Here is a 55,667-nt window from a genome sequence, read left to right as displayed (position 1 = left end):
CACCACCCGGGCAGGGTGCTCGCGGCGATCGGACTGACGGCGGGCTCGCTCGCGCTCACCGCGGCGGGACCGGCCGCGGCGGACGTGGCCGATCCCTTCGGCCCGCGGTACGACGCGTCGCCGTACGGCGACTTCACCACGGTCGGCACCACGGTCACGGGCTGTCCGACCGCCCCGGCCGACCTGGCCGCCCGCTGCGCGACCGCGGCGGGCGGGCGGGGCTCCGAGGACGACAGCGCCGTCGTGATGCGACGCCTCGACGCCGCGGGCACGGCGGGCACCGCGGGCACCGCAGGCACCGCGGGCACCGCGGGCACGGCGGGCACCGCAGGCACCGCAGGCACCGCGGGCACCGCGGGCACCGCAGGCACCGGCACCGGCACCGGCACCGGCAGAACCGCCGACTCCGGTTCGAGCACCGGCCACGTGACCCCGACTCAGGTCGGTCCCACCCCGGCCCCGGCCCCCTCCGAGCCCGCCTCCCCGGCTCCCCCGGCCCCCGGACCCCAAGGGAACACCGGTCACAGCAGCCACACCGGGCACGCCGGCCCGACGGCCGAGACCGGCGGGAACGGTGAGCGGCTGTGGCTGCTCGGCGCACTCGGCCTCGCGCTCGCGGCGACGGGCCTGGTGGCGAAGGCGGCGATGCGCGGCCGGCGCGAGAACTGACCCCCGTCTCCCGGCTCACCCTCCGTGGCCGGATCCACCCGTCTCGTATACGTACGTTTGAGCGTTTACGGGACGGGCTAGGTTCGCCCCATGGCTTCTGTTCTTGTGGCATCCAATCGAGGCCCCGTCTCGTACGTGCTCGGCGAGGACGGTGAGCTCGACGCCCGCAGGGGCGGCGGCGGCCTGGTCTCCGGGCTGAGCGCCGTCTCCTCGCAGGACAGCCTGTGGGTGTGCGCGGCCCTCGGCGAGGGCGACCGGGAGGCCGTCCGGCGCGGGGTCGCGGAGCCGGGCGTCCGCATGCTGCCCATCGACCCGCAGGTGTACGCCGACGCGTACAACGGCATCGCGAACTCGGCGCTGTGGTTCCTCCACCACCACCTCTACGACATCCCGCGCGAGCCCGTCTTCGACGCGGAGTTCCGCCGCCTCTGGACGTCGTACCGGGCCTACAACCACGAGTTCGCCGCCACCCTGGCCGCCGAGGCGGACCCGGGCGCGGCGGTCCTGGTGCAGGACTACCACCTGGCCCTCGTCCCCGGTCAGCTGCGCGAACTCCGCCCGGACCTGCGGATCGCGCACTTCACCCACACCCCGTGGGCGTCCCCCGAGTACCTGCGGATGCTGCCCGACGACATCCGCGAGGAGCTGCTGTGGGGCATGCTCGGCGCGGACGAGCTGGGCTTCCACACCCGGGCCTGGGCCGACGCGTTCCTGGGCTGCGCGGGCGACGGGAGCGACGGCACCCGCGTCACCGTCCACCCGCTGGGCGTCGACGGCGAGGACCTGCGGGCCCTCGCGCACCGGCCCGAGGTGGACCGACGGCTCGCCCGGCTCCGGGAGGAGGTCGGGGACCGCAGGACCATCGTCCGGGTCGACCGCACCGAGCTGTCGAAGAACATCCTGCGCGGCCTCCTCGCCTTCCGCGAGCTGCTCACCGTCCACCCCGAGTGGCGCGACCGGGTCGTCCACCTGGCCTCCGCCTACCCCTCGCGGCAGGACCTGGAGGTCTACCGCGCCTACACGGCCTCGGTGGCGGAGCTCGCGGAGGAGATCAACGCGGAGTTCGGCACGGCCGCCTGGACACCGGTCCAGGTCTCCGTGAAGGACGACTTCACCCGCTCCCTGGCCGCGTACCGTCTCGCGGACGTCGCCCTGGTCAACCCGGTGCGCGACGGCATGAACCTGGTGGCCAAGGAGATACCGGTGGTCTCGGAGGCGGGCTGCGCGCTCGTCCTCTCGACGGGCGCGGGCGCCTACGAGGAGCTGAAGGACGACGCGCTCACGGTGAACCCCTTCGACGTGTCGGAGACCGCCGAGGCGCTCCACACCGCCCTCTCCATGCCCCCGTCCGAACGGGCCGACCGCTCCAAGCGTCTCGCCGCCGCGGCGACGGCCCTGCCCCCGCAGCGCTGGTTCCTGGACCAGCTGGAGTCGCTGCGGAACGGCTAGGAGCCCGGCCCGTCCGCCACGACACCCCCTAGGCGGCCGGCGGCGAGGACACCGCCCGCTCACGCCCCCACGCCGCCAGGGGACCGAGCGCGTCGTTGAGCCGGACGCCGTCCTCGGTCAGGGAGTACTCGACGCGGGGCGGCGTCTCGTCGTACGAGACGCGGCGCACGATGCCGTCCGCCTCCAGCTCCCGCAGGTGCGAGGCGAGGACCTTCTCGGTGACGCCCGGGACGAGTCTCCGCAGCTCCCCGAAGCGGCGGTGCGGCTGCTCGTGGAGCGCCCACAGGATGAGCACCTTCCACTTGCCGCCGATGACCTCCAACGCGGTGTCGATCCCACAGACGTGCCCGTCCGGCTCGCCGGGCCGGTTCAGCGTCGCCATGCCCCCACCCTTCCGACCTGCTGGCTTCCCCCGGGGTAACCACCCACTCCGAAGTGCGTACTTGATCACCTCCGGGCCTCGAACCAGCCTAGTGGGCATGACAGAGACCCACGGGGACAAGAGCCCCGTCACCCTCCTCGGCCTCGGCGCCATGGGCACCGCGCTCGCCCGCACCTGGCTCGCCGCAGGCCATCCGCTCACCGTCTGGAACCGCACCCCCGGCCGCGCGGCACCGCTCGCCGCCGACGGCGCGAAGGTCGCCGACAGCGCCGCCGAGGCGGTCGCGGCGAGCCCGCTCGTCGTGGTCTGCCTGCTCGACGACGCCTCCGTCGAGGAGACGCTCGACGGCGTCGACCTGACCGGCAGGGACCTGGTGAACGTGGTCACCGGCACCCCCGCCCAGGCCCGTGCCCGCGCCGCGTGGGCCGAGCGGCGCGGCGCCCGCTACCTGGACGGCGGCATCATGGCCGTCCCGCCGATGATCGGGGTCCCGGAGGCCGGCGGCTACGTCTTCTACAGCGGCTCGCGAGAGCTGTTCGAGGAGCACCGGGAGACCCTGGCCGTCCCGGCGGGCACCACGTACGTCGGCGAGGACGCGGGCTTCGCGGCCCTGCACGACGTCGCCCTGCTCAGCGCCATGTACGGGCTGTTCGCCGGTATGACGCACGCCTTCGCCCTGATCCGCCGGGAGGACATCGACCCGGTCGCGTTCGCCCCGCTGCTCACCGGCTGGCTCGCGGCGATGGCCCCCGCGGCCCACACCACCGCCCGGCAGCTCACCAGCGGCGACTACACGACGGACGTGGTCTCGAACCTGGCGATGCAGGTGGCCGGCACCCCCACCTTCCTGACCACCGCGGAGGAACAGGGCGTCAGCCCGGAGCTGCTCCGGCCGTACTTCGAGCTGATGCGCCGACGGCTCGCCGCCGGCAGCGGCGAGGAGGACCTGACGGGCCTGGTGGACCTCCTGGTACGGAAGCCCTGAGGGTACGGAAGCTCAGCCCTCGCCCACCGCCGTCGCCAGCGCCGCCAGGAGGTCCACCACCGCCGCCGGGCCCGCCACCGCGAGGTCCGCGCGCTCGGCGAGTTCCGGTACCTCGGCGGAGCCGCTGCAGACCAGCAGGCCCGGGGTGCCGTCGGAGCGGAGCTTCTCCACGGCGGCGAAGGCGGGCAGGTCGCCCAGGTCGTCCCCGGCGTAGAGCACGGACCCGGCGCCCGTCTCCCGTACGTACTCCGCGAGGGCCACGCCCTTGTCCATGCCCGGGGGCCGCAGCTCCAGCACCATGCGGCCGGGTTCCAGGACGAGCCCGTGGTGGGTGGCGAGGTCGCCGAGGGGCCCCTTGAGGGCCTCGAAGGCGCCCTCGGGGTCGACGGCGCGGCGGGTGTGGACGGCGAGCGCGCGGCCCTTCTCCTCGATCCAGACGCCCTGCCAGGCGCCGGCCCGGTCGAGGAAGCCGGGGAGTTCGGCGCGGACGGAGGCGACGCCCGGGTGGGGGGCGGCGGCCCGGACGGTGCCGGTGACGGCGTCCCAGCGTTCGGCGCCGTAGTGGCCGAGGACGACGAGGTGTTCCAGGCCGGGGACCCCGGCGAAGCCCCCGTAGCGGACGGCGACCCCGGCGGGGCGGCCGGTCACGACGGCGATGGAGGCGACCTCGGGGGCGAGGGCGGCCAGCGCCTCGACGGCGCCGGGGTGGGCGCGGGCGCTTTCGGGGTCGGGGACGATCTCGGCGAGGGTGCCGTCGAAGTCGAGGGCGACGACGGCCTTCTCGGGCCGCGCGAGGAGCGCGGCCAGACCGTCGCGGCCGGCGGAGGTGGTCGGGTGCGGGAGGCTGTTGACCATGTTCCCGACCCTACCGACGTGAGGCGCCCGCGTCAGCGGGGCCGAACGGGACGGCGCCGGGCACCGTCCTATCTCCGCCGCTGCCGGTCGTCCCGCACCCGCCGCAGCCGGTTGACCGTCACCGGGTCGTGGGCGAGGGCGCGCGGGTCGTCGAGGAGGGCGTTGAGCAGCTGGTAGTAGCGGGTCGGCGAGAGCCCGAGGCGCTCGCGCACCGCCCGCTCCTTGGCACCGGGCCCGGGCCACGAGCGGCGCTCGACGGCGAGAAGGGCCCGCTCGCGCGTGCCGAGCCCGCCGTCGCCCTCGTCGCTGTCCACCGCTTCCCGGTCCTCGGTCATACGACCAACCTATTACTCGGCGTTCTCGGCCGCCGTCGCCGCCCGACCGATCGTGCCGAGGACCTCGGACGGGCGACCGCCCGGGGTGACGGCCTTGCCGATGTTCTGCTTGACGTTCTCGCTGACCTGGGCCCAGGACGTCTTGCCGACCGGCGGGAGCTGGCTGTCCGGGAGGGTCTTGAGGAAGACGCGCAGGTTGGCGTGTTCGGGCTCGGTCTCCATGCGGGTGGAGGCGCTGACGGTGACCGGCAGGAGGTCGTTGTCGCCGGCGAACTTCAGGACGTTCTCGTCGTTGAAGGCGAAGTTGAGGAAGGCGCCGATCTCCTTGCGGTGACCGTTCTGCTTGAAGCCCATGATCCAGTCGGCGACGCCCATGGCGGCCTTCGGCGGGCCGTCGACGCCGGGGAGCGGGACCTGCCCGACCTTGACGCCCTTCTTGGCGGCCTCCTTCAGGAGGGAGGGGTGGCCGTTGAGCATGCCGACCTCGCCGTCCGCGAAGGCGGCGAAGGCGGCCTTGCGGTTGAGCTTGCCGGGGGCGACCGGCCCGGTGAGGCCCTTGCCGACGAGGTTCTTCTTGAGCCAGTCGAAGGTCTTGATGTTGGAGTCGGAGTCGACGGCGTAGTGGTCGGTGCCGTCGGTCCAGCCGCCACCGCCGCTGAGCATCCACATCAGGGCCTCGGCCTGTGCCTCCTCGGGGCCGAGCGGCAGGGCGAACGGGGTCCGGACACCGTTGTCCTTCAGCTTCTCGGCGGCGGCGGCGAGCTCGTCCCAGGTGGTGGGGGGCTTCACGCCGGCCTCGTCGAAGAGGGCCCGGTTGTAGAAGAGCGGCCGGGTGGAGGCGACGAAGGGCAGCCCGTACTGGGTGCGCTTGTGCTCGCCCGCCGCGACGAGCGGGGCGAGGAAGTTGGCCTGGACGGGTATGGAGAGGAGCTCGTCGGCGGCGTACAGCTCGCCGGCGGCCGCGTAGTCGGCGTAGGCGCCGATCTGGGCGATGTCGGGGGCCTTGTCGGCCTTGACCATCTCGGCGACCTTGCGGTCGACGTCGTCCCAGGACTCGATCTGCACCTCGACCTTGACGCCGGGGTGCTCCGCCTCGAAGGCGGAGACGAGGTCGGTCCAGTACTTCTTGGTGGTGTCGCCACCCGTGAGGTCGTAGTCGGCGGCGACCAGTCTGAGGGTCACGTCGCCGGAGTCGCCCCCGAGGGAGCCACAGCCGGCGACCGTGGCGGTCAGCCCGAGTGCGGCGACGGCCGCGGTCAGTCCAAGGAATCGTCGCCGCTCCACGGCTTCATCCACCTTTTGCTCGTCGTTGAGCTGCATCGAGCCGCACGTTTGCTCTGCGCAGGGCCGTAAGTCTCCCCCGTAGGGGGGTATGAGGTCTACACCACTCGGGTATCACTTCCGCAACGTCAAGGGGACCATGACCCCATGACGGGTCCCGAATTTGTATCCGAGCGCAACAATCCTCGGCAGTGGACTAGACCTTTTGGGTCCCGGCGCGCCAAACTGTCACCCGTGAGACACGTCATCGCCCTGGATGTGGGCGGCACCGGTATGAAGGCCGCCCTCGTCGGGGCGGACGGCACCCTGCTCCACGAGGCCCGCCGCGCCACCGGGCGCGACCGCGGCCCCGAGGCCGTCGTGGAGACGATCCTCGGCTTCGCCGCGGACCTCCGCACCCTCGGCCAGGAGCGGTACGGCGAGCCCGCCGCCGCGGCCGGAGTCGCCGTCCCCGGGATCGTCGACGCCGAGAACGGCATCGCCGTCTACGCCGCCAACCTCGGCTGGCGCGACGTTCCCATGCGCGAACTCCTCAGCGAGAGACTCGACGGCGTCCCCGTCGCCCTCGGCCACGACGTGCGCACCGGCGGCCTCGCCGAAGGACGCATCGGCGCGGGCAACGGCGCCGACCGCTTCCTCTTCGTCCCCCTCGGCACCGGCATCGCGGGCGCCATCGGCATCGGCGACCGCATCGAGGCGGGCGCCCACGGCTACGCCGGCGAGATCGGCCACATCGTCGTCCGCCCCGGCGGCACCGCCTGCGGCTGCGGCCAGCACGGCTGCCTGGAGCGGTACGCCTCCGCCTCCGCCGTCTCCCAGGCCTGGGCCGCGGCGAGCGGCGACCCCGAGGCCGACGCGGCCGACTGCGCCAAGGCCGTCGAGTCCGGCGACGCCACGGCCGTCCGGATCTGGCAGGAGGCCGTCGACGCCCTCGCGGACGGCCTGGTCACCGCCCTCACCCTGCTGGACCCCCGCACGCTCATCATCGGTGGCGGACTCGCCGAGGCCGGGGAAACCTTGTTCACACCACTCCGGGCCGCGGTGGAGGAGCGAGTCACGTTCCAGAAGCTGCCCGCCATCGTCCCGGCGGCCCTCGGGGACACCGCCGGATGCCTGGGCGCGGGCCTCCTCGCCTGGGACCTGCTCGCCGAACAGCGCCCCACCGACTCGGAGGTTTCCGCCTGATGGCCGATCACAAGGTTCTCGCCGGCGCACACGTCGTGCTGCCCACCGGAATCGTCGAGAACGGACGTGTGATCGTCGAAGGCGACCGCATCGTGGGGAGCGCGCCGGAAGGCGCCCCGGCCCTCGACCTGACCGGGCACTGGCTCGTCCCCGGCTTCGTCGACATGCACAACCACGGCGGCGGCGGCGCCTCCTTCACCTCCGGCACCGTCGACGAGGTCCTCAAGGGCGTCCACACCCACCGGCTGCACGGCACCACCACCGTCGTCGCCTCCTTCGTCACCGGCGAGATGGACTTCCTCATCCAGCGGGCCGGGCTGCTCTCCGAGCTCGCCGAGCAGGGCGAGATCGCGGGCATCCACTTCGAGGGCCCGTTCATCTCCCCCTGCCGCAAGGGCGCCCACGACGAGACGCTCCTGCGCGACCCCGACCCGGCCGACGTCCGCAAGCTCGTCGACGCGGCCCGCGGCCGGGCCAAGATGGTCACCCTCGCCACCGAACTGCCCGGCGGCCTCGACTCCGTACGCCTGCTCGCCGAGCACGGCGTGATCGCCGCCATCGGCCACACCGACGCCAGCTACGAGCAGACCGTCGAGGCCATCGACGCGGGCGCCACCGTCGCCACCCACCTCTACAACGCGATGCCCGCCCTCGGCCACCGCGCCCCCGGCCCGATCGCCGCCCTCCTGGAGGACGAGCGGATCACCGTCGAGCTCATCAACGACGGCACCCACCTCCACCCCGCCGCCCTGGAGCTCGCCTTCCACCACGCCGGCCCCGAGCGCGTCGCCCTCATCACCGACGCCATGGACGCCGCCGGCTTCGGCGACGGCCGCTACATGCTCGGCCCCCTGGAGGTCGAGGTGAAGGACAGCGTCGCCCGCCTCGTCGAGGGCGGCTCGATCGCCGGCTCCACGCTCACCCTGGACCGGGCGTTCAAGCGCGCCGCCACGATCGACGGGCTCCCCGTCGAGTCGGTCGTCCAGGCCATCTCCGCCAACCCGGCCCGCCTCCTCGGCGTGTACGACCGCGTCGGCTCCCTGGAGCCCGGCAAGGACGCAGACCTCGTCGTCCTCGACGCCGGGTTCAACCTCAAGGGCGTCATGCGCAAGGGCGCCTGGATCGTCGACCCGACGGCGGACCAGGCCGTCTGATCAGGAGTCATACCGAAGGGCGGTGGGCCAGGGGTCTGGGCCTACCGCCTTTCGTTTGGCATGATCGGTGCCCGTCGGAGCGTGCGTTCCGCAGGACTTCACACGGAGTACGGAGGGGGGACAGGTGATTCTCACGGTCACCCTCAACACCGCGGTGGACCTCACCTACCGCGTCCCCGCGCTCACCCCGCACGCCTCCCACCGGGTCACCCAGGTCATCGAACGCCCCGGCGGCAAGGGCCTCAACGTCGCCCGCGTCCTCGCCGCCCTCGGCCACGAGACCGTCGCCACCGGCTTCGCGGGCGGCGCGACCGGAGCCGTACTCCGGGAGCAACTCGCCGCGACCCCCGTGCGGGACGAACTCGTCGGCACCGCGGGACCCACCCGCCGCACCGTCGCGATCGTCGACGCCACCACCGGCGACACCACGCAGCTCAACGAGCCGGGCCCGACCGTCACCGCCGCCGAGTGGACCGCCTTCCGCACCCGCTTCACCACGCTCCTGGACGGCGCCCAGGCGGTCGCCCTCTGCGGCAGCCTCCCGCCGGGCATCCACGTGGGGGCGTACGCGGAACTCGTCCGGCTCGCCCGCGCCGCCGCCGTGCCCGTCCTCCTCGACACCAGCGGCGAACCCCTGCGGCGCGGCATCGCCGCCCGCCCGGACCTGGTCAAACCCAACGCCGACGAACTCGCCCAGCTCACCGGCTCCCGCGACCCGCTGCGCGCGACCCGCGACGCCCGGGGCCGGGGCGCCCGCACGGTGGTCTCCTCGCTCGGCCCCGAGGGCCTGCTCGCCGCGACCCCCGAGGGCCTCTGGCGCGCGGCCCCGCCCGCGGCCGTGAAGGGCAACCCCACGGGCGCGGGCGACTCGGCCGTCGCGGGCCTCCTGTCGGGCCTGGCCGACGACGCCCCCTGGCCGGACCGCCTGGCCCGCGCCGTCGCCCTCTCGGCGGCGACGGTGCTCTCGCCGGTGGCGGGCGAGTTCGACCCGGCGGCGTACGAGGAACTGCTGCCGCGGGTGCGGACGACGAAGCTGAACGACCTGGCGTGAGCACGCCGGGGACCCCAGGCGGACGAAAGGGCCCGTGAGCACCGGATCGTCCGGTGCTCACGGGCCCTGCGCACTGCGTGGGAGCGGCTACGGGTGCCCGGCGGGGGCGGCCGTCACCGTCCGGTCTTCCCCGCCTCCAGGTAGACCTGGTCCAGGATCGCGTCGCAGGAGTTCCCCGCTTCGCAGGAGATCTTCAGCGCGTTGTCGCCCTTCTTGAGGTTCACGTAGGCGTACGTGTAGGTCCAGCCCTTCTCCCAGTCGCCCTCGGCGGCCTTCGCGAAGTTGGACATGTTCACCTTGCGGGGCGTGGCGTCGTTGACCGTCAGCGAGGTCTCGGCGTCCTTGCCGGGCACGCCGTAGATGATCCGCAGCGTGTAGTCCCCGTTCTCCGGCACGTTGACGGACCAGCTCGCCGAGCCGCCCACGCCGTTGAAGGCCACGTAGGAGCCGTCCGGCCCCTTCGCGCCCTTGACGTCCTTGGCGATGGCGGCCGGGCCGCCCAGCTTCAGCGTCGCCGCGTCCTGCTTCGGGAGTTCTGCCGGGGTCTTGTCCGCGCTCGGCTCGGTGCTGGGCTGCTCGGAGACCGTGGACGGGGCGGTCGGAGCGGTGGTGCCGCCCGTCTGCTTGTCCTTGTCGTCCTTGCCGGAGTTCGTGATCACCGCGGCGGCGATGCCGACCACCACGACCGCGACGACCGCGACCGCGCCGATGAGGATGCCCCGGGTGTTGGGGCCGCGGCCCGAGCCGCCGTGGTGCTGCTGCGGCGGGTGCTGGCGGGGCGGCTGCTGGCCGCCGTAGGTCTCGGGCGCGGCGTACTGCGCCGTCGGCTGGCCGTACGGCGCCTGCTGCTGCTGCGGCACGTAGGCCTGGTTCTGCTGGTGGCCGCCGTACTGGCGCTCGCCGACCGTTCTGACCTGGTTGTACGACGTCCGGGGCACGCCGGGCTGAGCCTGCGCGGGGCCGGGGTAGCCGTAGCCGCCCCCACCCGGGGGCTGGGCGCCCGCGGCCTGACCGTCCTCGTACAGGTAGCCGAACGGGTCGTCGTTCTCGGGCTTGTTCGCGCCGTCGTTACCGGCAGCCATCCGGGTTCCTCTCCATGCTCGCCAGCCGTCGCCGACCGGCCGAGCCTACCCCGAACGGACCAGCCCCCGAAGCGGTCCCGGGCGTGTCAAGGGCCTCAGCCGGCGCGCCGGTGCACCTTGGCGCGCGAGCGCTTCTCCACGTACATCCGCTGGTCGGCGGAGTTCAGGACCTCTTCCACGGACATGCCGCACTCGGCCCATCCGATGCCGAAACTCGCCCCGACGCGGACCGCCCGGCCGTCCACCCGGATCGGCGGAATGATCGCGTTGCGCAGCCGTACGGCCAGGTCGGCGGCGTCGGCGGAGCCGAGCCCGTCGGCGAGGACGACGAACTCGTCGCCGCCGAGCCGGGCGACCGTGTCACCGTCGCGGACCCCGGTGGTGAGCCGGCGGGCGACCTCGATGAGAACCGCGTCGCCGGTGTGGTGCCCGAAGCGGTCGTTGATCGACTTGAAGCCGTCGAGATCACAGAAGAGGACCGCGAGGCCCTTGGTGCCGTCGTCGATGTCACCGCCCGTGGGGGCGACGATGTGGACGTGGTGGTCGTACGGTCCGACGCCGCCCGCCGGCTCGAAACCGAAGCCGTGCTCGTGTTCGTGCTCGTACGGCGACTCGTAGCCGGAGTGCCCGGAGTCGTAACCGGGCTGCCCGGGGTCGTAACCGGGCCGTCCGGGGTCGTGACCGGGGCCGTGCCCCGTCTCGTAGCCGCCGTCCCGCCCGGACTCGTACCCCCCGCCGTACCCGGCGGCCTGCTCGGCCGCCGCGTGCGCCGCCGGGCGCTCGCAGAGCCGGGCGGAGAGCCGGGAGCGCAGCTCGGCGCTGTTCGGAAGGCCGGTGAGGGCGTCGTGCGAGGCGCGGTGCGCGAGCTGGAGCTCGTGGCGCTTGCGCTCCTCGATGTCCTCGACGTGGGTGAGGAGGAAACGGGGGCCGTCGGCGGTGTCGGCGACGACCGAGTTGCGGAGGGAGACCCACACGTACGTGCCGTCGCGCCGCCCGAGCCGCAGCTCCGCCCGGCCGCCCTCGGCGGAGGTCCGCAGCAGGGTGCCTATGTCCTCGGGGTGGACGAGGTCGGCGAAGGAGTAGCGCCGCATGACGGAGGCGGGCCGCCCCAGGAGCCGGCACAGCGCGTCGTTGGTACGGAGCAGCCGGCCGTGCTGGTCGCCGCCCATCTCGGCGATGGCCATGCCGGAGGGGGCGTACTCGAAGGCCTGCCGGAACGACTCCTCGCTGGCGCGCAGGGCCTGCTGCTCCCGCTCCAGGCGGACCAGGGCGCGCTGCATGTTGGAACGGAGCCGGGCGTTGCTGATGGCTATCGCCGACTGGGAGGCGTACATCTGGAGCGCCTCCTGGCCCCAGGGGCCGGGGTGCCGGCCGTTGCGCGGGCGGTCGACGGATATGACGCCGAGGAGCTCACGGCCGGAGCCGGACGCGTACATCGGGGCGTAGAGCCGGTCGTGCGGGTGCCACTCGTCCTCGAAGCGGGGCGCGGGGCCGTCGGTGTGCCACTGGGGGACGTCGTCCTCCATCAGCACCCAGCCCTCGGTGTGCGGGATGAACCGCAGGTCGCCCCAGGCGGCGGCCATGGTGAGGCGCCGCTCCCAGGAGGCGCGGGAGCCGACCCGGCCGGTGATCAGGGCCTCGGCGGCGGAGCTTCCGGCGAAGGCGGCGACGACGAGGTCACCGTCGGGGCGTACGAGGTTGACGCAGGCCAGCTCGTAGTTGAGACCGGCGACCACACCGTCGGCGACGGTCTGCAGGGTGTCCGCCAGGCTGCGCGCAGTGTTGAGGTCCGCCACGACCTGATGCAGCTGCCGCAGGGTCGAGAGACGGACGTACGGCTCCGACTCGGTCTCCATCGCTCGCTCTCCCCGAGACCTCGACAGCAACTCCAGGGTTCTCATCGGCTTCGTGTGGCACCGGCGTGTTGCAACCTCGTGTTTCACATACAGTCTCGTGCCACTGAATCACAGCGAGCTGCGCACCCGGTACACAGGGTCAGCAAATACTCGCCTCTGTGACTCAAGTCACAGCAGGTCATGGCGGGTTGCGACCGGCCCGCGCGAGGCACGGCCGACGGGCCCGGGAATCCGGCGCGGGAAGGGCCGGCCGGGGCCTGAGGTCCTAGGACCGGCGAGGGTGCCGGACTGGTCCCCGGGCCCGATGCGCCCCCCGGAAGGCCCGGACTAGCGTGCGGGTGTGCTGCAGAAGACCCCCGCCTCGCCCCCCGTGTCCGATCTGGCGATCCCTCATGCTGAGGGGGTGAGCAACGACGACTTCCGGGCGGCCATGTCCCGCCTCGCGGCCGGCGTGGTCCTGGTGACCGCGCACGACCCCGACGACGGCCCGCGCGGCGAGGACGTCGGCATGACCGCCACCGCGTTCGTGTCCGTCTCCCTCGACCCGCCCCTGGTCATGGTCAGCCTCCGCAACGGCTCCCGCATGGACGACCTGCTCACCGACGTCCCCATGTGGGCGGTGTCGATCCTCGCCCAGGACCAGCGGCACATCGCCGGGCGCTTCGCGATGAAGAACCGCGTCAGCGACCGGCTCCTCTTCGCCGACCTTCCGTTCACCCGCGGCGAGGAGAGCGGCGCCCCGCTCATGGGCGGCGCGCTCGCCACCCTGGAGTGCCGTACGGAGAACCGCGTCGTCGCCGGCGACCACACGCTCGTCGTGGCCCGCGTCCTCACCGTCGGCGACCCGACCCCGCAGGGCGACCCGCTGACCTACTACCAGGGGAAGTACCGGCACCTGTCCTGAGGCGGCGAGCCAGGGACGGGGAGGGAGTGGCGCGAGCGCGCCATCGCTCCCGCGTCACGGCCCGGCGGTGATGGGGCCCGGGGCTCTTCCCGCTCCTCTTGACGCGTCCCCTTCGCCTCGGGCCCCTTCAGCAGGTGAGGCATCTCGCCACAGAGCGGGCCGGATGTTGTCGGCCGCCGTGGTCCAGGCAACACCGACAGCGGGCTGTACGTAGGCGATGCGCAGAAGCCGACCGCCGTGCCACTCGTCCACGACGGCCGTCAGCACCCCCTCCCCCCGACTCGCGATGTCGCGAACCCTCCGGTGGAGGAAGGGGTGGCCCTCCCGGTCATCGGCGGACGGTGCGCTCACCGCTCGGACTCCTCGCAGGCGTCGAACCACTCGTCGAGGAACTTCCGCCATCCGGCCTCGGCACGCGCACGGAGAGCCGGGCTCAGCCCTGCCGGCGGCACGGGAGCAGCGTGCTGAGGTTCGTCAGCATCCGTCGTTTCCATGGAGCAACCTTAAGCGAAAGGCGCTTAAAGCGGCAAGCGCTTAAGGGTGCTCTCCGTCCGCCAGGGACAAGGAAGTAGGGTCGCTGACAACATTCAGCTGGAGGTAGGAACATGTCGGGCGATGCGTGGATCAGCGAGACTGCGCCGTATCTGGCACCGCGCAAACCCGGCCAGAGCGACGCATGGACCGACGAGGCCGCTCGCCGTGGCCGCCACGGCGGCCAGCGACTTCTCCAGGCAGGCGAAACGGACGCTCCCGACGCCGTCCGCGCCGCCTTGCGGTTGCCCTCCACCGAGCGCGTGATCGTCAGGCGCCGCCTGATCCTGCTCGATGACCGGCCCGTGGAGCTGGCCGATTCGTACTACCCCATCTCCGTCGCCGGCGGCACGCCCTTGGCGGAACCGCGCAAGGTCCCCGGCGGCGCCGTCACCCTGCTCAAGGAGCTGGGATACACCGGCGCCGAGATCGTGGAGGACGTCAGTGCCGCCCTCGCCACCGCGGAGGAGTGCGAGGACCTGGGGCTGCCCGAGGGCAGCGCTGTCCTCCACCTGCTCCGCCTGACGCTGACCGCCGACGGGACACCGATGGAGGCCTCCCTGATGACCATGCCGGCGGGCAGGCACCTCATGTACCGGCTCGGGAAGCAGGGCGTGTGATGGCGAAGGAGTTCAAGGACCCGAGATCACCACACCAGAAGATCGCGGCCGAGATTCGACGGAAGATCACCCGCGGCGACCTCCCTCCGGGAAGCAAGCTGGGCTCGACGGCCGAGCTGATGGAGCAGCACGGCGGCGTGGCCAACACGACCGTCCAGAAGGCCCTCCAGGCCCTGAAGGCCGAGGGACTCCTCGAAGGGCTCCCCGGCAAGGGCGTATACGTGCGGCACCACGCGCAGCAGTCCGTCGAGCCGATCGCCTATATGCGGCCGAACGGGCAGGGCGAGCCCTACGCGTGGATCTCCGAGGCCGCGAAGCGGCAGCAGGTCGGCAGGTCCCAGCTCCTCGACGTCGAGGTCGTCGTCCCGCCGAGGGAAGTGGGCGAAGCCCTACGGCTGGAGAACGGCGGGCGAGCCGTGCTCCGCAGACAGATCCTGTTCCTGGACGAGGAGCCGACGGAACTCACGAGGTCCTACTACCCACTGAGCCTGGTCGAGGGCACGGCCATCCTGGAGAAGAAGCGGATTCGAGGCGGTACACCGGCGCTGCTCCACTCGATGGGCTTCCCTCCACGCGAGTTCGTGGACGAGCTGTCGTCCGAGATCCCGACGGAGGAAGAAGTCGTGGCGCTGGAGCTGCCGAAGGACATGCCCGTGCTGGTCGCCTTCCGGGTGGTCTACTCCGACGCCGGTCGTCCGATCGAGGTCACGCTGATGACGAAGGCGGCGCACCGGTACCGGATGCGCTACCGCCTGCCCGTGACGTAGCCCGCCAACCGTCTCGCGGGGCGCTCAGCCCCAGTCGCGGGACTGGCGGGTGCGCTTGGTCTCCGAGCGCTGCTTCTTCTCCCGCAGCCGGCGCTCGTTGATACCGCGCGGGATCTTCGTCGGCCTGCGGGGCTTCGGCGGCGGGGCCGTCGCCTCGGCGAGGAGCGCGGCGAGCCGCACCGCAGCCGTCTCGCGGTTGCGCCACTGGGAGCGGTGCTCCGAGGCGCGGACCGTCACGACGCCGTTCACCAGGCGGGAGGCGAGCCGCTCCAGGGCACGGGCCTTCCACACCTCGGGCAGCGACTCGGTGGCCGCGAGGTCGAAGCGGAGCTCGACCTGGGAGTCGCTGGTGTTCACATGCTGTCCGCCCGGGCCCGACGAACGCGAGAAACGCCACTGGAGCTCGGCCTCGGGGAGCGAGACGGAGCCGCGGATGGGGTACGGACCGGACATGCCCTCCATGTTCCCCGCTGTGGGCCATCGGAGTCATCCTCTTTTCGTCCGGAACCCGCCGGGAACCGACAGGGGCGGGTACGCGTTTCTCCAGGCGACGACACCACGATGAAAGGGACTTTCCATGGCTGTGAGCCTGTCCAAGGGCGGCAACGTCTCTCTGACCAAGGAGGCCCCGGGCCTCACCGCTGTCACCGTGGGCCTCGGCTGGGACGTCCGTACGACCACCGGCACCGACTTCGACCTCGACGCCTCGGCGATCGGTGTCGACGCCGCCGGGAAGGTCGCCTCCGACGCGCACTTCGTCTTCTTCAACAACAAGTCGACGCCGGACCAGACCATCGTCCACACCGGTGACAACCGCACCGGCGAGGGCGGCGGCGACGACGAGCAGATCAACGTCAACCTCGCGGCCCTCCCGGCCAACGTCGACAAGATCGTCTTCCCGGTCTCCATCTACGACGCGGTCGCCCGCTCGCAGAACTTCGGCCAGGTCCGCAACGCGTACATCCGCATCGTCAACCAGGCCGGTGGCGCCGAGCTCGCGCGCTACGACCTCTCCGAGGACGCCGCCGTCGAGACCGCCATGGTCTTCGGTGAGCTGTACCGCAACGGCGCCGAGTGGAAGTTCCGCGCGGTCGGCCAGGGCTACGCCTCGGGCCTGGAGGGCATCGCCCGCGACTTCGGCGTGAACCTCTAGGACCCCCTGAGGCCTGCGGCAAGATCTACGGACCACCGGGTGGGACGTAGGGCCCCCGCAGGACCTCACACGGACCCCGTAGGACCTCCGCGGGACCTCACACGGACCCCGTAGGACCTCCGCGGGACCTCGTAGAGCCCCGGCCGGGATTTCCCGCCGGGGCTCTACCCTTGCCGCGTGATCGTCGAAGCCCTCGTGCCCAAGGCCCTGGAGGACGGTGCGGCCCTCCCCGGCGCGCTGCTCACCGAACTCACCGCGCTGTACGCGTCCGACGAGGAGTTCCACCAGCTCGGCGGCGACTTCCCCGACCCCTCCGCCATCCGTCCCGAGCAGGTCGCGGCCGCCCTCGCCGACGAACTCGCCCAGCCCACCGCCGAGGTCCTCCTGGCCCGCTCCGAGGGCCGGCTCGTCGCCGTCGCCGTGACCCTCGGCCGCCACCCCGACCCGGCCGACCCCGACCCGTGGCTCGGGCTGCTCCTGGTCCACGGCGACGAACGGCGCGCGGGCCACGGACGCCGCCTCGCCGCGTACGTCGAGGACCGCTTCCGCGCCGAGGGCCGCACCGGGCTGCGGCTCGCCGTCCTGGAGGACAACCCGCGGGCGCTGGCCTTCTGGACCTCCCTCGGTTACGAGGAGACCGACCGCCGCCCGGACCGCGCCCACGGCCGCCCCTGCGTGGTCATGCGCAAGCCCCTCCGCTGACCCCGGCCAGCGGGAGCGCGTCGGCCGCCGCCGGGGAGAGCTCCTCCACCGGCCCGGCCAACGGCCGCCACGCCACGGCCTCCGTGCTGCCGTCCGTCTCGGTGACGGCCAGGGGGTCCCCGGGCCGGAGCTCCACCGCGTAGAAGAGCGCCACCAGGTGCCAGGTCACGCCGTTCCGCGTGGCCTCGTACGTGCGGGCGTCGACCAGCCGGGCCCCGGCGAGGACGCGCCCCGTCTCCTCGTACAGCTCCCGCGCCAGCGCCTCCACCGGCTGCTCCCCGGGGTCGATCCCGCCGCCCGGGAGGTGCCAGAGACCGGGCTCGAAGACCGGCGAGGCCTCCGACAGGCGGGTCAGGAGCAGGTGGTCGCGCTCGACGACGATCGCGTAGGCCGAGACGCGCTTGCGCACGGGCGTGTTCATCGGTTCCCTTCCGGGGATCTGCGGGAGGCGGCCCCGGTGGGGGCCGCCGGTTCAGTGGTCACCGGCCCGCGCGACCAGTCCGGCCTCGTGCGCGGTGAGGGCGGCCTCCACCCGGTTGCGCGCCCCGAGTTTGGCGAGGACGGCGCTGACGTGCGCCTTCACGGTGCCCTCGACCAGATGGAGCCGGGCCCCGATCTCCGCGTTGGAGAGCCCCGCTCCGAGCCCCGCGAGCACGTCCCGCTCCCGTGGCGTCAGGTGGTCGAGGGAGCGGCGCGGCCGGGCGGCACGATGGGCGCGCAGTCCCGCGATGACCCGGGCGGCCACCCTCGGCGACAGATACGCCCCGCCCGCTCCCACCGCCTGCACGCCGTGGAGGAGTTCCCGGGGGTCGTCCGCCTTCAGCAGGAAGCCGCTGGCCCCTTCTTCGAGCGCGCGCGAGATGAACGCGTCCTCCCCGAAGGTCGTCAGCATGATCACGCCGGTCGCCGGCCGCACGCGGTGGATCCGGACCGCCGCCGCCAGGCCGTCGAGGCCCGGCATCCGGATGTCGAGGAGGACCACGTCGGGGCGGTGACGGCGGGTCAGCTCGACGGCCTCGTGCCCGTCGGCGGCCTCCGCGACCACCTCCGCCCGGTCGTCCCGGGCCAGGATGGCCCGCACCCCCGCCCGGACCATCGCCTCGTCGTCCGCCACCAGGACACGGACCGGGCGGCGGGCTGCTGCGCTCTCTTCCACCCCGCGAGCCTACGGCCGGAGGACGGGGCCGCACCCCTGACGAAGGGAAGGAAGGTGCTGCCGAACGCCCCATGTGTCGCCCCCGCGACCGCTCCTAGCGTCCACCCCGTGATCGCACTCCGAGAACTGACGAAACGCTACGGCGGCACCACCGCCGTCCACGGCCTCACCCTGGACGTCCGGGAAGGGAAGGTGACCGGCTTCCTCGGGCCCAACGGCGCCGGGAAGTCCACCACGATGCGGATGATCCTGGGCCTCGACCGTCCCTCCCGCGGCTCCGCCCTCATCGACGGCAGGCCCTACGCGGCCCTGCGCCACCCGCTCCGCGAGGTCGGCGCGCTCCTCGACGCGAAGGCCGTGCACCCGGCCCGCTCGGCCCGCTCCCACCTCGTCGCGCAGGCCCGCAGCAACGGCATCCCGGTCCGCCGGGTCGACGAGGTCCTCGACATGGTGGGCCTCGCCAAGGCGGCGCGACGCCGGGCCGGCTCGTACTCGCTGGGCATGTTCCAGCGTCTCGGCGTGGCCGGCGCGCTGCTCGGCGACCCCCCGACCCTCGTCCTGGACGAACCCGTCAACGGACTCGACCCGGACGGTGTGCGCTGGATGCGCCGGCTCGTGCGCGGCCAGGCCGCCCAGGGCCGCACGGTCCTCCTCTCCAGTCATCTGATGAGCGAGATGCAGCTGACCGCCGACCACCTCGTCGTCATCGGCCGGGGCAAGCTGCTCGCGGACACCCCGATGGCCGACTTCCTCGCGGACAGCGCCCTGGCGTCCGTACGGGTCGAGGTGCCCGACCCGGGAGAACGCTCCGTCCTCGTCCGCCACCTCGCGGCCGAACCCGGGGTGACGGTGGAGGCGGAGGCCGCGGCGACACCGGGGACGGTCGTCGTCCGGGGCCGGAGCGCCGCCCGGGTCGGCGACCTCGCCCACCGGTACGGCGTCCGGCTGCACCGGCTGAACGACGTGACGGCCTCCCTGGAGGAGGCGTACATGGATCTGACGGCGCGGAGCGTCGAGTACGTGACGGGAGGGGAGAACGGTGAGCGCGACCACGACGTGTGACGGAGTCCGGGACGGCGAGGGGAACCGGGCGGGCGACGGCTCCACGGGCAGCTTCGCGGGCGGTGGATTCACGGGGGCGTTCGGCGCCGAGTGGACCAAGCTGTGGTCGGTCCGCGCTCCGTACATCTGTCTGCTCGCCGCCCTCGCGGTGACCGGGGTGTACAGCTACTACTACGCCTCGATCGCCCGCATCAACGCCCAGCCCGTCCAGCCCCTCGGCAACGCCCCCGTCTCCTCCACCGTCCTCGTCCAGTTCGCCGTGGTCGTCCTGGCCATGGTCACGGTGACGGGCGAGTACACGACCACCAGCGTGCGCGCCTCGCTCCTCTGGGTGCCGGTCCGGCACCGGGTGCAGCTCGCCAAGGCGCTGCTCGCCGCGCTGGTCTCGTTCGCCGCCGGAACCGTGGGCGCGGTCCTCGGCATGGCGGTCTCCTGGGCCCCGTTCTCCGGCCACGCCTCCTTCGACGCCGCCTCGGCCGCCCGGCAGACCCTCGCCCTCGGCGGCTACTACGCCCTCGTCGCCGTCCTCACCGTGGGCGCGGCCTTCGCCACCCGGCACGCCGCCGGCACGCTCACCGTGCTCGTCACCCTCCTCTGGGCACTGCCGAGCACCCTCCTGGCCCTGGGCGGCCCCGCCCTGCTCACCCTCCACGACTGGCTCCCGCACAGCGCGGGCGACCACCTCATGCGCGGCGGCGCCGACGTCCCCTATCCGCCGGGCGCGGCCGTCCTGGTCCTGGCCGCCTGGGCGCTGGCCGCCCATCTGACGGGCCGGTACCTGCTGCTCCGGCGCGACGCGTAGCGTCGGCCGGATGACAGCCCCAGCGCCCCGGCGCGTCCTCGGCGACCTGGCCCTCTGGGCGGCCCTGTGCGGCGCCCACGTCGTCTGGTTCCGCGGCGACGCGACCCCCTCGGTCGTCCGGGACCTGGTGCTCCCGCTCCTCGTGGCGACCGTCGCCGTCCCGCTCGCCCGGCACCGGCCGACGGGGGCGGTCGCCCTGGCCGGCGCCCTCTGCGCCGTCGGCCTCGCGGACGCGACGAGCCCCGCGCACGTCTCGGTCCTGACCCTGGGCGCGGCGAGCTGCCTCCTCGGGGTGCGGGCCGCCGGGGCCCGCACCCCGCTGCTGGTCCTCGCGGGCTGCCTGGCCGCCGCCCTCGCCGTCTGCGCCGTCCTGCGGGCCGGGCCGGTGTGGTGGTTCTACACGCTGACCGTGCTGCCGACGGCGCTCCTCCTGCCGTGGCTCGCGGGCCGGTACTGGCGCGGGCGGACCGAGCTGGTGAGCGGCGGGTGGCGGCTGGCCCGCAGCCTGGAGGAGCGGCAGCGCTTCGTCGCGGAACGGGCGCGGCTGACGGAACGCGCCGACATCGCCGCCGACATGCACGACTCCCTGGGCCACGTCCTCAGCCTGGTCGCGCTGCGCGCCGGGGCCCTGGAACTCTCCCCCACGCTGGACGCGCGGGACCGGGAGGACCTCGCGGAACTGCGCCGGACGATCGCGGACGCCGTCGACCACCTACGGGAGACGGTCACGGTCCTGCGCACGGAGCCGGGGTCGGAGTCGGAGTCGGGGTGGGGGTCGGGGTCGGGCTCGGGGTCGGGGTCGGATGCTGGTTCTGGCCGGGATACGGATACGGGTACGGACGAGGGCACGGGAGCGGGCGCGAGCCCGGGCGCGGACGCGGACGCGCTCCTGCCGGCGGCCGTGGCCCCCGCCGACACCGTCGAGGCGCTCCTCGGCCGGGCGGTCGCCGCCGGCGTGCCCGTCCGCTGGGAGCGCGAGGGCCCGCCGCCCACGCTCTCCCCGCTGATCGAACGGGGGGTGTACCGGGTGGTGCGCGAAGCCCTCACCAACGCCACCAAGCACGCCCCCGGCAGCACCGTCCGGGTCCGCATCGCCCATGACCGCGACCACGACCGCACCCACGTACGGATCGTCAACGCCCTCCCCGTACCGGGCCCGTCGCCCACGCCCCCGGGCGGCGGCCACGGTCTGGCGGGACTGCGGGAGCGGGTCACCGTCCTCGGCGGCACGCTGCGGACCGGCCCGTACGAGGACGGGTTCCACGTCAGCGCCACCCTCCCGCACCGCGCGACGCCACCACACCGCGCCGAGGCGCCCGGCGACGGCGGCTCCGCGTCCGAGGCGGTCCGGCGGCTCGCCCAGGTGCGGCGCAGCGCCCGCCGCCGGCTCGCGGCCGCGTTCGCGGTACCCGCCGGGGCGGCGCTCTTCTTCGTACCGGCCGCCGTGTTCCTCGCGTACCAGCTGAGCACCGGTGTGCTGCCGCCGTCCGCCTACGAGGAGCTGCGCGTCGGCCGGACCCGTGCCGAACTCGCCGGGCTGCTCCCGGCGCGGCCCTTCCCGTATCCGCCGGACGGCGCGCGCTCGGCGCACCGGCCGCCCGGCACGGAGTGCGGGTTCTACCGCTCGAACGGCAACCTCCTGGCGGAGGTCGACCTCTACCGGCTGTGCTGGTCCGGCACGCGCCTGGCCGCCAAGGACGTGCTGAGGCCCTAGCGCCTGTCTGATCAGACAGGCCCTAGGGGCTCTCCGGCCGGCCGTCGCCGTACAGCCAGACGTCCCAGAGCGCGTCGAGATCGCGTCCGGCCACGCTCTCGGCGTAGGCGGTGAAGTCGGCCGTGGAGGCGTTGGCGTGACGGTACTTCGCGGGCCAGCCGCGCAGGATCCGATCGAAGGTCGCGTCGCCGACGGTCTCGCGCAGCTTGTGCAGGACCATCGCGCCCCGCTGGTACACGGGCGGGTCGAAGAGGTTCTCGGCGCTGGGCGGATCGGCGGGCGAGAAGGCCCAGTTGGCGTCCTGCGCGAAGGCCCGCTCGAAGTGCGTCCGCGCGGGGACGTGCTCGAACTCCTCCGTGTACAGCCACTCGGCGTAGGTCGCGAAGCCCTCGTTCAGCCACAGGTCCCGCCAGGTCGCGGGCGACACCGAGTTCCCGAACCACTGGTGGGCCAGCTCGTGGACGAGCGTCGTCCGGTCGAAGGAGGCGGCGGGGAAGACGGGCCGGGTCTGGGTCTCCAGGGCGTACCCGAGGGTCCCGTCGGCGGTGACGATCGCCCCCGCGGTGGAGAACGGGTACGGGCCGAAGCGCCGGGTCTGCCGGGCGAGGATCTCGGGGATCTCGCCCCGCAACGCGGCACTGGCGTCCGCGACGGACCGCTCGGCGGCGGTGAGCACGGGCGCGGTGGTCGTGCTCGCGTTCCCCTTCCCGCCCGTCTCCTCCGTCTCGTACCGGCCGATCGCGACCGTCGCCAGATAGCTCGCCATCGGCTCCGGCGCCTGCCACACGCTCGTGACGCGGCCGTCCGCCGTCGTGCGGCGGCTGGTCCTGACGCCGTTGGAGATCGCTTCGAGACCGGCCGGGACGGTGAGCGTGAGCTCGTACGCGGCCTTGTCGGAGGGATGGTGGTTGCCGGGGAACCAGGTCATGGAGCCCGCCGGTTGGCCGACCGCGACGGCCCCGTCGGCGGTGCGCAGCCAGCCCTCCTCGGAGCCGTCCGCGTCGGTGATCGCCTCGGGTACACCCGCGTACCTGACGACCGTCCGGAACTCCGCGCCCTCGCGGATCTCCTCGCGCGGCCGGAGCGTCAGCTCGTTCCCCGCCCTGTTGACCGCCGCGGGGGCGCCGTCGACGGACGCCCGGTCGACCGTGAGGCCGGCGAGGTCGAGGTTGAAGGCGCTGAGGTCCTGGGTGGCGCGGGCGGTGATCTCGGCGGTGCCGTCGAGCCGTCCGCTTCCCGGGTCGTAGGCGAGGGTGAGGGCGTAGTGCCGTACGTCGTAGCCGCCGTTGCCGAGCTTCGGGAAGTACGGGTCGCGCAGCCCCGCGGTCCCGGGAGTCCCCCGGACTCCGCCGGTGGCCTCGGTGCAGCCGCCCGCGAGCAGCGCGAGGGAGATGAGGGCGGCGGCGAGGCCGCCCGCTGCTGCTCCGGTCCGGTTGCGCGGTGTCACGTATCGATCCTATGCACCGTCGGCACAGAACCTGAGCAGGGCGGATACGGAAAAGGCGACGGCGCCCGGCGGGGGATCCGGGCGCCGTCGCCGGCTGTGGGTGGCCGGGGCTACTTGGTGAGGGCGGCGACGCCGGCCTGGGCGAACTTCTCGTCGAGGTCGCCGGAGGGGGCGCCGGCGACGCCGATGCCGGCGATGGGGGCGCCCTTGGCGGTGACGGGGGCTCCGCCGGCGAGGAAGAGGGTGCCGGGGATGTCCTTGAGGGTGGGGGCGTTGGTGAGGCGCTTGGCGAGTTCCGAGGTGGGGGCGTTCCAGGAGACGGCCGTGTACGCCTTCTTCTCGGCGGACTCGTAGGACTGGGGGCCGGCGCCGTCGCCGCGGAGGGTGACGAGGGTGTTGCCGTTGCGGTCGACGACGGCGACGGAGACGCGCTGGTTCTCCTTCTCGGCGGCGTCCAGCGTGGCCTGCGCGGCCTTCGTCGCGGCCTCGATCGTCAGGTGCGTCGACTGCTGGAGGTTGCCGTTCCCGGCGTCGGCACGGACCGCGGCGGCGGGCGCCGCGGCCGGGGCGGAGGCGTTCGCGGAGACCGCGCCGAAGGTACCGGCGGCGAGGACGGCGGCAGCGGTGGCACCGAAGAGGATCTTCTTCATGAGGAACTCCGTGAGGTGAGGTGGGGTGGGACGAGCCGCGGTGAGGTGAACCGCGGTGGGGAAGTCGGGCGAGCCGCGGGGCGGTGTGCCGCTCCCTCGCTCTGCCCTCCATCCTGTGGCCGGGCCCCGGGCCGGCCGGTCCACGGTCCGGCTGCCCTCCTCGCGCACACCGGACGACGGCCGGGTCAGCCGATCGGCTGATGCCGTCGTGGTCCCTCCGGGCCAGGATGGACAGATAGCACCAGGTCAAGTAGGCAGGGAGGCGGGAACGTGGCACGGCCGAAGAAGTCCGGCGGCAGGCACACCGCCCAGCCGGCCGGAAGCCCGACCGGGCCCCCCGGGGACCCCGCCGGAGGCGCGACCGGCCAGGACCCCGACGCCCCCTGGCTGGCGCGGGTCATGCACATCGCCTTCTTCCTCCTCCTCGGCGCCTCGCTCGCCCGCTTCCTGCTGCGCCACCCCTGGGAGGACCGCAGCCCCTGGATCGTCGCCCTCTCCGGCGCGCTCGCCTCCCTCTACCTCCTCGGGCCCGTCGTCGGCACCCGCGCCGCACCCCGCCGGATCGCCTGGCTGAGCACGGTCGTGGCCGTCTGGATCCTGCTCGTCGTCCTCGCGCCCAGCTTCGCGTGGTGCGCGGTGCCGCTCTTCTACACGGGGCTGCGGACCCTCCCGGCCCGGGCCGCGCTCGGCCTGGTCACGCTGCTGACCGCGTTCGTGGTCTTCGCGCAGGTGCAGCTCGCGCACGGCGGCTGGGACCCGAACCTGATCGTCGCCCCGCCGGCCGTCGCCGCCATCGCCACCGGGGTCTTCGTGTACTCCGACCGGCAGGCGGCACGGCAGCGCGCGCTGATCGACGACCTGATCCGCACCCGGCGGGAGCTGGCCGCGATCGAGCGCCGCGAGGGCACCCTGGCCGAGCGCCAGCGGCTCTCCATGGAGATCCACGACACCCTGGCGCAGGGCCTGTCCAGCCAGCAGATGCTGCTGCAGGCCGCCGACCGCACCTGGGACAGCGACCCGGCCACCGCCCGTCGCCATGTCCGTACCGCCGAGTCCATCGCCGAACGCAACCTGGCCGAGGCCCGCCGTTTCGTGCACGACCTGGCACCCGCCGACCTCGCCGAGGGCGGCGGCCTCGAAGAGGCCCTGCGCGGCCTGGCGGCCCGCGAGTCCGCGGCGTTCCGGGTCGACGGCATCGCGGTGCCGCTGCCCGAACGGGTGCAGTCGGCGCTGCTGCGGATCGCGCAGGGCGCCCTCGCCAACATCCGCGAACACGCCGGCGCCGACTCCGCCGCACTGACCCTGACCTACCTCGACGACCAGGTGGTCCTCGACATCGCCGACGACGGCCGGGGCTTCGACCCGGTCGAGAAGCCGGGCGGCGTACGGGGCCACGGACTGCCCGCGATGGACGTGCGGGCGCGGCAGCTGGGCGGCACCCTGACAGTCGAGTCCACCCCGGGCGAGGGCACGGTGCTCTCGGCCGCGATCCCGCTCTCCCTGGAGTCGTGATGTCCGTACGGATCCTCCTCTGCGACGACCACGTCGTCGTCCGCGCCGGCCTGCTGGCCCTCCTCGGCAGCACCCCCGACATCGAGGTGGTCGGCGAGGCCGGAAGCGGCGAGGAGGCCGTCGCGATGGCGGCGAAGCTGAAGCCGGACGTCGTCCTGATGGACCTCCAGCTGGGCGCGGGCATCGACGGCGTGGAGGCGACCCGCCGGATCGCGCCGACGGGGGTCCACGTCCTCGTGCTCACCACGTACGACACGGACGCCGACATCACCCGGGCCATCGAGGCGGGCGCCACCGGCTACCTCCTGAAGGCCGAGCGGCCCGAGGAGCTGTTCGCCGCCATCCACGCGGCCGCCCAGGGCCGCACCGCCCTCTCCCCGCCGGTGGCGAGCCGGGTCATGGACCGGATGCGGGGCGCGGCGGGCCCGAGCCTCACGGACCGTGAGCGGGACATCCTCGGCCAGCTGGGGCGGGGCCTCGGCAACCGGGAGATCGCGCGGGCCCTGTTCATCAGCGAGGCGACGGTGAAGACCCACCTCGGCCGCATCTACGCGAAGCTCGGCGTCGACACGCGCGCGGGCGCGGTCGCGGTGGCGAAGGAACGCCGCCTGCTGCCGTAGCGGCCGCCCCGCGGGTACGCCGCCCGCGCCCACCCGTCCACACGCCGTACGGGTACGCGCCCGCCCCCACCCGTCCACACGCCGCACGGGTACGGGTACCCGCCCACCCGCGCATACGCCGTACGAGCACCCGGCGCCGACGTGCTCGTCCACACCCCCTCGCGCCCCGGCCGTACCCGAGGCTCCCCCTGCTACTGTGCGTTGCCGTCCAACCGCACAGTGTCAAGACTCGGTCCCGTGGGAGCGCACGTGAAGCTCGCGATCGTCGGCGGCGGTCCCGCCGGCCTCTACCTCTCGATCCTGCTGAAGCGGCAGGATCCCGCCCACGAGATCGCCGTGTACGAGCGGAATCCCGAGGGCTCCACGTACGGCTGGGGCGTGACGTACTGGGCCGGGCTCCTCGACAAGCTGCGCGCGGGCGACCCCGAGTCCGCGGCGGCCGTCGCGGAGGCCTCCGTGACCTGGACCGACGGGGTCGCGATCGTCCGTGACGAGCGGACCGTCCACCGGGGCGACGCCGGCTTCGGCATCGGACGGCGGCGGATGCTCGCCCTCCTCGCCGCCCGGGCCGAGGAGCTGGGCGTACGGGTCGAGTTCGAGCACGACATCCCCGGCCCCGACGCGCCCGAACTGGCCGGCGCCGACCTGGTCGTCGCCGCCGACGGCGTCCACAGCGTGCTCCGCGAGGCCCACGCCGACCACTTCGGGAGCACCGTCACGGGCGGCCGCAACCCGTACATCTGGCTGGGCACCACCAAGGTCTTCGACTCCTTCAGCTTCGCCTTCAAGGAGACCGCGCACGGCTGGATCTGGTGCTACGCCTACGGGTTCAGCGGCGAGCGCTCCACCTGCGTCGTCGAGTGCTCCCCGGAGACCTGGACCGGGCTGGGCCTCGACACGCGCGGCGAGGCCGACAGCCTGCACTTCCTGGAGAAGCTCTTCCACGACCTCCTCGACGGGCACGAGCTGATCGGCCGCGACCGGGCCGACGACGCCGCCCAGTGGCTCACCTTCCGCACCCTCACCAACCGGGTCTGGCACCGCGGCAACCTGGTCCTCCTCGGCGACGCCGCCCACACCACCCACTACTCGATCGGCGCGGGCACGACGCTCGCCCTGGAGGACGCGCTCGCCCTCGCGGACGCCCTGCGTTCACCCGGGGACCTCGACACGGCCCTCACCACGTACGGGAAGCGGCGCCGCGCCGAACTCGTCTCCGCGCAGAGCGCCGCCCGCTACAGCGCCCAGTGGTACGAGAACCTCCCCCGCTACATGTGCCTCGAACCGGCCCGGATGTTCGCGCTCCTGGGCCAGCGCCACTCGCCGCTGCTCCCGCACATCCCGCCGCAGCTGTACTACCGGATCGACCGGGCCGCCGAACAGCTGGAACCACTGCGCCGCCTCAAGCGCTGGCTGGGCCCGCGGGTCGCCCGGGCGGTCCACGGCCGCCGCTGACCGGCGCGCGGCTCCGCGTGACGCGCGGGTCGACCCCGGCATCGCCTCGCACCGCGTCGGCTCGCGCGTCGAGCCACGCATCGCCCCGCGGTGACCGGCTCACACGTCCCGGCGGTGGACCGCGATCAGGGCCACCGCCACCGCGGCGAGCGACCAGACCGCGTACACCGTCCACGCCCCGCCCGCCGTCCACGGGAACTCCACCGGCACCGGCGAGTCCCCCACCTGCGTGAGCCGCTTCCACGCGCCCTGCGGCAGGGCGTGCAGGAACGTCGCCGACCAGCGGCCGCGCTCGTCGACGAGCGCGGGCAGCAGGAGCAGGACGCCGGTGAGGGTGACGATCGTGGTCGCCGTGTGCCGCAGGAGCGCCCCGAGTCCGAAGCCGACGAGCGCGCACACGGGGGCGAGCAGCGCGGAGGCGGTGACGGCCGCCGCCGCACCCGGGTGGCCGATCGACATCCCGGCGTCCCGGCCGGAGAGCACCGCCTGGGTGGCGGCGAACGACACCCCGGCGACGAGAGCCCCGTACACGAGCATGACGCCCGCCAGGACCAGCGTCTTCGCCACCGTCACGGCCCGCCGGTCGGGGACGGCGGCGAACGTCGTGCGGATCTGCCCGGTGCCGTACTCGCCGACGATCACGAGCGCGCCGATGGCGCCGGTCGTGAGCATGAACACCATGGCCCCGCCGAGCGTGAAGGCGTCCCGCATCGCCCAGATCGGCACGAAGAGCGCGCGGATGCCCTCGGAGTAGTGGGGGTGGTTCCGGTAGTCGGCGAAGGCGGCGTTGAGGTTGATGCCGAGGACGGCGAGCGCGCCGACGCCGAACGCCCAGGGGGTGGAGCGCAGGGACCACAGCTTCGCCCACTCTCCGGCGAGGAGGTCACGGAAGCGGGCGTTCATCGGCCCTCCCCCGCCCTCTGGTGCCCGGCCTTCCGGTACTCGACGCTGTCGGCGGTCAGTTCCATGAACGCCTCCTCCAAGGACGAGCCCCGAGAGGCCAGTTCGGCGAGCGGCGTGCCGTGCCGGAAGGCGAGCACCCCGATCCGGTCCGCCGCCATCCCGGTCACGGCGAGCGGCCCGCCCCCGTCCTCAGGGGGCCGTACGGTCGCCCCGGCGCGGGTCAGCGCGGCGGCGAGGCCCGGTCCCGCCGCCGGGTCGGCGGTCCGTACGGTCACGCTCCCTCGGGTGGAGCGCGCCGCGAAGTCCGCGAGGCTCTCGGCGGCGATCAGCCGTCCCCGGCCGATGACGACGAGGTCGTCGGCGGTGTGCTCCATCTCGCTCATCAGATGGCTGGAGACGAACACCGTCCGCCCCTCGGCGGCGAGCCGCCGGAACAGGCCCCGCGCCCACAGCACCCCCTCGGGGTCCAGGCCGTTGACCGGCTCGTCGAAGAGCAGCACCGGCGGGTCGCCGAGCAGGGCGGCGGCGATCCCGAGGCGCTGCCTCATGCCGAGGGAGTAGCCGCCGATCCGGCGTCGGGCCGCCTCGGCGATCCCCGCCTCCTCGAGTACCTCGCCGACGCGGCGGCGCGGGATGCCGTTGGTCCGGGCGAGCGCGGCGAGGTGCCCCTCGGCGGTCCGCCCGCCGTGCACGTCGTGCGCGTCGAGCAGCGCCCCGACGTGCCGGAGCCCCCGGGGCAGCTCCCGGAACCGCTGCCCGCCGACGGTCGCGGTCCCGGAGGTCGGCTCGTTCAGGCCGAGGAACAGCCGCAGGGTGGTGGACTTCCCGGCACCGTTCGGCCCGAGGAAGCCGGTCACGCGGCCGGGCCGGACGGTGAAGCTGAGCCGGTCGACGGCGAGGCGGCCGGGAAGGTTCCGGTCGTCCTGCGGCCGCCGCTCCCGGCGGAAGGGGCGCAGCGGCCGGTGGCCGTGACGTTTGGTCAGTTCGTTGGCTTCGATCACCCGGCCCACGTTGCCGGGACGGCACCCCCGCGCACATCGGCCCGTCGGCGAGGAACGGCCCGGTGGCAGTGGCCCGCGGGCGTACGCCCGCGGGCCGATGTCCGGCCCGCCGTCCCCCCCTACGATCAGCCCATGCCCGCCGACGCCCCACCCGCGCCACCCCCTGCGCCCGCACCCGAGCCCGGGCCCGCGTCCACGTCCACGTCCACGTCCTCTTCCGGGTACGGGTCCGGGCCTGAGTCCGGGTCCGGGCCTGAGTCCGGGTCCCAGCCTGAGTCCGGGTCCGGGTCCGGCTCCCGATCCGCGCCCGCGCCCGCCCCCGGGCTCACCGCCGCCCCGGGCGTCGGCCCCGGCTTCGGCGGCCGTGTCTCCGCGGTCCTGGTACGGGGCGCGGCCGTCGCGCACCCCTTCGTCCTCTTCGCCGGCGTGCGGGCTGGGCCGTTCCGTTCCACGGAGCTGCGGTTCTTCCTCACCGCCGTCGCCGTCGGCCTCCTGCTGCCCCTCGCCCGGCGCGGGCCCGGGGCGGCGCTCGGGCTGCTCCTCGCCGGCCTGTTCGCCGCGTCGACGACCCGGCCGGACGCCGATCTCCTGTACCTTCCGGCCCTCGCCGCCGACGCCTGCGTCGGCCTGCTGGCGGCCCGTCGTCCGCTCCGGGTCACGCTGCCCGCCGCCGCCGTGACGCTCGCCGTGCAGACCGGTTCGGCGCTGTACACGACCTCGGGTCAGGACGTCTTCGTCACCACGGTCGTCGCCCTGGCCCTCGCCCTGCTCACCGCCGGGCTGCTCGGCCACTCCTCGCGCGAGCGGCGCGCGCACGCGGCGGAGCTGCGCGCCCGCACGGCCGCCGAGGCCGTGACCGCCGAACGGCTGCGGATCGCCCGCGAGCTGCACGACGTGATCGCGCACAGCATCGGCGTCATCGCCATCCAGGCGGGCGTCGGACGCCGGGTCATCGAGACCCAGCCCGCCGAGGCCCGCAACGCCCTCGCCACCATCGAGACCACCAGCAGGGAGACGCTCGCCGGTCTGCGCCGCACCCTGGGCGCGCTGCGGGCCTCCGCGCAGGAGACCCCCGGGCACGCCCCCGCCCCGCGCGACCCGGCTCCGGGCCTCGCCGACCTGGACCGGCTCACCGCGTCGACGGCGGACGCGGGCGTACGGGTCGAGGTGCGGCGGCTCGGGGGTCCCGACCGGCCGCTGCCGCCGGAGGTCGACCTGGCCGCGTACCGGATCGTCCAGGAGTCGCTGACCAACGTCGTACGCCACGCGGGCACACCGGTCTGCCGGGTGACCGTGGAGCGGAGCGCCGACACGCTGCTCCTGGAGATCGCCGACGACGGCCCGTCCGGTCCCACCGGACCCGGACCCGGACCGGGACGGGGACGTGGACGGGGCCCGGCCGTGGCCCCCGGTCCGGACCCGGCCGCCGGGACCGGCCACGGGTACGGCATCGTCGGCATGCGGGAGCGGGCCACGCTCCTCGGCGGTCGTTTCTCCGCGGGACCACGCCCCGGCGGCGGCTACCAGGTGACCGCGACACTGCCCCTGCCGGCCGCCCGAGAAGGGACCCCCACCCCATGACCCCGCAGATCCGCGTCCTCCTCGTCGACGACCAGCCGCTGGTCCGGGCGGGCCTGCGGGTCCTGATGGCCGACAGCCCCGACCTCGCGGTCGTCGGCGAGGCCGGCACCGGCGGCGAGGCGGTCCGCCTCGCCCGGGAGCTGCGGCCCGACGTGGTCGTGATGGACGTCCGGATGCCCGGCATGGACGGCATCGAGGCCACCGGGATCGTCACGGCGGGCCCCGGCGCTCCCCGGGTCCTCGTCCTCACCACCTTCGACGACGACGAGTACGTCTACGGCGCGCTCCGCTCCGGGGCGAGCGGCTTCCTGGTCAAGGACATGGCCCTGGACGACATCCTCGCGGCGATCCGGGTGGTCGCCTCCGGTGACGCCCTGATCGCGCCGGGCGTCACCCGCCGCCTGATCGCGGAGTTCGCGGCCCGCCCCGAGCCGGGCCCCGTTCCCACCGCGCCCACCGGCCTCACGGCCGTCACCGCGCGGGAGCGGGAGGTGCTCACCCTCGTCGGCCGCGGTCTGTCCAACGGGGAGATCGCGGAACGGCTCCACATCAGCGCGGCCACCGCCAAGGCGCACGTGGCGCGCCTCTTCACCAAGCTGGACGCGCGCGACCGGGTGCAGCTGGTGATCCGGGCGTACGAGGCGGGCCTGGTGCCGTGACACCATCGGCCCTGTGCTCGACATCGGCTACTCCCTCTCGCGTCGCTTCCCCGACCCGCCGCAGACCGACTACCGCCACGCGGACGTCCACGCCCTGCGCCACGACCTCTTCTGCGGGGACGTGTACCTCGCGGACACCAAGACGGACCGCGAGGTGTCCACAGCCTGGGGATGGGTGCCGGTCCTCGACTTCGCCTGGGCCCTCTGCGACATCGTCGAGCAGCTCGACCAGGATCCGCGCGGCAACCGCTCGGCCAAGCAGCAGTACGCGGAACTCGACTTCACCGAGTCCTCGGACCGCATGCTCTTCGAGCGCCGCTTCGGCTGGGTGGACGTCGAGGCCGACTGGATGCCGGGCGACGAGCCGCCGGTCACGTTCAGCCACTCCGTGCTGCGCCGCGAGGCCCGCGACTTCCTGCACGACCTGATCGCCGACCTCACGGACATGCACGAGGGCCTCGCGGACAACCCGGCCATCTGGTCCCTCCAGGCCCGCTTCCCCCGCCTGCCCTGACCGCAGGGTCCCCCGGCACCGGACCCCCGCACACACGGCTCCCCGCACCGCGCCGGTCCGGCCAGGTCAGGTCGGTCCAGTCAGGCCGGTCCGGCCAGGTCCGGTCCAGTCAGGTCAGGTCAGGTCCGGCCAGTTCAGGCCCGGTCCGCGCCCCCCGCCTATCCCTTATCCCTTATCCCTCCACCCGCACCCCCAGCTGCGCCGCGAGCACCGGCGCCAGGTCGAAGAGCTGCGACGCGGAGATCACCGCCCCCGCGAGCGACTCCACGCCGCGCGCGATCTCCAGCCGCTGGACCCCTCTCAGGTCCACGTCCGTGAGCCGCGCCCCACTGAAGTCCACCCCCGTGAGGACGCAGTCCACGAACTCGACCCGTTCGAGGACCGCGCCCCCGAAGTCGGGCTCGCTCAGCACGCACCCCTCGAAGACGACGTCCTTCAGCTTCGACGCCCGCAGATTCAGGTAGTCGCTCTTCCCGCCCCGTACGACGACTCTCTCCAGCACCGCCCCGTGCAGCTGCGCACCGCCCAGCCGCGCGTCCACGACCTCCACGTCCCGCAGCTGCGCCCCGGCGAGGACCGTCCCCACTCCCCGTACGCCGGTGAGCACCGAGTCGAGGAAGCGGGCGCCCGTCAGGCGCGCCTCGTCGAGCCCGCAGTCGCGCAGCGCGCAGTCCAGGAACCGCGCGCCCTCCCCCGACTGGCCCGTGAGGTCGAGCCCGGTCAGTTCGAGGCCGTCGTAGTCCCCGTCCGGTTCGAGACCGCCCTCGTACGCCTCCAGGGGAGGCAGCCGCACCTCCGGCCTCTTCGCCCCCGCCACCTTCTTCTTCCGCGTCGTCGCCATGCCCCCATGGTGATGTACGCCACTGACAACGCCCCCGATGTCACGAACGCGCCCCCGCCGTCCGTCCCCCGTGCAGGACCGGGTCGAAGGCGGACACGAGGGAGTCGGACATGCGCAAGCTCACGATCATCGGCGGCGGCTTCGCCGGACTGACCGCGGCCATCACCGCCGCCGAGGCGGGCACCAGGGTGACCGTGCACGAGGCGCACCGGACCCCCGGTGGCCGGGCCCGGACCGCCGAGGGCCCGTACCGCACCAACGAGGGACCGCACGCGCTCTACGCCGGCGGCCCCCACTGGACCTGGCTGAAGCAGCGCGGTCTGCTCGGCCCGCTGGCCCCGCTGCCGGTCGCCGAGACCCTCCGGCTCCGCTTCCACCGCGCCGGCGTCCTGCGCCGCACCCCGCCGACGGGGCTGCTGCGCCAGTCCCTCCGTACCGCCGAGAAGGCTCCCGTGGACGTCGACTTCCACACCTGGGCCACCGGGACCGTCGGCGAGCGGGCGGCGCGCGAGGCCGCCGCGTACTCCGGGGTGGCGCTCTTCCACCACGACCCGGGCACGCTCTCCGCCCGTTTCGTGCAGGAGCGGCTGCACCGGGCCGCCTCCCTGCCGCCCGAGGCCCGCTACGTGCGGGGCGGCTGGGGCGAGCTGATCGAGCGGATGGTGGCGCGCGCGTGGGAGATGGGGGTGCGGATCGAGACGTCGTCGCGCGTCGACGCCCTGCCGGTGGGCGAGGGGCCGGTGGTCGTCGCGACCGCCCTGCCCGCCGCCGCCCGGCTCCTCGGCGATCCGTCGCTGACCTGGGAGAGCGGCCGTACGGTCCTGGTCGACCTGGCGCTGCGGACCCGGAAGGGGGACGCGTTCGTCGTCTCGGACCTGGACGCGCCGGGGTGGCTGGAGCGGTTCACGGCCCAGGACCCCTCCCTCGCCCCGGCCGGGCAGCAGCTGGTCCAGGCCCAGCTGCCCATCGGCCCCGGCGCGACCAGGGCGGACGGTGTGGCCCACGCGGAGCGGCTCCTCGACCTCGGCTTCCCCGGCTGGCGCGAACGGACGGTGTGGCGGCGGGAGTCGGTGGCCCAGGGGCGTACGGGGGCGCTCGACCGTCCCGGCACGACCTGGCGCGACCGGCCCGCGATCGACCGGGGCGACGGCGTGTACCTGGTGGGGGACCAGGTGGCGGCGCCCGGGGTGCTGTCGGAGGTGTCGTTCACGAGCGCGGTCGAGGCGGTGTCGCTGGCGCTGCGCGCGGAACGTCTTGACCTCAAGCATGCTTGAGGTAGGAGGCTCGTCCCCGTCACCCCGTCGTACGACGACGCCCGCGGCCGACCACGCCGGGTGACACGACCACGCCGGACGACAGGGGAACCGCCATGCACGCCATCCGCCTCCACGCCTTCGGCCCGGCCGAGAACCTCACGTACGAGGAGACTCCGGACCCGGTACCCGGCCCCAACCAGGTCCGCGTCAGGGTCGCGGCGGCGGGCGTGCACCTCCTCGACACCGCGCTCCGCGCGGGGATGACGGGCCCGTTCCCGGCCCCCGCCGCACTCCCCACCGTCCCCGGCCGCGAGGTCGCCGGCACCGTCGACGCCCTCGGCGAGGGCACCGACCCGGCCTGGCTCGGCCGCCGGGTCGTCGCCCACCTCGGCATGGCACCCGGCGGGTACGCCGAGCTCGCCGTCACCGACGCGACCCGGCTCCACGCCCTGCCCGACCACCTCGGCGAGGCGGAGGCCGTCGCCATGATCGGGACCGGCCGCACCACCCTCGGCATCCTGCAGTTCACCGACCTCGGCCCCGACTCGGTGGCGATCGTCCCCGCGGCCGCCGGCGGGATCGGCACCCTGCTGGTCCAGTACGCCAAGAACGCCGGCGCCACAGTCATCGGCCTCGCCGGTGGTCCCGCGAAGGTCGCCCGCGTCCAGGAGAACGGCGCCGACCTGGCCGTCGACTACACGGAGCCCGACTGGCCGGAGAAGGTCCGCGCGCACCTGGACGGGCGGGCCGCCACGGTCGTCTTCGACTCGGTGGGCGGCGCCGCCGGCCGCGCCGCCGTCGACCTCCTCGGCCCCGGCGGACAGCACCTCGTCTTCGGCTGGTCCGGGGCCGGACTCCACGACGGCGAGCCGCTCACCTACACACCGGAGGAACTCGCGGCGCGCGGCATCACCTCGGAGTCCGTCCTCGGCCCCGTCATGATCCGGAAGGCGGGCGGCGACGTGCGCGCCCTCGAACTCGCCGCCCTCGCCGCGGCGTCCGCGGGCACGCTGCGCCCGGCGGTCCACCGCTTCCCGCTCGCGGACGCGGCGGACGCCCACCGCGCCCTGGAGACCAGGGGCACGACGGGCAAGGTGGTCCTGGTACCCCGGGGCGCGCTCGGCGATCCGGCCTGATCGGGTCTGATCCGGCCTGGTCAGGCCCGGTCCGGCCCGATCCGGCCTGATCCGGCCTGATCCGGCCTGATCCTCAGGACGGGGTCCTACGGATCAGACCCCCACCACGTCCCAGGAGTGCGCCTTGTACTCCTTCAGGAAGTCGGGGTGGTCCTCCCACATCCGGGCGACGGAACGCAGCACGTCCCAGTTGTGCTCAAGGGCCTGGTCCACCACGGGCCGCAGCTCCGGCGCCGACTCCCGCTTCTCGACGAGCCCGCCGACGGCCGACGCGGCCTGCACGGTGTAGCGCGCGGCCCTCAGCGCCCGCGAGGTGTCGTCCATGCCGAAGCCGTGGTCGCTGCCGTTCGCAGGGTCGAAGAGCGGTGTCAGCCGCGCCTCGATGAAGGCCGTGATCCGCTGGAACCGCTGCTCGATGTCCTTGTTCATGCCCCCTTTCCTACACCCCCGCCCCACCGAGCTCCGCCAGCGCCCCGTCCGTCAGCCGGTACACCGTCCACTCGTCCTGCGGCCGGGCGCCGAGGGACTCGTAGAACTCGATCGAGGGCGTGTTCCAGTTCAGGACGGACCACTCCAGGCGCTCGTAGCCGCGCTCGACGCAGATCCGGGCCAGTTCACGCAGCAGCGCCTTGCCGTGGCCGCCGCCCCGGGCCCCCGGACGGACGTACAGGTCCTCCAGGTAGATGCCGTGGACCCCGCGCCAGGTCGAGAAGTTGAGGAACCAGAGCGCGAAGCCGACCACCTCGCCGGCCTCGGTCTCGGCGACGTGGGCGAAGGCGGCCGGGTGCGCGCCGAAGAGGGCCTCGTGGAGCTGCTCGGGGGTCGTACGGACCTCGTCGAGGGCCTTCTCGTACTCCGCGAGGTCACGGATCAGGGCGTGGATGACGGGGACGTCGGCAGACGTGGCAGTACGGATCATGGGCCCAGCCTGCCAAGGACGGAGCCGTCCCGGCCACCGGGATTCGAGCCCCCGGCCACGCCCGCACAGTCGATCAGTCCGGCTCCGGCCGCACAGTCGATCAGGCCCGGCCCCGCCCGCACAGTCGATCAGGCCCCGCCCCGCCCTCACCCCCTCCGGGCCCGCAGGATCCGCGCGACCTCCACCTGTTCCGCGTCGAGGCCCGGCTCCCCGTCCTCCACGTCCCACAGGCCGTTCTGCAGCACCCGCCCCAGCGTCCACGCCACCGCGCGCCGCCGGTCGCCGACGATCTCGGACAGCAGGTCGAACCGCCACAGGATGTCGGCCGGGTCCGGGTCGAAGCGGTCGATCAGCGCCGGGAGCAGGTCGAAGCCCGGGTCGCCGGCGAGCGGCTTGGGGTCGATGGCCAGCCAGGGTTCACGCTCGCCCGCGAGGACGTTCCCCAGGTGCAGGTCCCAGTGGAGCAGCCGGTCGCCCGGTTCGCCCGCGACCTCCCGCACCGCCGCGGCGCAGTCCCGCAGGACCGCCGCGTCGTCGGGGCCGAGGCGTTCCGCCGCCCCGGGGACGTCCGCGAGCATGCCGGCGGCGATGTCGCCGAGCCCCCGCAGCCCCGGCGGCGCGGGGACCGCGACGAGCCGGGCGAGCAGTCCGGCGACGACGCCGAGCGCCTCCCGGGTGTCGGTGACGGACGTCAGCGGCCGGGCCTCGTCGAGCCGCTCCAGGAGCATCGTGCCCGTACCGGCGTCGTGGTCGAGGAGCCGTACCGCGCCGGCCCCGTCCCAGACGCGCAGGCCGACCGGTTCGCCCTCGGTCTCCTCGTCCAGGTTCTGCAGCTTGAGCGCGGCCCGCGTGCCGTCCGCGGCCCGCTCGACGGGCAGGACCAGGGAGGCCACCCCGTACATGGAGGGCCCGGTGACCCTCAGCCCCCACCGGCCGAGGAACTCCTCGGCCGTCTCCGGCAGCGCGGCGATGAACGCCCGCCCCGCCTCACCGTTGTACTTGGCCTGCGACGCGGCGAGTTCCTCGGGTACGTGAATCACCCCACGACCCTAGACACCGGCGTCGCGCAGCGCCTCCGAGAATTCCGTCGCGTCGTAGAGGGCGTCGCCGCCCGGCAGCGGGGTCCCGTCGACGAGGACGGTCGGCGTGCCGCCCACCCCGGAGGCCTCGAAGGCCCTCTCGGCGTCCGTCACCCACCGCCGGTGGACGTCCTCCCGTACGGCCCGGTCGAAGGCCGCGCTCCGCACCCCCTCCACCTGGTCCGCGATCCGCAGCAGGTGGTCGGCCGAGTACCCGTCGTCCTTGGACTCCTCGCCCGGCTGTGAGGCGAAGAGGGCCGCCTGGAACGCGGCGAACTTCCCCGGCCCGGCGTCCACGGACGCCCGCAGCGCGTTCGCGGCCCGCGCCGAGGCCGTTCCGCCGGTCCGGGCGTCCAGGAAGGAGGCGACGACGTACTCGACCTTCACCGTGCCCGCCGCGGCCTCCTCCGCGAGGACCGTGCCGGCGTTCGCCTCGAACTTCGCGCAGTAGCGGCAGCGCGGGTCCACGTACACCGTGACCGTGTGCGGGGCCTTCGCGTCCCCGACGACGATCTTCGTACCGTCGACGGCGGCGGGAAGCCACGCGAGCAGCTCCGCGTGCTCGGCGGGGACCACGGTCACCGCCGCGGCCGCAGGCGTCCCCGGTTCCGAACAGCCCACCGCCGCAAGGGCGATGAGGCCCGCCGAGAGAGCGACGGCGGCGACCCGCCGGGTCCTGCGTACGGGCATGGGAGAGTCCTTCCGGAGCAACGGAATCCGCAGCGGCCACGCAGACGCCACGCACCCTCGAACCTAGGCCCGGCCCCACCGGGGAACCGCCGCCGAAGGACCCGTATCCACAGGACCAACGCCCCGGGTAACCTCCCGCCCACGCACCCGGAAGAGGGATACACATGAGTACGGTCAACGGCGGCATCTCGTTCTGGTACGCGCAGGACGGCACCCCCGCTCCCCGCGAACCGCTCCCCGGCGACACCAGCGCCGACGTCTGCATCGTCGGCGGCGGCTACACGGGCCTGTGGACCGCCTACTACCTCAAGAAGGCCGTCCCCTTCCTCAACATCACCGTCCTGGAGGCGAAGTTCTGCGGGTACGGGGCCTCCGGACGCAACGGCGGCTGGCTCTACAACGGCATCGCGGGCCGCGACCGCTACGCCCGGGCCCACGGCCACGAGGCCGCCGTCCGGCTCCAGCAGGCCATGAACGCCACCGTCGGCGAGGTCGTCGACGTCTGCGAGCAGGAGAAGATCGACGCCGACATCCACCGGGGCGGCGTCCTCGAAGTCGCGCTCTCCCCCGCCCAGCTCGCCCGCCTCAAGGAGTTCCACGCGGCCGAGATCGCGTTCGGCGAGACGGACCGGGAGCTGTACGGGGCCCGCGAGACCGCCGGCCGCGTCCGCGTCACCGGAGCCGTCGGCTCCTCCTGGACCCCGCACGGGGCCCGCCTGCACCCGGTGAAACTGGTCAAGGGGCTCGCCGCCGCCGTCGAGGCGCTCGGCGTCACCATCCACGAGTCGACCCCGGTCACCGAGATCAAGCCCAAGCACGCCGTCACCCCGTACGGCACGGTCCGCGCCCCGTACGTCCTGCGCTGCACCGAGGGCTTCACCGCCTCCCTCACCGGCCAGCGCCGCACCTGGCTCCCCATGAACTCCTCGATGATCGCCACCGAGCCGCTCACCGACGCGCAGTGGGAGTCCATCGGCTGGGAGGGCCGCGAGACCCTCGGCGACATGGCCCACGCCTACATGTACGCCCAGCGCACCGCCGACGGCCGCATCGCGCTCGGCGGCCGGGGAGTCCCGTACCGCTTCGGCTCGAAGACCGACAACGACGGCCGCACCCAGCCGCAGACGATCGAGGCGCTCCGCGACATCCTGGTCCGCTTCTTCCCCCAGCTGGCGGGGGTACGGGTGGACCACGCCTGGTCCGGTGTCCTCGGCGTCCCCCGCGACTGGTGCGCCACGGTCACCCTCGACCGCTCCACCGGCCTCGGCTGGGCGGGCGGCTACGTCGGCTCGGGCGTCGCCACGGCCAACCTCGCGGCCCGCACCCTGCGCGACCTCATCCAGCAGGACTCGGGCCAGTCGGGCCCGACGGACCTCACCACCCTCCCCTGGGTCAACCACAAGGTCCGCAAGTGGGAACCGGAGCCGCTGCGCTGGCTCGGGGTGCAGACCATGTACGCGGCCTTCCGGGGCGCGGACCGCCGCGAGGCGACGGGCCACGCGGCGACGACGGACCGGGTGGCGGTCCTGGCGAACAGGCTGAGCGGCCGGTGAGGCGCGGGGGCCGGCCGGCTCCGGGATGAGCAGGGGCCCTTCCCGGACCTGCCCGGACCTGCCCGGCCTATCCGACGGAGACGAGGGCCGGGGGCCGGAGGCCGAGGCACGGCGGCCGAGGCCCGGCGGCCGAGGCCCGGCGGCCGAGGCCCGGGGGCCTGGGCCCGGCGCCCGGGGCCCGGGGCCTCACTCCACCTGGATGCCGAAGTCCCCGACCAACTCCTCCAGCCCGCCCCGGTACCCCTTCCCGCCGAGGACGAAGTCCCAGTCGCCGCCGGCCCGCCGACGGAACGAACCGAGGACGAGCGCGGTCTCGCCGGGCCGCCCGTCGGAGACGACGAGCCGGTCGAGTTCGGCCCCGGAGTCGTCGCGCAGCCGGATGCCGGCGTCGGTGAACCCCCCGAGGTCCGCTTCGGGGTTCACCTCCGGGTCGACGGCCGCCACCAGCACGATGCGGTCGGCCCGTGCGGGCAGGGCGTCGAAGCCGACCCGGACGGCGGCGCGGTCGCCAGGCGCGGCGGCGACCATGGCGACCGAACCGTCCGGGGTGGCGGGGTTGTTGAAGAAGACGAACCACTCGTCGCCGAGGACCCGGTTGCCCGAGCAGACGAGCGCGCACACGTCGAGGGCGGCTGACCCGGACCACACCATGCCGAGCAGGTTGAAGTCGGCGTCGGCGTCGGCGGGAGCCGCCGCGGCGGAGGTCGCCACGGCGGGCGCGGGCGAGGTCCCCGGTCCCAACCGCCCCCGCAGACCGTGCTGGTGCAGCAGGTCGACGAGTTCGGTGCCGGATATCAGGGTGAGCGGCTTGCCGTTGGCGAAGGTGTACGAGCCGGGCCCGAACTTGGACGTGGTGACGAGGACGCCCTTGTTGGCGCCGGCGCCCTGCACGGTGCCGAAGAGGTCCCGTACGGCGGACGGGGGCACGGTGTTCCGGTACCGCTTCACCTGGACGATGATCGACCCGCCGCTGATGGGATCGGGGTCGAGCGCCTCGACGTCCACACCGCCGTCGTTGGAGCGCCGCGTGGTGACGGCCTGGAGCCCGCGGGCGCGGAAGAGCTCGGCGACGAGCCCCTCGAAGGCGATCGGGTCCATGGCGAGCAGGTCGGGCTCCTCGCCGTCGCCCTGGACGACGACGTCGGACCCGACCTGGTCGGGGCTGAGCATCGGCGCCACGGCCACCCGGTCGTCGGGCTTGGCGGAGAGCCGCCCGGCGAGGGCGCCGGTCAGGCACTCCACGGCGCCGACGAGCTGGAGGTTGAGCCGCTCGAAGACGCCCCGCTCCACGACGGCGGAGGCGACGCAGACCCTCCCGGCGAGCCCGGTGGCCGGGTCGACGCCTCCGACGTACCCGTTGAGCGCGACCTTCTCCAGGGCGCCGAACCGGTCGGCCGCGAAGAGCTCCCGCACGACGAGCAGCACGCTCTGGGCGAGCACGTCCCGGTAGAGGGCCCGCCGCTGCGTGACGGGCCGCGGGACCTCCTTCTCCTGGTCGGTGCTGGGCAGGTACTTGACGCCCTTGGCCTCGGGGACGACGTCGTACCCGGGCAGTTCCCAGTCGAGCACGAGGGCGCGCCCGCTCCGGTCGTAGGCGGCGGACACCTCCCGGGGGAACCCCTCGGGCCACCCGCCGGAGGCGAAGAGCACGGCGGAGAAGAAGTCGACGACGGTCTCGGACTCACCGGCACGGAGGGCCGTCTCGGTCCCGGCGACCCCCCTGTTGTGGGCCCGCACCTCGGCGAGCCTGGCGGCGGCCCAGACGTCGTACTCCCTGCGGTAGGCGGCGAGTTGCTCCATCCGACGGGCCTCGGCGGCCTGCGCCGCGTACCAGTCGCGCTCGAACCGGGCCCGCGCGTCGCGCTCGGCCTGGGCCCGCCCGGAAGCGGTCCAGGCACCGCCCTGGGGCTGGTAGAACCGCTGGTCGGGCAGGGGAACGGGCTCGGCGAGCGGCCCGGGCGAGAACGGCTCGACCGCCTCGTCCCGCCGCAAGGACTCCACGCCGAACGCGGGCGCCCGGCACCCCGCCCCCAGCAACCCTTCGAGCACCGCGACCCGCTGATCGAGCTCCTGGGTCCGCCGCAACGCGTCGGCCTCCCGCTGCTGCCGATACGCGGCCCGCTGTTCGCGCTGCATCCGGGCGACATCCCGCTCGTACGCCCGCTGCACCCGCTCGGCATCCCGCTGCTGCCGCAGCACCGCCTGGTGCTGCCCCTCACGCTGCCGCTGCGCCACCCGCTGCTGCTCGGCCCAGACCCCGATCAGCCCACCGGAACGCCGACTCATCCGCCGCACCCCTCCCCACAAACACCCCACGCCACCTGTACGCCCCCGTAACGCACAAGTGTCCCGGACCGACGCGACTCAGAACACAGAAACCAACAACGACTCCCGCTTCACACGTACGCCCGGGTCGCCCTGAGCGCCGCCGAACTCGCGCCGCCCTCGGGCACCACGCCGGACCGCACCCTCTGTCGTAGGCACCTGACAGGATCACGCCCGTGACAGCCATCGAAGATCTCGTTCCCCGCGTGGCGGCGAAGGCCAGGGCCACGTCGAGGACGCTGCCGCCCGCCGTCGGCGCCGAGCAGATCGCCGAGGCGGAGGCGGCTCTCGGCTTCGCCCTCCCGCCCCTGCTGGCGAGCCTGTACCGGGAGGTGGCCAACGGCGGCTACGGCCCCGACTACCAGCTCCTTCCACTGATCGGGCCAGGGCGTACGGCGCTGAGCGAGTACCGGTCCGAACGTTCCTCCTCGGCCGAGGAAGGGACACCGTACTGGCCGGCGGGCGTGCTGCCGATCCTGGACTGGGGCTGCGCCATGTACGCCGCGGTGGACTGCCTCAGCGAGACCGCCACGGTCCTCCTCTTCGAGCCGAACGCCATGACGGACGACGGAGCCGCCGCCTGGTTCGTGGACGCCGGGAGCCTCACCGAATGGCTCGAAACCTGGCTCGCCGGAACGGGGTGGTACCGCGAAGACGCGGACGAGGACGGAGAGGCGGCAGAGCCCACCCCGTGGGAGCTGGCCGCCTCCCGGCTCGCGGAGTGAACGAACACGGGACAACCGCTCGACCCACCCACCGAAACGCCCCCTCACCCACCGGCACGCAAGGCCCGACCGCAGCCGTTGATTCCTTGCACGGGTATGGCACGGACGAGAAGCGATCAGTCTGAGGCGCTGACGGTGTGGCCCAGAGCGACGAGCCCGAGTCCGACCACGAACACGGTGGGGCTGCCGAACCCAAGACAGGCGACAAGCACTGCGCCGCTTCCCCAGAGCCTGGGCCGACGGACCCGTCCCGCAAGCCATCGGCCCGGTAGACGTCCGAGCAGCAAGGCGTGGATGCCGAGAACCACGCCCGTGAGACAGAGCCCGACGACGATGACCATCACCGGTAGCAGCACGACCGCGAACGACGCTGACACGGTTTCCCCTCCGTACTGCCGAACCCTGATGCCAAGCCTAGAGCTGTGTCCAGCGGGAGGAGGATTCGGCCCGAGCCCCGGCAGGTCGCGATCTTGAAAACCGTGGTGGCAGCGATGTCCCCCCCGGGGGGGCGATGTCACCACCCACCGCAGGGTAAAAGCCTCTGACCAGGAACGACGGTCGGAGCCGTCAGCTTGTATCGTCGCTGTGAACGCCCGGCGTTCCCGGCGGCTCCCTGCCCCATCAGGCACCGAGAGGGCACGCAGAACACGCAAGGCCGTGTGCGATCACTCGGCGTTCAGCCACAGGAGGGAACGGCGTGAAGGACGAAGCGAAGACACTCGCCAAGGGGTGGGGGTTCTGGCTGTTGTGTGCCGTCATGACCGCCGACGACCGGCACAACACGGACATCCTCGACTCAGTCTCTCTGGCTGTGTTCGGGCTGTTCACCCTTGTCGCACTCGGCATGACCGTTCGCTTCCTGTACCGCCTCCTGACGCACCGGGGCCGGGGGCCGAAGTCCCTCGCTCCGGTGATCGACCGCGGGGAAGCCGCCTCCGAATCGCCCTGATACCGAGTCCTGGGCGAACGTCTGGTCCACGCGGGCGCGCGATCCCGTCGGCCGTTCTCGCAGAGCGGCACGGTCGGAGGGGAGGGAGCTCAGAAGATCAGGTCGTACGCGTTCCAGCCGCCGCCGACGCGGTGGCCTTGCGGAACTGTGCGGGCAGAGTCACGCCCCCCTGCGCCCGTCACACCGTCTGCGGACCCATGAGCCGGACCAGGAGGTCGTCGAGGCTCACGAGGCCGGTGAGTTCGCCGGACTCGTCGTGGACGACGGCGAGGGAGGAGCGGCGTCGGCGCAGTTGTTCGACGGCCTCGGAGACCGTGGTGCTGACGGCCAGTTCGGGTACGGGGCGGGCGAGGTCGCGGGCGGTGAGGGTCCGGCCGCGGGTGCGGGCGACCAGGGCGTCGCGGGCGTGGACGGAGCCGAGGACGCGGTCGCCGTCGCGGACCAGGAGGCGCGAGCGGTCGGCGGCGGAGGCCCGGGCCAGCAGCGCGTCCAGGTCGGCGTCGGCCGGGATCGTGACGATGTCCGCGGCCGGGGTCTGGAACTCCGCCACCGGCGTCTGGGGTTCGGTCAGGGAGCGGGTGATGAGCAGCGAGTCGGTCTTGTTGATCAGGCCGAGGCGCGCGGACTCCTCGACGAGGTGGGTGAGCTGTTCGCGGTTGTGGACGGCGGCCAGTTCGTCGCGGGGCTGGACGCGGCACATCCGTACGAGCCCGTTGCTGACCTTGTTGAGCATCCAGAGCAGCGGGCGCACGGTCTTGACCACGGCCCGGAAGGCCGGGGTGAGGAGCATCGCGGAGCGCTCGGGGTGGGCGATGGCCCAGGACTTGGGGGCCATCTCGCCGAGGACCATGTGGAGGAAGACCACGACGATCATGGCGACGGCGAACGCGATGCCGTAGCTGAGGGCCGCGGGCAGGCCGAGTTCGACGAGCAGGGGGTCGAGTTCGTGGGAGATCGCCGGCTTGGAGATCGCGCCGAGGCCGAGGGTGCAGAGGGTGATGCCGAGCTGGGCTCCCGCGAGCATCAGGGACAGCTCGCGCATGCCGGCGAGCGCGGCCCTGGCGCCGCGTCGTCCGTCGGCGACGGCCTTCTCGATGCGGTGCCGTCTGGCGGCGACGAGCGCGAACTCGGCGGCGACGAAGAAGCCGCTGCCGATCAGCAGCAGGACGGTGACGAAGAGCGCCATGGGGAAGCTCATGCCTGGGACTCCTCGGCGGCGGACGGGACGTGCTCGATGCGGACGCGGTCGGGGACGTGGCGGTCGAGGCTGAGGACCTCGATGTGGACGTCGTCGACCGTGAGACGGTCCCCGATGGTGGGGAAGCGGCCGAGGCGGTCGATGACGAGGCCGGCGACGGTGTCGTAGTCGTCCTCCTCGGGCAGCGTGATGCCGGTGGCGTCCTCGATCTCGTCGAGGCGGCGACCGGCGTCGATCTTCCAGCCGTCCCCGTCCGGCGCGGCCACGGTGACGACCGTGTCGCTCTCGTCGGCGATGTCTCCGACCAGCTCCTCGGCGATGTCCTCGTACGTGACGATGCCGGCGACGCCGCCGTGCTCGTCCAGGACGACGGCGAACTCGTCGTCCCGCTCCCGCATCTGCGCGACGGCCTTCGGCAGCGGCAGCGTGTCGGGCAGCAGGAGCGGTCGCCGGGCGGCCTCGCCCGCGGTGGTGGTGTCGAAGGCGGCCCGGGGCAGGCGCATCAGCTCGTTGACGCCCAGGACACCGGTGACGTCGTCGGGGTGGTCGCCGAGGACCGGGTAGTTCGAGTGGCCGTACGTGGCGATCAGCTCCACGGCCTCGGTGAGGGTGGCGTCCCGGCGTACGAAGACGGCGTCCACGCGCGGCACCATCACCTCGTCCATGGTCCGCTCCGAGAACTCCAGCGCGTGGTCGAGCAGCTCGGCGGTGTCGAGCGGCAGCTCGCCCTGTTCGTGGGACTCACCGATCAGGTGGCTGAGCTCTTCGAGGGTGGCGCCGTGGTGCAGCTCCTCGACCGGCTCGATGCCGACCTTGCGCAGCAGCCTGTTGGCCGCGCCGTCGAAGACGCGGACGACCGGACCGACGATCTTCAGGTAGACGAGAGTGGAGGGGGCGAGCGCCTTGGCGAGGCGCTCGGGGACCGCCAGCGCCAGGTTCTTGGGCGCGAGTTCGCCGAGGACCATCTGCAGCACCGTCGCCACCACGAAGGCGAGGACCACGGAGATCGCGGAGACGGCCCCGGCGGACAGCCCCGTCCCCTCAAGGGCGGGCTTCAGGAAGGCCGAGACGGACGGCTCGGCCAGGAAGCCGACGACCAGACCGGTGACGGTGATACCGAGCTGGGCCCCGGAGAGCATGAACGAGAGCCGTTCGAGGACCGTCAGCGCGCGGGCGGCCCGCTTGTCGCCGGCCTCGGCCTCGCGGGCGAGCGCGAGCCGGTCGGCGGCGACGTAGGCGAACTCCTGGGCGACGAAGTACCCGGTGCCGGCGGTCAGGACGAGGACGGCCAGCAGGCCGAGAGCGGCGTTCATCGACCGCACCCCTTCAGGGCGCGGGTGGACGTCGGTCTGGCGGACGCGGACAAGAAGGGGCTCCTTGCAGAAGGGACAGAGCGTTGGAAGGGAGTATCGGGGGTGGCGGGGCCGCCGGACCGGAGGCGGAAGCCGGCCGGGTCACACGGCGGCGGCCGGTCCGACCAGCTCGTCGAGGACGTCCTCCATGGTCACGTAGCCGAGGACGGCGCCGCCTGCGCCGGTGACGGCCGCCAGGTGGCTGCCGGCGGCCCGCAGCGCCGTGAGCGTGTCGTCGAGCGGGGTGTCGGCGCGGACCCGGGTCACCGCGTGCAGCGCGGTCCGGGGGAAGGGCCTGTCCCGGTCGGTGACGCCGAGGGTGTCCTTGATGTGCAGGTAGCCGAGCACGGCTCCCGCCGGACCGGTGACCGGGAAGCGGGAGTAGCCGGCCTCGGCCGCGGTCCGCTCCAGCGCGGCGGGGGTGACGCGGTGGTCGACGGTCACCATGCGGGCGGCGGGGACGAGGACCTCGCCGACGGGGCGGGTGCCCAGTTCCAGGGCGTCGCGCAGCCGCTCCCCGTCGGCCGGGGAGAGCAGCCCCGCCTCGCTGGTGTCGTGGACCATCCGGGCGAGTTCGTCGTCGGTGAAGACGGACGCGACCTCGTCCTTCGGCTCGACGCGCAGCAGCCGCAGGAGCGCGTTGGCGAAGGCGTTGATGCCGAAGACGACCGGCTTGAGGGCGCGGGTGAGGGCGACGAGCGGCGGGCCGAGGAGCAGCGCGGTCCTGACCGGGGCGGCGAGGGCGATGTTCTTCGGGACCATCTCGCCGATCAGCATGTGCGCGTACGTCGCCAGGGTGAGCGCGATGACGAACGCGATGGGGTGCACGAGACCGTGCGGCACGTGGGCCGCCTCGAAGACGGGCTCCAGGAGGTGGGCGATGGCCGGTTCGGCGACCGCGCCCAGGACCAGGGAGGAGACGGTGATGCCGAGCTGGGCCGTGGCCAGCAGCGCGGAGATGTGCTCCAGGCCCCAGAGCGTCATCCGGGCCCGCCGGTCGCCGTCCCGGGCCAGGGGCTCGATCTGGCTGCGGCGGACCGAGATCAGGGAGAACTCGCCGCCGACGAAGAAGGCGTTCGTCAGCAGGGTGAGGAAGCCGATGGTGAGCTGGACGGCGGTCATCGGGCCACTCCGGCCCGCAGGTGCTCCGCCCGGTGAGCGGGCTCGGTGAGGTGGACGCCGTCCGCCCGGTGAGCGGGCTCGGTGAGGTGGACGCGGTCCGCCCGGTGGTGCTCGATGTCGAGGACGTCGAGCCGCCAGCCTTCGAGCAGGATCGCGTCGCCCTGGGCGGGGATGCGGCCGAGGCGGGTGGCGATCAGACCGGCCACCGTCTCGTACGGACCTTCCGGCGCGCGCAGCCCTATGCGGGCCAGCTCGTCGATCCGTAGGCCCCCGTCGGCCTCCCAGGTCGTCCGGCCGTCCTCGGTGGGTGGAGCGGGCAGCAGGTGGGGGACCTCGACGGGGTCGTGCTCGTCGCGGACCTCGCCGACGACCTCCTCGACGATGTCCTCCACCGTCGCCACGCCGGCCATGCCTCCGTACTCGTCGATCACGACGGCCATGGTGCGGCTCGCCCGCAGCCGCTCCAGGAGCCGGTCAGCGGGAAGCGTCTCGGGCACCAGGAGCGGCTGGGTCACCAGCCGGGTGATCGGGGTGGCCGCGCGGGCGGCCGGTTCCAGGGCGAGGACGTCACGGATGTGGACCGTACCGATCACGTCGTCCAGGGAGACCCGGTAGACGGGGAAGCGGGACAGGCCGGTGGCGTACGTGAGGTTGGCGGCGTCGGCGGCCGTCGCCCGGGCCTCGAGTGCGCGGACGTCGACGCGCGGCGTCATGACGTTCTCCGCTGTCAGCTCGCCCAGGTGGAGCGTACGGACGAACAGTTCGACGGAGTCCGCCTCGATGGCGCCCTCGGCGGCCGAGTGCCGGGCTAGGGAGGCCAGCTCGGCGGGGGTGCGGACGGAGTGCAGCTCCTCGGCCGGTTCCAGGCCGAAGCGGCGTACGAACCGGTTCGCGGTGTCGTTGAGGTGCCGGATGAACGGACCGAAGGCGGCGGTGAAGCCCCGCTGGGGGCCGGCCACGACCTTGGCGACGGCCAGCGGGCGCGAGATCGCCCAGTTCTTCGGGACGAGCTCGCCGACGACCATGAGCACGACGGTGGAGATCGCCACGCCGAGGACGGTGGCGACGGAGGCCGCCGCGCCGCCCAGGCCGATCGCCTCCAGCGGGCCGCGCAGCAGCGCCGCGAGGGAGGGCTCCGCGAGCATGCCGATCACCAGGGAGGTGACGGTGATACCGAGCTGGGCGCCGGACAGTTGCACGGTCAGCCGCCGGACGGCACGCAGCGCGCTCTCGGCGCCGCGCTCCCCGGCGTCGGCGGCCCGTTCCAGATCGCGGCGCTCGACGGTCGTCAGGGAGAACTCGGCGGCGACGAAGACGGCGCAGGCCAGGGTGAGTCCGAGGGCGAGGAGCAACAGGAGGACCTCGGTCACCGTGCCACCCCCGCTCGCTCACCGAAGGTCAGTGGGCAGGGTCCGGCACGGCCGGTACTCGGAGGCTCCATCGCGGGCCCGTGGCTCCTTCTCGTGAACGACGTGGGGAGAGGGTCACGCCCCTCCCCGTACTTCTACACCCACTGTAAAGGACCCGGCTCCGGTGTCCACTGTTCACCCCGCTCACGGATTCGCGTCCGGCGGGAGCGGGGGGGGGGAGGGCAGGAACCGACGGGGGCGTGGGCGTCCGGCGGGAGCGGGGGTCCGGGGTACGTCCGACGGGAGCAGGGGCCCCGGGGGGGGCGTCCGGCGGGAGCGGGGGCACCGGGGGGGGCGTCCGGTGGGGTCCGGCCTCCGGCCACGGCACCCCGGGCCGAAAGGAGACTGTTTCCGGACTCCTTCTCCACGAACCCGCCGTCACGCCACCCCACTTCGCCGGGACACCCCTATGCTCTACAGCTGTGTAGAGGAAGTGCGTAGCGTGCGCACTCCCTTCGTCGACCCCTGGAGGGCTGCTTCCGTGGCTTCGATCGACCTCGACAAGGTGCTGGACAAGGCGTGGGCCGACAAGGAGCTGCCGGAGATCCTGGCCGCGCCGGTCGGGGCCCTCAAGGGCGTCTCCGACCGCGACGGCGAACTCCTCCAGGAGGCGTTCGGCGTCAAGACGATCGCCGACCTCGCGGAGCTGAAGTACGTCCGCTGGGCGCAGACGCTCGCCGCGCTCCACACCGCGACGAAGTAACCCGCGTACCGCCGTCGGCGCCCCACACCCCACCCGGGGCGCCGACGGCACCCGAACCACAGGCACAACTGAAGGAGTGGACGCCACGATGGTGTTCAAGAGGCTGCTCGGCTCGCTCGGGATCGGCGGCCCCTCGGTGGACACGGTCCTCGACCCGGGCGCGGTGACGCCGGGCGGAACGCTCAGCGGGCAGGTCCACCTCAAAGGTGGGAGCGCCGACTCCACCGTCGAGCACCTCACCGTGGAGCTCGTGGCCCACGTCGAGGCCGAACACGACGGCGGGGAGTCCGAGGGGACGGTGGTCTTCCACCGGCAGGTGGTGGGCGGGAGCTTCCGCCTGGCGGAGGGTGAACCGCGCAGCGTCCCGTTCTCCTTCCCCCTGCCGTGGGAGACGCCGATCACCGAGCTGTACGGCCAAGGCCTCGGCATCACGCTCGGCGTACGGACCGAACTCGGCATCGCCGGCGGGAAGGACAAGGGCGACCTCGACCCGCTCGCCGTACGCCCCCTGCCGGCCCAGGAAGCGGTCCTCGACGCCTTCGGCCGGCTCGGCTTCGGCTTCAGGTCGGCCGATCTCGAACTCGGGCACATCCAGGGGACGGGCCAGCGACTGCCCTTCTACCAGGAGATCGAGGTCACTCCCTCGCCCCGGTACGCGCACCAGGTCGACGAGATCGAGGTGACCTTCCTGGCCGGCCCGGCGGGAATGGAGGTCGTCCTGGAGGCGGACCGGCGCGGCGGACTCCTCTCCGAGGGCCACGACAGCGTCAGCCGCCACACGGTCGGCCATCACGACGTCGACCAGGTCGACTGGAACGCCGAGGTCGAGTCCTGGATGCGGCAGCTCGTCGAGCACGCCCCGCACGCTTCCCCCTCCCCGTACGGGTCCCCCGATGCCCACGCCCACGGGGCTCCGTCCACCGGCGTCGACCCCCACGGCCACCACGCCCACGGGACTCCGTCCACCGGCGACGACCCCCACGGCCACCACGGCGACGGGCACGGCCACCGCTCCGGCCCGGGCCTGGGCACCGCGGTCGCGGTCGGCGCGGCCGGGCTCGCCGTCGGTGTCGTCGGCGGCATGGTCGCGGCCGAAGCCGTCGACGAGATCGGCGACTTCCTCGAAGGCGACGAGGAAGAGGAAGAGGATCAAGGCGACGAGGGCTGAGACCAACAGCCCGCCGGGCGCCCACCCGCCGCGCCCCCGGGGCCCGCGACCGCACCCGGTCGCGGGCCTCTTCCCGTGGGACGGCATCGAGAGGTCGCCGGAGAGAGGCCGGCATCGAGAAATCGACGGCGAGAAGTCGACGGCGGGAGACCGACTGCGAGAAGTCGACGGCGGGAGACCGACGGCGACGACGCGGACCCGGCACTCTCGGCGGAGAGGAAGCCCGCCGAGGCCCGCGCCGTCATCCAGGCTCCACGTGCGGAGCTAGAGCGGGGTCGCCGCCTTCAGGATCAGGAAGAGCGTGACGGCCGAGTTCGCCGAGGACAGGGCGGAGACCGTGGTGCCGGCCGCCGCCCCCCACGTGGCCAGGCCCACGCCGGTGAAGAGGGACGGCCACAGGCGCGCGGCCGGGGCGGGGCCCATCAGAGCGGCCACGCGGCGAGGCACGGGACCGGCCGAGGCGAACCCCGCGAGCGTCACCGCGGGTGCGCCACGGGAGATCAGCGCGGCCTTGCCGACCGCCCGCGCCACGACCCGGCGGCTGCCGATCCGGGTGGCCGCGTCCTCGTCCGCCCACCGCTCGGTGGTGTACGCGACCGCCGTGCGCAGGGGCCGCAGGAACGGGTTGGCGCGGGCGGCGAGCTGCACGGTCAGCAGGAACCTGTGGTGGCGGGCGGTCAGGTGGACGCGCTCGTGGGCGAACAGCGCGCGGCGCTCCGGGCCGGTCAGGGTCGCGAGCATCGCGGTCGTGACCACGACACGGTCCTTCCGGCCCGGCAGGGCGTATGCGTACGGGTTCGCGTCGGGCAGCACCACGACCGACGTCGCGGGCAGCCCCTCCAGGGCGCGGCCGGCGCGGCGGCGTACGCGATGGTGCCGCCAGGCGGCCCTGGCGCAGGAGAGGAGAACGAGGATCAGGGTGGGGATGGCGACCCTGCCCGCGATCTCGTCAAAGGGGACGGCCTCGCGGACCTCCGGGTCGGACCAGCCGTCCGGCAGCGGGTTGCCGGGCAGTTGGGCGGTACCGACCACCATGAGCAGCGCCAGGGACAGCGTGCTGCACACGGCGAGCACCCCGGAGAGGCAGGTCAGCAGCCAGGTGGCCGTCCGCGGATGCACGTGGTGCTCGGCGAGGCGTGCGACCGGCCAGGCCGTCAGGGGCAGGACCAGCGGCAGGAAGACGAAGACCCCCATGCGGTCAGTCTTCCCCCTCCGCGGGCTCCTGAGCCAGCAGATCGCGCAGCAGACGCTCGTCGTGGGGTGAGAGGGCCGTCACGAACCTGGCCAGCACCGTGTCCCGGTCCGCCTCGCCGTCCAGGACCTTCCGCATCCGCAGGGCAGCGAGCCCGGCCTCGTCCGCGACCGCAGTCCACTCGAACGACCGGCCCACCCGCTCCCTGCTCACGGCGCCCTTGACGTGCAGACGCGTCAGGATCGTGATGACGGTCGTGTAGGCGAGATCGCCGCCGAGACGCTCCTGCACCCAGCCGGCGGTGCGGGCGCCCGGCGCCTGCCGCAGCGCGGCCAGCACCTGCGCCTCGAGTTCGCCCTGGCCCCGCCGTCGGGGAGGCGTGTCGTGGCCCTCCTGCTCGGCCTTCGTCATTCCGCCGCCCTCCCGTCGACTCGTCCCGCCCGTGTGGGGCGGTTCATCGTACTGAGACGACACGCGTCCGCCCTCCTCCGTTCGCCTGGAGTTGGCGGGCGACGCCGTCGAGGAGAGGGGGGCCCGCTCCCCACCCTTCCCGCACCTTCTACATCATTGTAGATTTACAGACTCCACCACGCTACGACCAGGAAGGAAGACGACATGGGTGTGAGCCTCTCCAAGGGCGGCAACGTCTCACTGAGCAAGGAGGCGCCGGGGCTGACCGCCGTCCTCGTCGGCCTGGGCTGGGACGTCCGCACGACCACCGGGAACGACTACGACCTCGACGCGAGCGCCCTGCTCCTGAACGACACGGGGAAGGTCGTCTCCGACCGGCACTTCGTCTTCTACAACAACCTCACCAGCCCTGACGGTTCGGTCGAGCACACCGGCGACAACCTCACCGGCGAGGGCGACGGCGACGACGAGGCCATCAAGGTCGACCTGGCGGCCGTGCCCGCCGACATCACGAAGATCACCTTCCCGGTCTCCATCCACGACGCCGAGAACCGGGGCCAGAGCTTCGGCCAGGTCCGCAACGCCTTCATCCGCGTGGTCAACCAGGCCGGCGGCGCCGAACTCGCCCGCTACGACCTCTCCGAGGACGCCGCCACCGAGACCGCGATGGTCTTCGGCGAGCTCTACCGCCACGGCACCGAATGGAAGTTCCGCGCCGTGGGCCAGGGCTACGCCTCCGGACTCGCCGGCATCGCGGCCGACTTCGGCGTCAACATCTGAGACACGGCACCGGTCAGCCCCCTCCAGAGAACGGAACACCGTGTTCGGAATCAGCGAGATAGCGATCATCCTGATCGTCGTCATTCTGCTTCTCGGCGCCAAGAAGCTGCCCGACCTGGCCCGCAGCGCGGGCAAGGCGGCCCGCATCCTCAAGAGCGAGACCAGAGCGATGAAGGCCGACGGAGAACCGGACCGGCAGGCCACCTACCAGGTCACGGAGAACCGCCCCCTCCAGGACCCGACCCCACGCGACGACCGACGCCCCGACACGGGGACCACACACCCCTGAAACCGAGGACACCTCCGGCCCGGCGCCCAACCCCCCGAAGGCGATCCCACGGAAGCCCACCCACCGCCCCGGACGCACGAGACCCCCGACCAAGATCGGCCGGGGGTCTTCGCATTTCCCACCTGGAGCCCCCTGTCGGGTTCGAACCGACGACCCCCGCTTTACAAGAGCGGGAGGGCGCACCCGCACCTGACGTGCACGGTTGTGGTGCTGGCTGGTCCACTGCACAGGCCCTCTAGGCGACCCTCGTTCCCCGTGAGTCCCCGCACGGTCTGGCACGGATGTGGCACGGCGATCTCTTCGTCCCGAAGCAACTCGGGCAGGTGCTCTGCCTCGGGCTGCTGCGCCTCTCACCTGCGTTGACGGTCCGCAGACGTTCGCGCTCGTCCGCCGGCGTTCGACGGTGTTGTCACGCAGTTAGACACGCACCCATACGCCAGGCCCGCGGCCGCCGAGCAAACCTGCTCAGTCGGACGAAGTAGCTGTCGGGACTCCTCCTGGCTCTGGCTGTTCAGGAACACCGTCCAAGTCGAGCTGAGGAGTGAGTCGATACCTGGCATGTTGGCCTTTGCCCGCTTGGGTGGGCTCGATCTTCGACTCCGTCTTCAGCGTGCGAATCCAGTGCTCAGCTGTCTTCGGGTTCAGATTGAGCAACTCGCTGATCTGTGCTTTAGACAGCTCGCCATGCACCAAGAGCAGCTGTGTGATCTGGCGGCGCCGGTCCGGGCGGGAGCGATGCTTCCCTTCTCTTCCCGCCGATGCCGCATAATCCGACAGGGTGTACCGTGCGCCGCCGCGAGTGCCAGACTGATCGACCAGCTCGCGAGCGACAAGGTCTTGCAGCTCAAAGGTTGCCGTCCGGCTGTCGTTAAGGCCGGTGGCGGATCGATATTTAGAGTTATCGAGAACTTCCCCTCGGCGCATCAGCGAAAGGGCGATGCACTGACTGTCCCGGAGGCCCTCACGCCCGAGCGCCGTTAGCCAGGTAACGGTGTCATCGTCGAGCAGGGTGTGATTGGGCATAATCACTTCAAAGGAGGTGGTCCGATCGACGAAGCGTGGCGGGCTCATCCCTGCTTGGCGGAATGCAATATTCATGGCCCTGATTCCCGATCCGCGGTTCTCGCAGACGGTTCGGTCCTCGCCAGGGACTGTGACGTCCTCCAGCAGCTTCATCAGCAAGGAGTTGCGGGCAGACGAGCGCCCCTCTTCGCCGAGGCGTGTGATATCAAGTGCCCCAAAAAGGCCGCCGGAGTTCAAGATGCGAAGCCGATCTGGGTACATCTCAACTTGGACCTGAGTGCCTCTTGACCCAGGGCTTAGATCTCGGTGAACCAAAGCGTTGACAATGGCTTCCCTGAGTGCTTCGGGTGGATACTCCCAGACGTCGCGGCGTCCTTCGCCAACGATCAGAGCCCGCCTCGACATGTTCCTCTGGATGGCCAGTAGCGCCTCTTTGGCCATGACCGGGATAGGGCCATTCACGCTGACGTTATCCAGGAAACGCACGCCTGTGGACGTGGACTCTCCACTCACGGTGGGGAAATGCACAAAGGTAAGATTGAGCTGAGGGAAATGCTGCTGAGGGTACAGGCCAAGGGCGAGAAGGCCACCCATTGAAAGTAGATCCTGGCCGACAGAATTGATCGTTACCTTGGTCATGCGGAGGATTACTTCAGGAGTTACTTCGCCGAAGATCCGAGGGTTGGACAGACGCATGCGCCTGACATAATCGTCGACTGCGCGCTCGTCAAGGTCGCTGATGCTTGATCCGGGAACCGGCTCATGGTCAAAGAGTGGCTGCCCTCGGTCCGAGATTAGCTGCTGTACTTCTTCGGGTGTGAGTCGCCTGTCGCCCTCGCCGACCCGAATATAGCTGCCTCGATTCATGCCAAGGGTGGTGCAATAGGCGGGCTTCTGCTCGCGTGGAAGTTCGCTGATTTCGGCAACGACGACATTCTTGCCGTCGAGATTGATCATTGAAATTACTGGCGAAATTGGAGGGGTCATGTCGGTCCGGCACATGGCTGCCAGATCGGATTGAACCTGGCCGGCATCCCTTACTCCCGTTACGGCGAAGCCAGCGCTTTCGTCTACGCCGAGAATCAGTGTTCCGCCTCCCGGGGTATTGGAAAAGGCGGAAATTGTTTCCTTGCAGGATTTAGGAAGCGCGGACTCGGACTTCTTTGCCTCGATGTCTGCTGCTTCGGCGCCGAGGGTGCGAGCCGAGGTGAGTATGTCGCGGAGCTCTTCTGGTGTCATCCGTCCACTTCGATCTGATTCGGGATGTTGTTACTTGCTCGCACGCCATGCCGCGGTCTCTCGGGTGCCAGATCGGGCTTGGGCTGCTGTCGTCTGTTGTCTCCCTGATCTTAGCGGAGTGGCCTATCTGGATGAATGGCGCGCTGCGCGTTCAAATTGGGCGAGATCACTGAGGGTTGGGGGTGCTGGCTGGGGTTGTGTCGCGTGGGGTGGATCGCTGTGACCTGCTGGTTCGCCTGGCTGGGACCTCCTAATCACCTCCTAAGTTTGG

The 55,667-nt window shown here is 73.0% G+C and carries 55 protein-coding genes and 1 tRNA gene (1 of these 56 running past the window's edge); 29 read left to right on the top strand and 27 right to left on the bottom strand.

The features are described from left to right. Both ABT129_RS19455 and ABT129_RS19450 read left to right on the top strand, forming a co-directional pair. Positions 1–669 carry the 3' portion of a hypothetical protein gene (locus tag ABT129_RS19455; protein ID WP_351902598.1) on the top strand. The gene continues 15 nt to the left of window position 1, outside the view, so 669 of the gene's 684 nt are visible here — the last part of the coding sequence; its start codon lies off the left edge, out of view; its stop codon occupies positions 667–669. Between the two features lie 90 nt (positions 670–759). Next, positions 760–2,118 carry an alpha,alpha-trehalose-phosphate synthase (UDP-forming) gene (locus ABT129_RS19450; protein WP_351902595.1) on the top strand — a complete coding sequence of 453 codons (1,359 nt, stop codon included), beginning with the start codon at positions 760–762 and terminating at the stop codon, positions 2,116–2,118. Between the two features lie 28 nt (positions 2,119–2,146). On the opposite strand, the gene ABT129_RS19445 is transcribed toward ABT129_RS19450, so the two are convergent. Beyond that, positions 2,147–2,500 carry a winged helix-turn-helix transcriptional regulator gene (locus tag ABT129_RS19445; RefSeq protein ID WP_351902592.1) on the bottom strand — a complete coding sequence of 118 codons (354 nt, stop codon included), beginning with the start codon at positions 2,498–2,500 and terminating at the stop codon, positions 2,147–2,149. Between the two features lie 97 nt (positions 2,501–2,597). Between ABT129_RS19445 and ABT129_RS19440 the strand changes: the two genes are divergently transcribed. Beyond that, positions 2,598–3,485, top strand: coding sequence for an NAD(P)-dependent oxidoreductase (locus tag ABT129_RS19440; RefSeq protein WP_351902590.1), 888 nt, complete (start codon positions 2,598–2,600; stop codon positions 3,483–3,485). Positions 3,486–3,497: 12 nt separating this feature from the next. Here the strand turns inward: ABT129_RS19440 and otsB are convergent, their stop codons facing one another. The 3 genes from otsB to ABT129_RS19425 form a co-directional block, all read right to left on the bottom strand. After that, entirely contained in the window at positions 3,498–4,340 is an 843-nt protein-coding gene (otsB, locus tag ABT129_RS19435) for a trehalose-phosphatase (protein ID WP_351902587.1), read from the bottom strand. Positions 4,341–4,408: 68 nt separating this feature from the next. Continuing rightward, positions 4,409–4,675, bottom strand: a complete 267-nt coding sequence (locus ABT129_RS19430) for a DUF3263 domain-containing protein (protein WP_351902584.1) — start codon at positions 4,673–4,675, stop codon at positions 4,409–4,411. A 12-nt stretch (positions 4,676–4,687) separates the two neighbouring features. Beyond that, on the bottom strand, positions 4,688–5,971 hold the full coding sequence (locus ABT129_RS19425; RefSeq protein ID WP_502981817.1) for an ABC transporter substrate-binding protein: 1,284 nt from the start codon (positions 5,969–5,971) through the stop codon (positions 4,688–4,690). A gap of 219 nt (positions 5,972–6,190) precedes the next feature. On the opposite strand from ABT129_RS19425, the gene ABT129_RS19420 reads away from it, so the two are divergent. From ABT129_RS19420 to ABT129_RS19410, 3 genes are all read left to right on the top strand, one after another. Next, entirely contained in the window at positions 6,191–7,141 is a 951-nt protein-coding gene (locus ABT129_RS19420; RefSeq protein WP_351902578.1) for an ROK family protein, read from the top strand. Continuing rightward, positions 7,141–8,295 (top strand): N-acetylglucosamine-6-phosphate deacetylase, encoded by a 1,155-nt coding sequence (nagA, locus tag ABT129_RS19415; RefSeq protein WP_351902575.1) that lies wholly within the window; start codon positions 7,141–7,143, stop codon positions 8,293–8,295. The genes ABT129_RS19420 and nagA overlap by 1 nt, the downstream gene beginning before the upstream one ends. 124 nt (positions 8,296–8,419) lie before the next feature. Then, the gene (locus tag ABT129_RS19410) at positions 8,420–9,346 is read left to right on the top strand and encodes a 1-phosphofructokinase family hexose kinase (protein WP_351902572.1); all 927 of its coding nucleotides are present in this window, start codon (positions 8,420–8,422) and stop codon (positions 9,344–9,346) included. 113 nt (positions 9,347–9,459) lie between these two features. Here ABT129_RS19410 and ABT129_RS19405 read toward each other — a convergent pair whose 3' ends face one another. Together ABT129_RS19405 and cdgB are read right to left on the bottom strand one after the other, a co-directional pair. Further along, a complete protein-coding gene (locus ABT129_RS19405; RefSeq protein ID WP_351902569.1) occupies positions 9,460–10,428 on the bottom strand; it encodes a carbohydrate-binding protein in 969 nt (322 codons plus the stop codon). A 95-nt stretch (positions 10,429–10,523) separates the two neighbouring features. Then, a complete protein-coding gene (gene cdgB, locus ABT129_RS19400; protein WP_351902566.1) occupies positions 10,524–12,284 on the bottom strand; it encodes a diguanylate cyclase CdgB in 1,761 nt (586 codons plus the stop codon). 340 nt (positions 12,285–12,624) lie between these two features. Between cdgB and ABT129_RS19395 the strand changes: the two genes are divergently transcribed. The 3 genes from ABT129_RS19395 (at position 12,625) to ABT129_RS19385 (ending at position 15,106) form a co-directional block, all read left to right on the top strand. Next, positions 12,625–13,188 (top strand): flavin reductase family protein, encoded by a 564-nt coding sequence (locus ABT129_RS19395; RefSeq protein ID WP_351902563.1) that lies wholly within the window; start codon positions 12,625–12,627, stop codon positions 13,186–13,188. A 605-nt stretch (positions 13,189–13,793) separates the two neighbouring features. Next, positions 13,794–14,339 (top strand): GntR family transcriptional regulator, encoded by a 546-nt coding sequence (locus ABT129_RS19390; RefSeq protein WP_351902560.1) that lies wholly within the window; start codon positions 13,794–13,796, stop codon positions 14,337–14,339. Continuing rightward, complete coding sequence (locus tag ABT129_RS19385) at positions 14,339–15,106, top strand: GntR family transcriptional regulator (RefSeq protein WP_351902558.1); 768 nt, start codon at positions 14,339–14,341, stop codon at positions 15,104–15,106. The genes ABT129_RS19390 and ABT129_RS19385 overlap by 1 nt, the downstream gene beginning before the upstream one ends. Positions 15,107–15,130: 24 nt before the next feature. Here ABT129_RS19385 and arfB read toward each other — a convergent pair whose 3' ends face one another. Beyond that, entirely contained in the window at positions 15,131–15,568 is a 438-nt protein-coding gene (gene arfB, locus ABT129_RS19380) for an alternative ribosome rescue aminoacyl-tRNA hydrolase ArfB (RefSeq protein ID WP_351902555.1), read from the bottom strand. 115 nt (positions 15,569–15,683) lie between these two features. On the opposite strand from arfB, the gene ABT129_RS19375 reads away from it, so the two are divergent. Beyond that, the gene (locus tag ABT129_RS19375) at positions 15,684–16,259 is read left to right on the top strand and encodes a TerD family protein (RefSeq protein WP_351902552.1); all 576 of its coding nucleotides are present in this window, start codon (positions 15,684–15,686) and stop codon (positions 16,257–16,259) included. A 177-nt stretch (positions 16,260–16,436) separates the two neighbouring features. Next, on the top strand, positions 16,437–16,961 hold the full coding sequence (locus tag ABT129_RS19370) for a GNAT family N-acetyltransferase (RefSeq protein ID WP_351902550.1): 525 nt from the start codon (positions 16,437–16,439) through the stop codon (positions 16,959–16,961). Here ABT129_RS19370 and ABT129_RS19365 read toward each other — a convergent pair. Together ABT129_RS19365 and ABT129_RS19360 are read right to left on the bottom strand one after the other, a co-directional pair. Next, on the bottom strand, positions 16,939–17,382 hold the full coding sequence (locus tag ABT129_RS19365) for an NUDIX hydrolase (protein ID WP_351902547.1): 444 nt from the start codon (positions 17,380–17,382) through the stop codon (positions 16,939–16,941). The genes ABT129_RS19370 and ABT129_RS19365 overlap by 23 nt on opposite strands. A 51-nt stretch (positions 17,383–17,433) precedes the next feature. After that, complete coding sequence (locus ABT129_RS19360) at positions 17,434–18,117, bottom strand: response regulator (RefSeq protein ID WP_351902544.1); 684 nt, start codon at positions 18,115–18,117, stop codon at positions 17,434–17,436. Positions 18,118–18,225: 108 nt separating this feature from the next. Here ABT129_RS19360 and ABT129_RS19355 point away from each other — a divergent pair, with 108 nt between their 5' ends. The 3 genes from ABT129_RS19355 to ABT129_RS19345 are packed head-to-tail and all read left to right on the top strand — an operon-like array spanning position 18,226 to position 21,695. After that, complete coding sequence (locus ABT129_RS19355; RefSeq protein WP_351902541.1) at positions 18,226–19,179, top strand: ABC transporter ATP-binding protein; 954 nt, start codon at positions 18,226–18,228, stop codon at positions 19,177–19,179. Beyond that, complete coding sequence (locus ABT129_RS19350) at positions 19,157–19,981, top strand: ABC transporter permease (protein ID WP_351902538.1); 825 nt, start codon at positions 19,157–19,159, stop codon at positions 19,979–19,981. The genes ABT129_RS19355 and ABT129_RS19350 overlap by 23 nt, the downstream gene beginning before the upstream one ends. Before the next feature lie 10 nt (positions 19,982–19,991). After that, on the top strand, positions 19,992–21,695 hold the full coding sequence (locus ABT129_RS19345; RefSeq protein ID WP_351902535.1) for a sensor histidine kinase: 1,704 nt from the start codon (positions 19,992–19,994) through the stop codon (positions 21,693–21,695). Between the two features lie 22 nt (positions 21,696–21,717). Here the strand turns inward: ABT129_RS19345 and ABT129_RS19340 are convergent, their stop codons facing one another. Beyond that, positions 21,718–23,142, bottom strand: coding sequence for a M1 family metallopeptidase (locus ABT129_RS19340; RefSeq protein WP_351902532.1), 1,425 nt, complete (start codon positions 23,140–23,142; stop codon positions 21,718–21,720). 110 nt (positions 23,143–23,252) lie between these two features. Continuing rightward, positions 23,253–23,792: a GlcG/HbpS family heme-binding protein gene (locus ABT129_RS19335; RefSeq protein ID WP_351902529.1), complete on the bottom strand. Its 540-nt coding sequence runs from the start codon at positions 23,790–23,792 to the stop codon at positions 23,253–23,255. A 399-nt stretch (positions 23,793–24,191) separates the two neighbouring features. Between ABT129_RS19335 and ABT129_RS19330 the strand changes: the two genes are divergently transcribed. From ABT129_RS19330 to ABT129_RS19320, 3 genes are all read left to right on the top strand, one after another. After that, on the top strand, positions 24,192–25,304 hold the full coding sequence (locus ABT129_RS19330) for a sensor histidine kinase (protein ID WP_351902733.1): 1,113 nt from the start codon (positions 24,192–24,194) through the stop codon (positions 25,302–25,304). Beyond that, positions 25,304–25,924: a response regulator gene (locus ABT129_RS19325; protein WP_056553350.1), complete on the top strand. Its 621-nt coding sequence runs from the start codon at positions 25,304–25,306 to the stop codon at positions 25,922–25,924. The genes ABT129_RS19330 and ABT129_RS19325 overlap by 1 nt, the downstream gene beginning before the upstream one ends. A gap of 249 nt (positions 25,925–26,173) precedes the next feature. Further along, the gene (locus tag ABT129_RS19320; RefSeq protein ID WP_351902730.1) at positions 26,174–27,379 is read left to right on the top strand and encodes an FAD-dependent monooxygenase; all 1,206 of its coding nucleotides are present in this window, start codon (positions 26,174–26,176) and stop codon (positions 27,377–27,379) included. 99 nt (positions 27,380–27,478) lie between these two features. Here ABT129_RS19320 and ABT129_RS19315 read toward each other — a convergent pair whose 3' ends face one another. Together ABT129_RS19315 and ABT129_RS19310 are read right to left on the bottom strand one after the other, a co-directional pair. Beyond that, positions 27,479–28,282: an ABC transporter permease gene (locus ABT129_RS19315; protein ID WP_351902526.1), complete on the bottom strand. Its 804-nt coding sequence runs from the start codon at positions 28,280–28,282 to the stop codon at positions 27,479–27,481. Then, positions 28,279–29,283, bottom strand: coding sequence for an ATP-binding cassette domain-containing protein (locus ABT129_RS19310; RefSeq protein WP_502981813.1), 1,005 nt, complete (start codon positions 29,281–29,283; stop codon positions 28,279–28,281). The genes ABT129_RS19315 and ABT129_RS19310 overlap by 4 nt, the downstream gene beginning before the upstream one ends. A gap of 426 nt (positions 29,284–29,709) precedes the next feature. On the opposite strand from ABT129_RS19310, the gene ABT129_RS19305 reads away from it, so the two are divergent. From ABT129_RS19305 to ABT129_RS19295, 3 genes are read left to right on the top strand one after another with little or no spacing between them, the layout of a single operon-like run. After that, positions 29,710–30,864 carry a sensor histidine kinase gene (locus ABT129_RS19305; RefSeq protein WP_351902523.1) on the top strand — a complete coding sequence of 385 codons (1,155 nt, stop codon included), beginning with the start codon at positions 29,710–29,712 and terminating at the stop codon, positions 30,862–30,864. Beyond that, complete coding sequence (locus tag ABT129_RS19300) at positions 30,861–31,523, top strand: response regulator (protein ID WP_351902520.1); 663 nt, start codon at positions 30,861–30,863, stop codon at positions 31,521–31,523. The genes ABT129_RS19305 and ABT129_RS19300 overlap by 4 nt, the downstream gene beginning before the upstream one ends. 13 nt (positions 31,524–31,536) lie before the next feature. Then, entirely contained in the window at positions 31,537–32,037 is a 501-nt protein-coding gene (locus tag ABT129_RS19295; RefSeq protein WP_351902517.1) for a hypothetical protein, read from the top strand. Between the two features lie 172 nt (positions 32,038–32,209). Here ABT129_RS19295 and ABT129_RS19290 read toward each other — a convergent pair whose 3' ends face one another. Next, entirely contained in the window at positions 32,210–32,878 is a 669-nt protein-coding gene (locus ABT129_RS19290) for a pentapeptide repeat-containing protein (RefSeq protein ID WP_351902514.1), read from the bottom strand. A gap of 110 nt (positions 32,879–32,988) precedes the next feature. Here ABT129_RS19290 and ABT129_RS19285 point away from each other — a divergent pair, with 110 nt between their 5' ends. Both ABT129_RS19285 and ABT129_RS19280 read left to right on the top strand, forming a co-directional pair. Then, positions 32,989–34,152 (top strand): phytoene desaturase family protein, encoded by a 1,164-nt coding sequence (locus ABT129_RS19285; RefSeq protein ID WP_351902511.1) that lies wholly within the window; start codon positions 32,989–32,991, stop codon positions 34,150–34,152. 95 nt (positions 34,153–34,247) lie between these two features. After that, complete coding sequence (locus ABT129_RS19280; protein ID WP_351902508.1) at positions 34,248–35,270, top strand: zinc-binding dehydrogenase; 1,023 nt, start codon at positions 34,248–34,250, stop codon at positions 35,268–35,270. Positions 35,271–35,363: 93 nt separating this feature from the next. On the opposite strand, the gene ABT129_RS19275 is transcribed toward ABT129_RS19280, so the two are convergent. The 4 genes from ABT129_RS19275 to ABT129_RS19260 form a co-directional block, all read right to left on the bottom strand. Beyond that, positions 35,364–35,699, bottom strand: coding sequence for a hypothetical protein (locus ABT129_RS19275; RefSeq protein ID WP_351902505.1), 336 nt, complete (start codon positions 35,697–35,699; stop codon positions 35,364–35,366). A 10-nt stretch (positions 35,700–35,709) separates the two neighbouring features. Then, on the bottom strand, positions 35,710–36,189 hold the full coding sequence (locus ABT129_RS19270) for a GNAT family N-acetyltransferase (protein ID WP_351902502.1): 480 nt from the start codon (positions 36,187–36,189) through the stop codon (positions 35,710–35,712). 146 nt (positions 36,190–36,335) lie between these two features. Further along, positions 36,336–37,229 carry an aminoglycoside phosphotransferase family protein gene (locus tag ABT129_RS19265; RefSeq protein ID WP_351902499.1) on the bottom strand — a complete coding sequence of 298 codons (894 nt, stop codon included), beginning with the start codon at positions 37,227–37,229 and terminating at the stop codon, positions 36,336–36,338. Between the two features lie 9 nt (positions 37,230–37,238). Next, the gene (locus ABT129_RS19260) at positions 37,239–37,958 is read right to left on the bottom strand and encodes a DsbA family protein (protein ID WP_351902496.1); all 720 of its coding nucleotides are present in this window, start codon (positions 37,956–37,958) and stop codon (positions 37,239–37,241) included. A gap of 164 nt (positions 37,959–38,122) precedes the next feature. On the opposite strand from ABT129_RS19260, the gene ABT129_RS19255 reads away from it, so the two are divergent. Further along, positions 38,123–39,511 (top strand): NAD(P)/FAD-dependent oxidoreductase, encoded by a 1,389-nt coding sequence (locus ABT129_RS19255; RefSeq protein WP_351902493.1) that lies wholly within the window; start codon positions 38,123–38,125, stop codon positions 39,509–39,511. 186 nt (positions 39,512–39,697) lie between these two features. Here ABT129_RS19255 and ABT129_RS19250 read toward each other — a convergent pair whose 3' ends face one another. Then, a complete protein-coding gene (locus tag ABT129_RS19250) occupies positions 39,698–41,797 on the bottom strand; it encodes a restriction endonuclease (protein ID WP_351902490.1) in 2,100 nt (699 codons plus the stop codon). Between the two features lie 215 nt (positions 41,798–42,012). Here ABT129_RS19250 and ABT129_RS19245 point away from each other — a divergent pair, with 215 nt between their 5' ends. Both ABT129_RS19245 and ABT129_RS19240 read left to right on the top strand, forming a co-directional pair. Further along, the gene (locus ABT129_RS19245) at positions 42,013–42,561 is read left to right on the top strand and encodes an SMI1/KNR4 family protein (RefSeq protein WP_351902487.1); all 549 of its coding nucleotides are present in this window, start codon (positions 42,013–42,015) and stop codon (positions 42,559–42,561) included. Positions 42,562–43,258: 697 nt separating this feature from the next. Continuing rightward, positions 43,259–43,510 carry a hypothetical protein gene (locus ABT129_RS19240; protein ID WP_351902484.1) on the top strand — a complete coding sequence of 84 codons (252 nt, stop codon included), beginning with the start codon at positions 43,259–43,261 and terminating at the stop codon, positions 43,508–43,510. Positions 43,511–43,688: 178 nt separating this feature from the next. Here the strand turns inward: ABT129_RS19240 and ABT129_RS19235 are convergent, their stop codons facing one another. From ABT129_RS19235 to ABT129_RS19220, 4 genes are all read right to left on the bottom strand, one after another. Beyond that, complete coding sequence (locus tag ABT129_RS19235; protein ID WP_351902481.1) at positions 43,689–44,708, bottom strand: hemolysin family protein; 1,020 nt, start codon at positions 44,706–44,708, stop codon at positions 43,689–43,691. Then, positions 44,705–46,021, bottom strand: a complete 1,317-nt coding sequence (locus tag ABT129_RS19230) for a hemolysin family protein (protein ID WP_502981812.1) — start codon at positions 46,019–46,021, stop codon at positions 44,705–44,707. The genes ABT129_RS19235 and ABT129_RS19230 overlap by 4 nt, the downstream gene beginning before the upstream one ends. Positions 46,022–46,162: 141 nt before the next feature. Further along, positions 46,163–47,182, bottom strand: a complete 1,020-nt coding sequence (locus tag ABT129_RS19225; RefSeq protein WP_351902475.1) for a hemolysin family protein — start codon at positions 47,180–47,182, stop codon at positions 46,163–46,165. Beyond that, on the bottom strand, positions 47,179–48,552 hold the full coding sequence (locus ABT129_RS19220; protein WP_351902471.1) for a hemolysin family protein: 1,374 nt from the start codon (positions 48,550–48,552) through the stop codon (positions 47,179–47,181). Before ABT129_RS19220 ends, ABT129_RS19225 begins: the two co-directional genes overlap by 4 nt. A gap of 520 nt (positions 48,553–49,072) precedes the next feature. On the opposite strand from ABT129_RS19220, the gene ABT129_RS19215 reads away from it, so the two are divergent. Further along, positions 49,073–49,294 (top strand): hypothetical protein, encoded by a 222-nt coding sequence (locus tag ABT129_RS19215; protein WP_030211971.1) that lies wholly within the window; start codon positions 49,073–49,075, stop codon positions 49,292–49,294. Between the two features lie 88 nt (positions 49,295–49,382). Then, complete coding sequence (locus ABT129_RS19210; protein ID WP_351902467.1) at positions 49,383–50,462, top strand: sporulation protein; 1,080 nt, start codon at positions 49,383–49,385, stop codon at positions 50,460–50,462. Between the two features lie 264 nt (positions 50,463–50,726). Here the strand turns inward: ABT129_RS19210 and ABT129_RS19205 are convergent, their stop codons facing one another. Further along, positions 50,727–51,656, bottom strand: coding sequence for a M56 family metallopeptidase (locus ABT129_RS19205; protein ID WP_351902464.1), 930 nt, complete (start codon positions 51,654–51,656; stop codon positions 50,727–50,729). A gap of 4 nt (positions 51,657–51,660) precedes the next feature. After that, positions 51,661–52,065 carry a BlaI/MecI/CopY family transcriptional regulator gene (locus tag ABT129_RS19200; protein ID WP_351902461.1) on the bottom strand — a complete coding sequence of 135 codons (405 nt, stop codon included), beginning with the start codon at positions 52,063–52,065 and terminating at the stop codon, positions 51,661–51,663. Between the two features lie 204 nt (positions 52,066–52,269). Here ABT129_RS19200 and ABT129_RS19195 point away from each other — a divergent pair, with 204 nt between their 5' ends. Both ABT129_RS19195 and tatA read left to right on the top strand, forming a co-directional pair. Further along, positions 52,270–52,845 (top strand): TerD family protein, encoded by a 576-nt coding sequence (locus ABT129_RS19195; RefSeq protein ID WP_351902458.1) that lies wholly within the window; start codon positions 52,270–52,272, stop codon positions 52,843–52,845. A 40-nt stretch (positions 52,846–52,885) separates the two neighbouring features. Then, on the top strand, positions 52,886–53,134 hold the full coding sequence (gene tatA, locus ABT129_RS19190; protein WP_351902455.1) for a Sec-independent protein translocase subunit TatA: 249 nt from the start codon (positions 52,886–52,888) through the stop codon (positions 53,132–53,134). A 123-nt stretch (positions 53,135–53,257) separates the two neighbouring features. On the opposite strand, the gene ABT129_RS19185 is transcribed toward tatA, so the two are convergent. Both ABT129_RS19185 and ABT129_RS19180 read right to left on the bottom strand, forming a co-directional pair. Next, a tRNA-Thr gene (locus tag ABT129_RS19185) sits at positions 53,258–53,349 on the bottom strand. Between the two features lie 250 nt (positions 53,350–53,599). After that, positions 53,600–55,396: an ATP-binding protein gene (locus tag ABT129_RS19180; RefSeq protein WP_351902452.1), complete on the bottom strand. Its 1,797-nt coding sequence runs from the start codon at positions 55,394–55,396 to the stop codon at positions 53,600–53,602. Positions 55,397–55,667 lie beyond the last annotated feature (271 nt).

The sequence above is a fragment of the Streptomyces sp. NPDC002057 genome (assembly GCF_040296665.1).
Lineage (GTDB): Bacteria > Actinomycetota > Actinomycetes > Streptomycetales > Streptomycetaceae > Streptomyces.
Note: the sequence above shows the minus strand (reverse complement) of the source record. Positions and strands in the feature narration are given on the sequence as shown.

Coding starts and splice junctions, on each gene's coding strand:
- ABT129_RS19450 (WP_351902595.1), top strand. CDS start 760: ATGGCTTCTGTTCTTGTGGCATCCAATCGAGGCCCCGTCTCGTACGTG.
- ABT129_RS19445 (WP_351902592.1), bottom strand. CDS start 2,500: ATGGCGACGCTGAACCGGCCCGGCGAGCCGGACGGGCACGTCTGTGGG.
- ABT129_RS19440 (WP_351902590.1), top strand. CDS start 2,598: ATGACAGAGACCCACGGGGACAAGAGCCCCGTCACCCTCCTCGGCCTC.
- otsB (WP_351902587.1), bottom strand. CDS start 4,340: ATGGTCAACAGCCTCCCGCACCCGACCACCTCCGCCGGCCGCGACGGT.
- ABT129_RS19430 (WP_351902584.1), bottom strand. CDS start 4,675: ATGACCGAGGACCGGGAAGCGGTGGACAGCGACGAGGGCGACGGCGGG.
- nagA (WP_351902575.1), top strand. CDS start 7,141: ATGGCCGATCACAAGGTTCTCGCCGGCGCACACGTCGTGCTGCCCACC.
- ABT129_RS19405 (WP_351902569.1), bottom strand. CDS start 10,428: ATGGCTGCCGGTAACGACGGCGCGAACAAGCCCGAGAACGACGACCCG.
- cdgB (WP_351902566.1), bottom strand. CDS start 12,284: ATGGAGACCGAGTCGGAGCCGTACGTCCGTCTCTCGACCCTGCGGCAG.
- ABT129_RS19390 (WP_351902560.1), top strand. CDS start 13,794: ATGTCGGGCGATGCGTGGATCAGCGAGACTGCGCCGTATCTGGCACCG.
- ABT129_RS19385 (WP_351902558.1), top strand. CDS start 14,339: ATGGCGAAGGAGTTCAAGGACCCGAGATCACCACACCAGAAGATCGCG.
- arfB (WP_351902555.1), bottom strand. CDS start 15,568: ATGGAGGGCATGTCCGGTCCGTACCCCATCCGCGGCTCCGTCTCGCTC.
- ABT129_RS19375 (WP_351902552.1), top strand. CDS start 15,684: ATGGCTGTGAGCCTGTCCAAGGGCGGCAACGTCTCTCTGACCAAGGAG.
- ABT129_RS19365 (WP_351902547.1), bottom strand. CDS start 17,382: ATGAACACGCCCGTGCGCAAGCGCGTCTCGGCCTACGCGATCGTCGTC.
- ABT129_RS19345 (WP_351902535.1), top strand. CDS start 19,992: ATGACAGCCCCAGCGCCCCGGCGCGTCCTCGGCGACCTGGCCCTCTGG.
- ABT129_RS19335 (WP_351902529.1), bottom strand. CDS start 23,792: ATGAAGAAGATCCTCTTCGGTGCCACCGCTGCCGCCGTCCTCGCCGCC.
- ABT129_RS19330 (WP_351902733.1), top strand. CDS start 24,192: ATGCACATCGCCTTCTTCCTCCTCCTCGGCGCCTCGCTCGCCCGCTTC.
- ABT129_RS19325 (WP_056553350.1), top strand. CDS start 25,304: ATGTCCGTACGGATCCTCCTCTGCGACGACCACGTCGTCGTCCGCGCC.
- ABT129_RS19315 (WP_351902526.1), bottom strand. CDS start 28,282: ATGAACGCCCGCTTCCGTGACCTCCTCGCCGGAGAGTGGGCGAAGCTG.
- ABT129_RS19300 (WP_351902520.1), top strand. CDS start 30,861: ATGACCCCGCAGATCCGCGTCCTCCTCGTCGACGACCAGCCGCTGGTC.
- ABT129_RS19290 (WP_351902514.1), bottom strand. CDS start 32,878: ATGGCGACGACGCGGAAGAAGAAGGTGGCGGGGGCGAAGAGGCCGGAG.
- ABT129_RS19285 (WP_351902511.1), top strand. CDS start 32,989: ATGCGCAAGCTCACGATCATCGGCGGCGGCTTCGCCGGACTGACCGCG.
- ABT129_RS19280 (WP_351902508.1), top strand. CDS start 34,248: ATGCACGCCATCCGCCTCCACGCCTTCGGCCCGGCCGAGAACCTCACG.
- ABT129_RS19275 (WP_351902505.1), bottom strand. CDS start 35,699: ATGAACAAGGACATCGAGCAGCGGTTCCAGCGGATCACGGCCTTCATC.
- ABT129_RS19270 (WP_351902502.1), bottom strand. CDS start 36,189: ATGATCCGTACTGCCACGTCTGCCGACGTCCCCGTCATCCACGCCCTG.
- ABT129_RS19260 (WP_351902496.1), bottom strand. CDS start 37,958: ATGCCCGTACGCAGGACCCGGCGGGTCGCCGCCGTCGCTCTCTCGGCG.
- ABT129_RS19255 (WP_351902493.1), top strand. CDS start 38,123: ATGAGTACGGTCAACGGCGGCATCTCGTTCTGGTACGCGCAGGACGGC.
- ABT129_RS19250 (WP_351902490.1), bottom strand. CDS start 41,797: ATGAGTCGGCGTTCCGGTGGGCTGATCGGGGTCTGGGCCGAGCAGCAG.
- ABT129_RS19235 (WP_351902481.1), bottom strand. CDS start 44,708: ATGAGCTTCCCCATGGCGCTCTTCGTCACCGTCCTGCTGCTGATCGGC.
- ABT129_RS19230 (WP_502981812.1), bottom strand. CDS start 46,021: ATGAACGCCGCTCTCGGCCTGCTGGCCGTCCTCGTCCTGACCGCCGGC.
- ABT129_RS19225 (WP_351902475.1), bottom strand. CDS start 47,182: ATGACCGCCGTCCAGCTCACCATCGGCTTCCTCACCCTGCTGACGAAC.
- ABT129_RS19210 (WP_351902467.1), top strand. CDS start 49,383: ATGGTGTTCAAGAGGCTGCTCGGCTCGCTCGGGATCGGCGGCCCCTCG.
- ABT129_RS19205 (WP_351902464.1), bottom strand. CDS start 51,656: ATGGGGGTCTTCGTCTTCCTGCCGCTGGTCCTGCCCCTGACGGCCTGG.
- ABT129_RS19200 (WP_351902461.1), bottom strand. CDS start 52,065: ATGACGAAGGCCGAGCAGGAGGGCCACGACACGCCTCCCCGACGGCGG.
- ABT129_RS19195 (WP_351902458.1), top strand. CDS start 52,270: ATGGGTGTGAGCCTCTCCAAGGGCGGCAACGTCTCACTGAGCAAGGAG.
- ABT129_RS19180 (WP_351902452.1), bottom strand. CDS start 55,396: ATGACACCAGAAGAGCTCCGCGACATACTCACCTCGGCTCGCACCCTC.